The sequence below is a fragment of the Streptomyces sp. NPDC047049 genome (assembly GCF_040643995.1).
Lineage (GTDB): Bacteria > Actinomycetota > Actinomycetes > Streptomycetales > Streptomycetaceae > Streptomyces > Streptomyces mooreae.
The window spans coordinates 57,087-112,484 of record NZ_JBEYVM010000015.1 but is presented as its reverse complement, the minus strand read 5'-3'; the positions used below and the strand labels follow the sequence as shown (position 1 = coordinate 112,484).

The 55,398-nt window shown below is 71.5% G+C and carries 49 protein-coding genes and 1 tRNA gene (1 of these 50 cut by a window edge); 25 read left to right on the top strand and 25 right to left on the bottom strand.

Annotation, left to right across the window (positions count from 1 at the left end; all coding sequences use genetic code 11):
- The 3 genes from ABZ851_RS27330 to ABZ851_RS27320 all read right to left on the bottom strand — a co-directional run.
- On the bottom strand, positions 1-274 hold the 5' portion of the coding sequence (locus ABZ851_RS27330; RefSeq protein ID WP_361132660.1) for a peptidase inhibitor family I36 protein. Its footprint begins 269 nt before the window's first position; the window shows 274 of its 543 coding nt (coding positions 1-274); the start codon lies at positions 272-274; its stop codon lies beyond the left edge, outside the window.
- 232 nt (positions 275-506) lie between these two features.
- Positions 507-1,283 (bottom strand): hypothetical protein, encoded by a 777-nt coding sequence (locus ABZ851_RS27325; protein ID WP_361132657.1) that lies wholly within the window; start codon positions 1,281-1,283, stop codon positions 507-509.
- Between the two features lie 197 nt (positions 1,284-1,480).
- Positions 1,481-1,633: a hypothetical protein gene (locus ABZ851_RS27320; RefSeq protein WP_361132654.1), complete on the bottom strand. Its 153-nt coding sequence runs from the start codon at positions 1,631-1,633 to the stop codon at positions 1,481-1,483.
- A 360-nt stretch (positions 1,634-1,993) separates the two neighbouring features.
- On the opposite strand from ABZ851_RS27320, the gene ABZ851_RS27315 reads away from it, so the two are divergent.
- The 5 genes from ABZ851_RS27315 to ABZ851_RS27295 all read left to right on the top strand — a co-directional run bounded on the left by ABZ851_RS27315 (position 1,994) and on the right by ABZ851_RS27295 (position 8,720).
- A complete protein-coding gene (locus ABZ851_RS27315) occupies positions 1,994-2,980 on the top strand; it encodes a TIGR03619 family F420-dependent LLM class oxidoreductase (RefSeq protein ID WP_361132651.1) in 987 nt (328 codons plus the stop codon).
- 213 nt (positions 2,981-3,193) lie between these two features.
- Positions 3,194-3,979 carry a glucose 1-dehydrogenase gene (locus tag ABZ851_RS27310; protein WP_361132648.1) on the top strand — a complete coding sequence of 262 codons (786 nt, stop codon included), beginning with the start codon at positions 3,194-3,196 and terminating at the stop codon, positions 3,977-3,979.
- A gap of 119 nt (positions 3,980-4,098) precedes the next feature.
- A complete protein-coding gene (locus tag ABZ851_RS27305) occupies positions 4,099-5,223 on the top strand; it encodes an LLM class flavin-dependent oxidoreductase (protein ID WP_129295828.1) in 1,125 nt (374 codons plus the stop codon).
- A gap of 40 nt (positions 5,224-5,263) precedes the next feature.
- A complete protein-coding gene (locus tag ABZ851_RS27300; RefSeq protein WP_361132644.1) occupies positions 5,264-7,081 on the top strand; it encodes a D-aminoacylase in 1,818 nt (605 codons plus the stop codon).
- Positions 7,082-7,232: 151 nt separating this feature from the next.
- Positions 7,233-8,720: an aldehyde dehydrogenase family protein gene (locus ABZ851_RS27295; RefSeq protein WP_361132641.1), complete on the top strand. Its 1,488-nt coding sequence runs from the start codon at positions 7,233-7,235 to the stop codon at positions 8,718-8,720.
- Between the two features lie 230 nt (positions 8,721-8,950).
- Here the strand turns inward: ABZ851_RS27295 and ABZ851_RS27290 are convergent, their stop codons facing one another.
- On the bottom strand, positions 8,951-9,913 hold the full coding sequence (locus ABZ851_RS27290; RefSeq protein WP_361132638.1) for a zinc-binding dehydrogenase: 963 nt from the start codon (positions 9,911-9,913) through the stop codon (positions 8,951-8,953).
- A 94-nt stretch (positions 9,914-10,007) separates the two neighbouring features.
- A complete protein-coding gene (locus ABZ851_RS27285) occupies positions 10,008-11,573 on the bottom strand; it encodes a CehA/McbA family metallohydrolase (protein ID WP_361132635.1) in 1,566 nt (521 codons plus the stop codon).
- Positions 11,574-11,805: 232 nt separating this feature from the next.
- Here ABZ851_RS27285 and ABZ851_RS27280 point away from each other — a divergent pair, with 232 nt between their 5' ends.
- The 3 genes from ABZ851_RS27280 to ABZ851_RS27270 all read left to right on the top strand — a co-directional run bounded on the left by ABZ851_RS27280 (position 11,806) and on the right by ABZ851_RS27270 (position 16,033).
- Positions 11,806-12,630, top strand: coding sequence for a TIGR03619 family F420-dependent LLM class oxidoreductase (locus tag ABZ851_RS27280; RefSeq protein WP_361132632.1), 825 nt, complete (start codon positions 11,806-11,808; stop codon positions 12,628-12,630).
- A gap of 224 nt (positions 12,631-12,854) precedes the next feature.
- Complete coding sequence (locus tag ABZ851_RS27275; RefSeq protein WP_093638318.1) at positions 12,855-13,253, top strand: VOC family protein; 399 nt, start codon at positions 12,855-12,857, stop codon at positions 13,251-13,253.
- A gap of 131 nt (positions 13,254-13,384) precedes the next feature.
- Positions 13,385-16,033 (top strand): bifunctional FO biosynthesis protein CofGH, encoded by a 2,649-nt coding sequence (locus ABZ851_RS27270; protein WP_361132628.1) that lies wholly within the window; start codon positions 13,385-13,387, stop codon positions 16,031-16,033.
- A 183-nt stretch (positions 16,034-16,216) separates the two neighbouring features.
- Here the strand turns inward: ABZ851_RS27270 and ABZ851_RS27265 are convergent, their stop codons facing one another.
- Positions 16,217-16,471 carry a hypothetical protein gene (locus tag ABZ851_RS27265; RefSeq protein ID WP_336053519.1) on the bottom strand — a complete coding sequence of 85 codons (255 nt, stop codon included), beginning with the start codon at positions 16,469-16,471 and terminating at the stop codon, positions 16,217-16,219.
- A gap of 292 nt (positions 16,472-16,763) precedes the next feature.
- Between ABZ851_RS27265 and ABZ851_RS27260 the strand changes: the two genes are divergently transcribed.
- The gene (locus ABZ851_RS27260) at positions 16,764-17,885 is read left to right on the top strand and encodes an ADP-ribosylglycohydrolase family protein (protein ID WP_361132624.1); all 1,122 of its coding nucleotides are present in this window, start codon (positions 16,764-16,766) and stop codon (positions 17,883-17,885) included.
- Positions 17,886-18,033: 148 nt separating this feature from the next.
- Here ABZ851_RS27260 and ABZ851_RS27255 read toward each other — a convergent pair whose 3' ends face one another.
- Positions 18,034-18,819: an SDR family oxidoreductase gene (locus ABZ851_RS27255; protein WP_361132621.1), complete on the bottom strand. Its 786-nt coding sequence runs from the start codon at positions 18,817-18,819 to the stop codon at positions 18,034-18,036.
- Positions 18,820-18,905: 86 nt separating this feature from the next.
- Positions 18,906-20,135, bottom strand: coding sequence for a PLP-dependent aminotransferase family protein (locus ABZ851_RS27250; RefSeq protein ID WP_361132618.1), 1,230 nt, complete (start codon positions 20,133-20,135; stop codon positions 18,906-18,908).
- 245 nt (positions 20,136-20,380) lie between these two features.
- Between ABZ851_RS27250 and ABZ851_RS27245 the strand changes: the two genes are divergently transcribed.
- Positions 20,381-21,295 carry a hypothetical protein gene (locus ABZ851_RS27245; RefSeq protein WP_361132615.1) on the top strand — a complete coding sequence of 305 codons (915 nt, stop codon included), beginning with the start codon at positions 20,381-20,383 and terminating at the stop codon, positions 21,293-21,295.
- 177 nt (positions 21,296-21,472) lie between these two features.
- Here ABZ851_RS27245 and ABZ851_RS27240 read toward each other — a convergent pair whose 3' ends face one another.
- The 3 genes from ABZ851_RS27240 to ABZ851_RS27230 form a co-directional block, all read right to left on the bottom strand.
- Positions 21,473-21,682, bottom strand: coding sequence for a DUF397 domain-containing protein (locus tag ABZ851_RS27240; RefSeq protein ID WP_361132612.1), 210 nt, complete (start codon positions 21,680-21,682; stop codon positions 21,473-21,475).
- Between the two features lie 195 nt (positions 21,683-21,877).
- The gene (locus ABZ851_RS27235; protein WP_088798311.1) at positions 21,878-22,744 is read right to left on the bottom strand and encodes a helix-turn-helix transcriptional regulator; all 867 of its coding nucleotides are present in this window, start codon (positions 22,742-22,744) and stop codon (positions 21,878-21,880) included.
- A 318-nt stretch (positions 22,745-23,062) separates the two neighbouring features.
- Complete coding sequence (locus ABZ851_RS27230; RefSeq protein WP_336053510.1) at positions 23,063-23,824, bottom strand: GPP34 family phosphoprotein; 762 nt, start codon at positions 23,822-23,824, stop codon at positions 23,063-23,065.
- A 651-nt stretch (positions 23,825-24,475) separates the two neighbouring features.
- On the opposite strand from ABZ851_RS27230, the gene ABZ851_RS27225 reads away from it, so the two are divergent.
- Together ABZ851_RS27225 and ABZ851_RS27220 are read left to right on the top strand one after the other, a co-directional pair.
- Positions 24,476-27,178, top strand: coding sequence for a serine hydrolase (locus tag ABZ851_RS27225; RefSeq protein ID WP_361132608.1), 2,703 nt, complete (start codon positions 24,476-24,478; stop codon positions 27,176-27,178).
- Between the two features lie 337 nt (positions 27,179-27,515).
- A complete protein-coding gene (locus tag ABZ851_RS27220; protein ID WP_361132605.1) occupies positions 27,516-29,090 on the top strand; it encodes a glycosyltransferase family 39 protein in 1,575 nt (524 codons plus the stop codon).
- On the opposite strand, the gene ABZ851_RS27215 is transcribed toward ABZ851_RS27220, so the two are convergent.
- The 3 genes from ABZ851_RS27215 to ABZ851_RS27205 all read right to left on the bottom strand — a co-directional run bounded on the left by ABZ851_RS27215 (position 29,079) and on the right by ABZ851_RS27205 (position 31,229).
- Positions 29,079-29,936, bottom strand: a complete 858-nt coding sequence (locus ABZ851_RS27215) for an ATP-grasp domain-containing protein (RefSeq protein ID WP_361132602.1) — start codon at positions 29,934-29,936, stop codon at positions 29,079-29,081. The genes ABZ851_RS27220 and ABZ851_RS27215 overlap by 12 nt on opposite strands.
- Positions 29,933-30,322 carry an ADP-ribosylation/crystallin J1 gene (locus ABZ851_RS27210; RefSeq protein ID WP_361132599.1) on the bottom strand — a complete coding sequence of 130 codons (390 nt, stop codon included), beginning with the start codon at positions 30,320-30,322 and terminating at the stop codon, positions 29,933-29,935. The genes ABZ851_RS27215 and ABZ851_RS27210 overlap by 4 nt, the downstream gene beginning before the upstream one ends.
- 187 nt (positions 30,323-30,509) lie before the next feature.
- Positions 30,510-31,229, bottom strand: a complete 720-nt coding sequence (locus ABZ851_RS27205; RefSeq protein ID WP_361132596.1) for a helix-turn-helix domain-containing protein — start codon at positions 31,227-31,229, stop codon at positions 30,510-30,512.
- A 63-nt stretch (positions 31,230-31,292) separates the two neighbouring features.
- Between ABZ851_RS27205 and ABZ851_RS27200 the strand changes: the two genes are divergently transcribed.
- Positions 31,293-32,129, top strand: a complete 837-nt coding sequence (locus ABZ851_RS27200; RefSeq protein ID WP_361132593.1) for an isocitrate lyase/phosphoenolpyruvate mutase family protein — start codon at positions 31,293-31,295, stop codon at positions 32,127-32,129.
- A 23-nt stretch (positions 32,130-32,152) separates the two neighbouring features.
- Here ABZ851_RS27200 and ABZ851_RS27195 read toward each other — a convergent pair whose 3' ends face one another.
- Positions 32,153-32,440 carry a hypothetical protein gene (locus tag ABZ851_RS27195; protein ID WP_336052006.1) on the bottom strand — a complete coding sequence of 96 codons (288 nt, stop codon included), beginning with the start codon at positions 32,438-32,440 and terminating at the stop codon, positions 32,153-32,155.
- Positions 32,441-32,928: 488 nt separating this feature from the next.
- Between ABZ851_RS27195 and ABZ851_RS27190 the strand changes: the two genes are divergently transcribed.
- Both ABZ851_RS27190 and ABZ851_RS27185 read left to right on the top strand, forming a co-directional pair.
- Positions 32,929-33,636: a hypothetical protein gene (locus ABZ851_RS27190; protein WP_361132589.1), complete on the top strand. Its 708-nt coding sequence runs from the start codon at positions 32,929-32,931 to the stop codon at positions 33,634-33,636.
- A complete protein-coding gene (locus tag ABZ851_RS27185) occupies positions 33,633-34,904 on the top strand; it encodes an ATP-binding protein (protein WP_361132586.1) in 1,272 nt (423 codons plus the stop codon). The genes ABZ851_RS27190 and ABZ851_RS27185 overlap by 4 nt, the downstream gene beginning before the upstream one ends.
- Positions 34,905-35,175: 271 nt before the next feature.
- Here ABZ851_RS27185 and recQ read toward each other — a convergent pair whose 3' ends face one another.
- Entirely contained in the window at positions 35,176-37,281 is a 2,106-nt protein-coding gene (gene recQ, locus ABZ851_RS27180) for a DNA helicase RecQ (RefSeq protein WP_361132583.1), read from the bottom strand.
- Between the two features lie 215 nt (positions 37,282-37,496).
- Between recQ and ABZ851_RS27175 the strand changes: the two genes are divergently transcribed.
- Positions 37,497-39,596 (top strand): SpoIIE family protein phosphatase, encoded by a 2,100-nt coding sequence (locus ABZ851_RS27175; RefSeq protein WP_361132580.1) that lies wholly within the window; start codon positions 37,497-37,499, stop codon positions 39,594-39,596.
- A 102-nt stretch (positions 39,597-39,698) separates the two neighbouring features.
- Positions 39,699-40,463 (top strand): hypothetical protein, encoded by a 765-nt coding sequence (locus ABZ851_RS27170; RefSeq protein WP_361132577.1) that lies wholly within the window; start codon positions 39,699-39,701, stop codon positions 40,461-40,463.
- Between the two features lie 109 nt (positions 40,464-40,572).
- Here ABZ851_RS27170 and ABZ851_RS27165 read toward each other — a convergent pair whose 3' ends face one another.
- From ABZ851_RS27165 to ABZ851_RS27145, 5 genes are all read right to left on the bottom strand, one after another.
- Positions 40,573-41,538, bottom strand: coding sequence for an aldo/keto reductase (locus tag ABZ851_RS27165; RefSeq protein ID WP_361132574.1), 966 nt, complete (start codon positions 41,536-41,538; stop codon positions 40,573-40,575).
- A gap of 529 nt (positions 41,539-42,067) precedes the next feature.
- Positions 42,068-42,388, bottom strand: coding sequence for a GYD domain-containing protein (locus ABZ851_RS27160; protein ID WP_361132571.1), 321 nt, complete (start codon positions 42,386-42,388; stop codon positions 42,068-42,070).
- Positions 42,389-42,626: 238 nt separating this feature from the next.
- A tRNA-Arg gene (locus tag ABZ851_RS27155) sits at positions 42,627-42,699 on the bottom strand.
- Positions 42,700-42,892: 193 nt separating this feature from the next.
- Positions 42,893-43,231 carry a hypothetical protein gene (locus tag ABZ851_RS27150; RefSeq protein WP_361132568.1) on the bottom strand — a complete coding sequence of 113 codons (339 nt, stop codon included), beginning with the start codon at positions 43,229-43,231 and terminating at the stop codon, positions 42,893-42,895.
- Positions 43,228-43,392: a hypothetical protein gene (locus ABZ851_RS27145; RefSeq protein ID WP_030986377.1), complete on the bottom strand. Its 165-nt coding sequence runs from the start codon at positions 43,390-43,392 to the stop codon at positions 43,228-43,230. Before ABZ851_RS27145 ends, ABZ851_RS27150 begins: the two co-directional genes overlap by 4 nt.
- Positions 43,393-43,495: 103 nt before the next feature.
- On the opposite strand from ABZ851_RS27145, the gene ABZ851_RS27140 reads away from it, so the two are divergent.
- Entirely contained in the window at positions 43,496-44,140 is a 645-nt protein-coding gene (locus tag ABZ851_RS27140; RefSeq protein WP_361132564.1) for a TetR family transcriptional regulator, read from the top strand.
- A gap of 78 nt (positions 44,141-44,218) precedes the next feature.
- Here the strand turns inward: ABZ851_RS27140 and ABZ851_RS27135 are convergent, their stop codons facing one another.
- Positions 44,219-45,466: a M6 family metalloprotease domain-containing protein gene (locus ABZ851_RS27135; RefSeq protein WP_336052022.1), complete on the bottom strand. Its 1,248-nt coding sequence runs from the start codon at positions 45,464-45,466 to the stop codon at positions 44,219-44,221.
- A gap of 570 nt (positions 45,467-46,036) precedes the next feature.
- Here ABZ851_RS27135 and ABZ851_RS27130 point away from each other — a divergent pair.
- Positions 46,037-46,666, top strand: coding sequence for a TetR/AcrR family transcriptional regulator (locus ABZ851_RS27130; RefSeq protein WP_093493672.1), 630 nt, complete (start codon positions 46,037-46,039; stop codon positions 46,664-46,666).
- 196 nt (positions 46,667-46,862) lie between these two features.
- Positions 46,863-48,410 carry an MFS transporter gene (locus ABZ851_RS27125; protein WP_361132561.1) on the top strand — a complete coding sequence of 516 codons (1,548 nt, stop codon included), beginning with the start codon at positions 46,863-46,865 and terminating at the stop codon, positions 48,408-48,410.
- Positions 48,411-48,652: 242 nt separating this feature from the next.
- On the opposite strand, the gene ABZ851_RS27120 is transcribed toward ABZ851_RS27125, so the two are convergent.
- Entirely contained in the window at positions 48,653-49,150 is a 498-nt protein-coding gene (locus ABZ851_RS27120) for a MarR family transcriptional regulator (RefSeq protein WP_088798290.1), read from the bottom strand.
- A 179-nt stretch (positions 49,151-49,329) separates the two neighbouring features.
- Here ABZ851_RS27120 and ABZ851_RS27115 point away from each other — a divergent pair, with 179 nt between their 5' ends.
- Positions 49,330-50,097, top strand: coding sequence for a class III extradiol ring-cleavage dioxygenase (locus ABZ851_RS27115; RefSeq protein ID WP_361132557.1), 768 nt, complete (start codon positions 49,330-49,332; stop codon positions 50,095-50,097).
- Positions 50,098-50,373: 276 nt separating this feature from the next.
- Complete coding sequence (locus ABZ851_RS27110) at positions 50,374-50,664, top strand: hypothetical protein (protein WP_361132804.1); 291 nt, start codon at positions 50,374-50,376, stop codon at positions 50,662-50,664.
- Between the two features lie 109 nt (positions 50,665-50,773).
- On the opposite strand, the gene ABZ851_RS27105 is transcribed toward ABZ851_RS27110, so the two are convergent.
- Both ABZ851_RS27105 and ABZ851_RS27100 read right to left on the bottom strand, forming a co-directional pair.
- Positions 50,774-51,358, bottom strand: a complete 585-nt coding sequence (locus ABZ851_RS27105; RefSeq protein WP_361132554.1) for a hypothetical protein — start codon at positions 51,356-51,358, stop codon at positions 50,774-50,776.
- Positions 51,359-51,490: 132 nt separating this feature from the next.
- A complete protein-coding gene (locus ABZ851_RS27100) occupies positions 51,491-52,174 on the bottom strand; it encodes an N-acetyltransferase family protein (protein WP_361132551.1) in 684 nt (227 codons plus the stop codon).
- A gap of 223 nt (positions 52,175-52,397) precedes the next feature.
- Between ABZ851_RS27100 and ABZ851_RS27095 the strand changes: the two genes are divergently transcribed.
- From ABZ851_RS27095 to pfkB, 3 genes are all read left to right on the top strand, one after another.
- Positions 52,398-53,399 carry a sigma-70 family RNA polymerase sigma factor gene (locus ABZ851_RS27095; protein ID WP_336052029.1) on the top strand — a complete coding sequence of 334 codons (1,002 nt, stop codon included), beginning with the start codon at positions 52,398-52,400 and terminating at the stop codon, positions 53,397-53,399.
- A gap of 249 nt (positions 53,400-53,648) precedes the next feature.
- On the top strand, positions 53,649-54,431 hold the full coding sequence (locus tag ABZ851_RS27090; protein ID WP_361132801.1) for a DeoR/GlpR family DNA-binding transcription regulator: 783 nt from the start codon (positions 53,649-53,651) through the stop codon (positions 54,429-54,431).
- Entirely contained in the window at positions 54,428-55,375 is a 948-nt protein-coding gene (pfkB, locus tag ABZ851_RS27085; protein ID WP_361132546.1) for a 1-phosphofructokinase, read from the top strand. Before ABZ851_RS27090 ends, pfkB begins: the two co-directional genes overlap by 4 nt.
- Positions 55,376-55,398 lie beyond the last annotated feature (23 nt).

Sequence of the window (55,398 nt, the reverse complement as noted above, 5' to 3'; positions counted from 1 at the left end):
AGTTGTAGAAGAGGCAGAGGTGGTCGGCATAGCATGTGTCGCCGCCGGCGGCGCGCAACTTGCCCGGGGCGATGAGGGTCACACCGTTCTTGATCACGGTGTACGGGGCGGTCGTTCCGGTCTTCTCCGCCTGGGCGCTTTCCGGCCTGTCGGCCTTCGGCGTCATGCCGCTGTCGGCGGCGAGAACCTGTCCGGTCGAGCCGGCCAGCAGAAGGCCGGTCAGCAGGGCCCCCGTGGCGCCCCGGTGGTAGGTACGGGACTTGTCGTTCTTCATGGGCGGTTCTGGTCCCCCTGGTTCGGCGTCATCGGGGACTTCGGACGCGGCGCACCCTCGGTGTCGGGTACGCCGGCAGATGGAAGCCCCCGTGGTCGTATGACCGCTTCCTTGTGCAGCCTAGGGCACATCGATCGTTACGAACAAGTGTTCGGGCGGGAAGGGTGGGCCCGCTGCTGTGGACGTCAACTCTCCTCAGCAGGAGGCGATTTGGGCCGTGCGCGCCTTCGTGTCAGGGCGAGTCGGTACGACCGCTGTGGGTTCTCAGTACCTCGCGCGTGTTTGCCGTGTGAGTGCGGAACTGCTCGCGGATCTGTGCCCACTTCTGCCGGTCACCGGATATCGCCTTTTCCTGGTAACGCACTTCGAGCGCGTACCAGGTCTTGACGACTCCGGAGTCGTTCAGGCACTGCGCGTCGGCGACCGCCAGAGCGATTTCCTTGCTGCCGGGTGCGGGGCGAGGGCGGATATCGGGGCTGTTCAGGCTGTCCCCGGCGGAGAAGATGTCCGCGGGGAAGGAGTGACCCCGGGCTTTCATACACGCTGACCAGCGCTTTTCCGCCTGCCTCACCAAGGCGGCCTTCCTGGTCGTCTCCCAGGATTGCATCTCCATGGTGTTGGCGGCGGAGAGCGCGTGGGCGTAGGTCGCGGGGGTGACATCCGGACGCCCGTCGAGACGCCGGAGCGCTTCACTGGCGCAACCACCGTGCGGAATGGCCTTCCCTCGGTACGTCGCGACTGAGCCGGTGAGTACCCGTGTTTCTGCTTCGTTCGGCGGGTTCGAGTCGGGCGGCTGCTTGTCGCTGCCGGGCATCCAGTAGCCGTACCGCTGGGCCATGGCCACGTTGGGCTCGCCGTACCGCCGCTCCAACAGGGTCCTGGGGCCGGCGAAGGGCGTCTGTTCCTGGCTGTACGTCATCCCGAACCGCTTCAGGCACGCGCGGATGAGGACATCCCGGGCCTGGCCTTCCTCGTGGATCTGCCACGGCGAGGGCATGTAGTCCTCCACGGGCAGACGGCGGCCTCTGAGGGCAGGGGCGGGCGGTGGCGCCGAGGATGCCGCAGACCACTTGCCGCCGGCCGTGCTGCCGGCGCCCTCCGTGCTGCCGGAGGTCTCTGTGCTGTCGGAGCAGGCGGTCATCAGGGGGAGGCAGAACGTGAGGGCCGTGACGGCGAATCCGAGGCCGCGGCGCAGGGAAGGGCGAGTCACAGGCACCTTCCTGAGCCCGTCTTGCCGTGGATGTCGCCGGGAATGCTGACGGCGGCGAGGAGCTGCCCGGTCGAACCGGCCGGCGGAAGGCCGGTCAGCGGGGTCCCCGTGATGCCCCGGCGGTAGGTGCGGGGCTTGTGGTTCTTCATGGGCTGTTCCGGTCCCCCTGGTTCGGCGTCATCGGGGACTCCGAACGCGGCGCACCCCTGGTATCGGGTACGCCGACTGCTGGAAGCCCCCGTGGTCGTATGACCGCTTCCCCGGGAAGCCTAGGTACATTGATCGTTCCGCAACACCCATTTGGCGTCATTGCACGTCATCTGCGTCGCGGTGCGGTGGATGAACTGCGGCTCATGCGATCGCCGCAGCGAGGCAGCGGTTGAGCCTGGACGTCCGTGTTGTGCCGGGGCGCTGTAGCGGCGGGGTCACGCCGCTCTGCCCCTGCCCTTGTCTGATCCCGTCCCAGGCACGACGATGTCCCGCGCAAGCTACATGACGACCCGTCAGGTATGGCTGGAGGGCTTGTGGTGGACGGTGTGTGTGGTGGGGTGTGGCGGCCGGAGGCGGGGCGGCTGGTGTACGGCATGCAGTTGCCGGTGCAGTCGCAGAGCACTCTTTTCGCGGAGAGCTGGGAGGCCGCGGCGGGGCCGGCCGAGCTGGTCGCGATCGCGCGGGCCGCCGACCGGTACGGGTTCGCGTATGTCGCCTGCTGTGAGCACCTGGCGATCCCGCGGCGGCTGGCCGAGGCGATGAGCACCGTCTGGTACGACCCGGTCGCCACGCTCGCGCATCTGGCCGCCGTCACCGAGCGGGTGCGGCTGCTCAGTCATGTGGCGGTGGCCGGGCTGAAGCATCCGCTGGTCACGGCCAAGCAGTACGCGACGCTCGACCGGCTCTCCGGTGGGCGGCTGATTCTCGGGGTGGGGGCCGGGCACGTGGCGGAGGAGTTCGATGTGCTCGGAGTGGACTTCGAGCGGCGCGGTGCGGTGCTCGACGAGACGATGGACGCGCTGAAGGTGGCGCTGGGGCCGGAGGAGTTCCCCGAGTTTGCGGGGGAGCGGTTCGCGTTCGAGGGGCTGGGGCAGGCACCGCGGCCCGTGCAGACGCCCCGGCCGCCGCTGTGGGTGGGCGGATCGTCGCCCGCCGCCGTACGCCGGGCCGCGGTGCGCGGCGACGGCTGGTTGCCGCAAGGTGACCGGCGGGCCGAGCTGCCCGGGCAGATCGGGAAGCTGCGGAGGCTGCGGACGGCGGCGGGTGTCGATACGCCGGCCGTGATCGGCGCCATCGCCGAGCCGCTGTACGTCGGCGAGCCGGGGTGGGAGGTCGGCCGGCGGACCCTGTCCGGGGCGCCGGAGCGGATCGCACAGTCGCTGCGGGAGTACCGGGCGATGGGAGTGGATCAGATCCAGGTGCGGTTCCGCAGCCGGGGATGTGACGAACTGAGGGATCAGATGGCGGCGTTCGGGACGGATGTGGCGCCGTTGCTGAACGGCTGAATGGCTGACCGGCTGAATGGCTGACCGGCTGAACGTCAACCGTTCAGCAATGGTCGCTCGCCGCTCGCCGCTCAGCGTTCACCACTTACCCCTCACCACTCACCACTCACCGTTCACTACTCATTACCCACCACTCACCGCTGTCCGCTCACGGCCGACGGGCCGGAACCGGCGGCGGCGTACTCACCAGCTCACCAGCAGAGGAGTGCAGGCATGGGCAAGCTCGACGGGCGGGTTGTCATCGTGACGGGTGCGGCGCGCGGGCAGGGGGAGCAGGAGGCGCGGCTGTTCGCCGCGGAGGGCGCGAAGGTGGTGCTCGGGGATGTGCTCGACGCGCAGGGTAAGGCGCTCGCCGAGGAACTGGGGGAGGACCGGGCCCGTTTCGTCCACCTGGATGTGACGCAGGAGGCGGACTGGCAGGCCGCGGCGGTCGCCGCCAAGGAGGACTTCGGGAAGATCGACGGGCTGGTCAACAACGCGGGGATTCTTCGGTTCAACGAGCTGGTGTCGACGCCGCTGGAGGAGTTCCAGCAGGTGGTGCAGGTCAACCAGGTCGGCTGCTTTCTCGGGATCCGTACGGTGGCGCCCGAGATCGAGGCGGCGGGCGGCGGGACGATCGTCAATACGGCCTCGTACACGGCCCTGACGGGGATGGCCTTCGTCGGCGCGTATGCCGCCACCAAACATGCGGTCCTCGGGCTCACCCGGGTCGCCGCGGTGGAGCTGGCGGGCAGGAAGATCCGGGTCAATGCGGTGTGCCCGGGGGCCGTGGACACCCCGATGACCAACCCCGCGGCGCTGGATCCGGGCGCGGATCCGGCCGAGTCGAGGCGGGCCGTGGACGAGCTCTACCGGAAGCTGGTGCCGCTGGGCCGGATCGGCCGGCCGGAGGAGGTCGCCAAGCTGGCGCTCTTCCTGTCGTGCGAGGACTCGTCGTACATCACGGGGCAGCCGTTCGTCGTGGACGGGGGCTGGCTGGCGGGGGTCAGCCTCATCTGACTGGCCGTCAGGTGGTGGGGTGGCGGCTCTTGACGGCCTCCGTGCGCGGTGGAACAGTCGGCACATCTGATCTGACGGTACGTCAGAAACTGCGAATGGCTCAGGGACGGTGAACCTCCTTGGAATTCGGGCTCTTTGTACAGGGATACGTGGGCAAGCGGGCCGAGACCGACCCGCTCGCGGAGCACAAGGCGCTGATGGAGGAGACCGAGTACGTCATCCAGGCGGACAAGTCCGGCTTCAAGTACGCCTGGGCCTCCGAGCACCACTTCCTGGAGGAGTACTCGCACCTCTCCGCCAATGACGTCTTCCTCGGCTACCTGGCCCATGCGACCGAGCGGATCCATCTGGGGTCCGGGATCTTCAACCCCCTCGCCCAGGTCAACCACCCGGTGAAGGTCGCCGAGAAGGTCGCCATGCTCGACCACCTCAGCGAGGGCCGCTTCGAGTTCGGCAGCGGGCGGGGCGCCGGCAGCCACGAGATCCTGGGCTTCCTCCCGGGCATCACCGATATGAACCACACCAAGGAGATCTGGGAAGAGACCATCGCCGAGTTCCCGAAGATGTGGCTCCAGGAGGAGTACGCCGGGTTCCAGGGCAAACACTGGCAGCTGCCGCCGCGGAAGATCTTCCCCAAGCCGTACGGGGCCGCGCACCCGGCGATGTGGTACGCGGCGGGCTCCCCGTCCTCGTACGCCATGGCGGCGAAGAAGGGGCTGGGCGTCCTCGGCTTCAGCGTGCAGAAGGTCTCCGATATGGAGTGGGTGCTGGAGCAGTACAAGACCGCGATCCGGGAGGCCGAGCCGGTCGGCGGCTTCGTCAACGACAACGTGATGGTGACCTCGACCGCGATCTGTGCCGAGACGCACGACAAGGCGGTGGAGATCGCGGTGGGCGGAGGGCTCAACTACCTCCAGTCGCTGGTCTTCCGCTACCACGACACCTTCCCGCGGCCCGACGGCATCCCCGAGTGGCCCGAGCTGCTGCCCGACTACACCACGGAGGTCATCGAGCTGCTGATCGCCGAGGAGCTGATGATCTGCGGCGACCCGGACGAGGTGCTGGGGCAGTGCAAGCGCTGGGAGCAGGCCGGGGCCGACCAGCTGAGCTTCGGGCTGCCGATCGGGATCTCGTACGAGGACACGATGAACACCGTCAAGCTCATCGGCGAGCACGTGATCCCGAAGATCGACACGGATCCGGTGCACCGGACGACCCGGTTCCGTCAGGCCGCGGGCAGCTGAACCCGCGGAATTCCGCCCAGGGGAAGGGGACGCACCGCCCATGCTCGACCACCTGATCAAGGGCGCGACCGTTGTGGACGGCACGGGGACGCCCTCGTACACCGCCGATGTCGGCATCCGTGACGGCCGTATCGCCGTCATCACCCCGTCCGGGACGGGGGCCGGAAGCGGCTCCGGCACGGGCACGGGCACCCGGACGGGCAGCGGCTCCGGCGTGGGTACCGGCTCCGGCACCGCCACCGAGGAGGCGAGGACGAGCGAAGACGCGACCGGCCTCGTCCTCACCCCCGGCTTCGTCGATCCGCACACCCACTACGACGCGCAGCTGTTCTGGGACCCGTACGCCACCCCCTCGCTCAACCACGGGGTGACGACCGTGGCGGGCGGCAACTGCGGTTTCACCCTGGCGCCGCTGCACCCCGGGCGGCCCGACGACGCCGACTACACCCGCCGGATGATGTCCAAGGTCGAGGGCATGTCCCTGGTGGCGCTCGAAGAGGGCGCCCCCTGGACGTGGAGTTCGTTCGGCGACTACCTGGACGCGCTGGAGGGGCGGATCGCCGTCAACGCGGGCTTCATGGTGGGCCACTGCGCGCTGCGGCGGTACGTCATGGGCGCGGACGCCATCGGCGGCCGGCCAGGCCCCGGGCAGCTGGACGAGATGCTGGCGCTCTTCCACGAGGCGATGGAGGCCGGGGCCTGGGGCTTCTCCACCACGCAGTCCTCCACCCACTCCGACGGCGACGGACAGCCGGTCGCCTCCCGGCACGCCGCACCCGAGGAACTGCTCGCGCTCTCGCGGGCCGTCGCCGCGCACGAGGGCACCCAGATCGAGGCGATCGTGGCGGGGTGCCTCGACCAGTTCGGCGACGACGAGATCGAGCTGCTGGTCGCGATGAGCGCGGCGGCCGGACGGCCGCTGAACTGGAACGTGCTGACGATCGACGCGGCGGTGCCCGCACGGGTGCCGCGCCAGCTGCTCGCGAGCCAGCGGGCCCGGGAGGCCGGCGGCCGGATCGTGGCCCTGACGATGCCGATCCTCACCCCCATGAACATGTCCCTGGGCACCTTCTGCGCCCTGAACCTCATCCCCGGCTGGGGCGAGATCCTGGGCCTGCCCGTACCCGAACGCCTCGCCAAGCTCCGCGACCCCGGCGTCCGGGACGGGATGCTGCGGCGCGCGGAGAGCAAGGAGGCGGGCGTCTTCCGGCGGCTCACCGACTTCGGCCGGTATGTCATCGGTGACACCTACTCCCCGGAGAACGAGGGCCTGACCGGGCGCGTGGTGCGCGACATCGCGGCCGAACGCGGCCTGGAGCCCTTCGCCTGCATGGTCGAGATCTGCGCCAACGACCGCCTGCGGACGGTCCTGTGGCCGATGCCCACCGACAACGACCCGGCTTCCTGGGCGCTGCGCGCCGAGACCTGGCGGCACGAGGACGTGCTGCTGGGCGGTTCGGACGCGGGCGCCCACCTGGACCGGATGTGCGGTGCGCCGTACACGACGCGCTTCCTCGGCGACTGCCTGCGCGGCAGGAGACTGGTGGGCCTGGAGCAGGCGGTGAAGATGCTCACCGACGACCCCGCACAACTCTTCGGCCTGCGGGAACGCGGACGCATCGAGGAGGGCTGGCACGCCGACCTCGTGCTCTTCGACCCGGCACGGATCGACGCGGGCAAGGCCACGCTCGTCCACGACCTGCCCGGCGACAGCCCGCGGCTGGACTCCCGGGCGGTCGGCATCAACGCGGTGTGGGTCAACGGCGTCGAGACGATCCGCGACGACGTGGTGACCGGCGCGGTGCCGGGGACCGTACTGCGGTCGGGCCGGGACACGAGAACGGTGAGTACCACGTGACGGGGGTGGTGGGCCCGGCGCATGGGGTTGGTGTGCGTCATGTGACGGGGCCGGGTCCAGGTCAGGGGCGCGGTCGGCGCCAAGTGGCCGTGGCGGAAGGGCACAGAGGGGATCGAGGAGACAGAGGGGATATGGGCGCGGTGAGTGCCACATGACGGCCTCGGAACGGCTGTTCATCGGCGGTGAATGGGTCGAGCCCGACGGTGGTCACTACAAGGTGATCGATCCGGCGACGGAGGCGGTCGTCGGGCTCGCCCCCGAGGCGAGCCGGGCGCAGGTGCACCAGGCGGCGGCCGCGGCGCGCGAGGCCTTCGGGCCCTGGTCGCGCACTGCGCCGCGGGAGCGTGCCGCGCTCCTCGACCGGGCCGCCGAGGTCATGCAGCGCGACTTCGCGGCGCATGCCGAACTGGCGCAGGCGGAGAGCGGGGCCACGACCCGGACCGCGCGCGGGATGCAGGTCGCGGTGGGGGTGGCGCGCTTCCGACGCTATGCGAAGGGGGCGCTGGAGCCGGTCGAGCAGGGGCTGCCTCCGCAGATCAACGAGGCGGGGCAGGGGGGCATCTCCCCTGCCGCCAGGAGAGAGGGGCGAGGGGCCGTGCTGGGCGCTCTCGCCGTACGCCGGCCCGTCGGCGTCGTCACCTGCATCACCTCGTACAACAACCCGTGGGCGAACCCGGCGGGCAAGATCGCCCCGGCGCTGGCGATGGGCAACACCGTGGTCGTGAAGCCCGCCCCGCAGGACCCGCTGTCGGTGTACCGGATGGCGGCGGCGCTGGCGGAGGCGGGGGTGCCGCCGGGAGTGGTGAACGTGGTGAGCGGCGCTTGTGCGGAGGTGGGCGAGGCGGCCGTGGACTCGCCGGACGTGGACATGGTGAGCTTCACGGGCTCGACGGCGGTCGGGCAGCGCATCGCCGAGGTGTGCGGACGAGGGATGAAACGCCAGCTCATGGAGCTGGGCGGCAAGGGCGCCGCGGTGGTCTTCGACGACGCGGACCTGGACTCGGCGGTGGCCGGTATCGGCACCACCTACTCGTTCTACAGCGGACAGATCTGTACGGCGCCGACGCGGGTGATCGTGCAGCGAGGGGTGTACGAGGCGCTGGTCGAGCGGCTGACCCGCTACATCGGGCATCTCCGGGTCGGCGATCCCCGAGACCAGGGGACGGTGGTCGGGCCGGTGATCTCGGCCGCGCACCGTGACCGGGTCGAGTCGTATGTGGAGCTGGGCAGGAAGGAAGGCGCACGGGTCGTGGCGGGCGGCGCCCGGCCGTCCGCCCCGGACCGCGGTTTCTACGTCGCGCCGGCGCTGCTGACCGACTGCACCCCCGGCATGCGGGTCGTGCGGGAGGAGATCTTCGGCCCGGTCGTCGTGGTGCTGCCCTTCGACGAGGAGGACGAGGGGGTGGCCCTCGCCAACGACAGTGACTACGGGCTCATCGACTACGTGTGGTCCGGCGATACCGCCCGCGCCTTCCGGGTGGCCGGGCAGCTACGGGCGGGCGGGGTCGGCGTGAACACGGTCGGCCGCAACATGGAAGCGCCCTTCGGCGGCTTCAAGCGGAGCGGAGTCGGTCGGGACGTGGGCTCGTACGCGCTGCATGCGTACAGCGAGTGGCAGGCGATCGTCTGGGCGGGGTGAGGGCCGGGGGGAGAGTGGGGTGAGGGCGGGGGGAAGAAGTGGGTTGAGGGCCGGGGCTGTTGGCCCGCCTGATGGCACAGCCGCCCGGCGGCGTCAGGCCGTCGGCGGGTGGGAACCGGCCCGCCGCAGGTTCGGGCAGGCCAGACCGGGGCTGTCGCGGGCGTGGTGGGGTGCCGGTTCCATTCGGCGTCGGTGCACGGTGGCTGGAGGAGGGGACGGAGGGGCGGTTATCAAGGGTGGAGGACCAATTTGCCCTTGGTGCGGCGGCCGAGCAGATCTTCGTGCGCGTCGCGGGCGCGCGCGAGGTCGTACTCCGCGCCGACCAGCGGGCGCAAACGTCGTCGTGCGGTGAGGTCGAGCAGTTCCCCGAGTGCCGGGCCACCGAGGCCGTTTCGGGCGAGGAGCGGGATGAGCCAGAAGCCGGCGACGCCGATGTTCTCCACCGCGAGGCGGCTCGGTGCGATGGCCGAGGCTGCCTGTCGGGAGGAGGCACCGTAGGTGACCAGTCGGCCGAGGTGCCCGAGTGCGTCCAGTGCGGCGTCCAGGACCGGGCCGCCGATGGCGTCCAGGATGATGTCGACCGGGCGTCCCCGGTTGGCGTCGAGGACCCGTTCCTCGTAGCCGTCAGCGTCGCCGTCGATCGCCGCGTCCGCGCCGAGTTCGAGGGCAAAGGCACGCTTCTCCTCGGAGGACGCCGTGGCGATGACGCGTCCCGCCCCGAACTCCCGGGCCAGCTGGACGGCGAGACTGCCGGTCCCGCCCGCGGCGGCATGGACCACCACGCTCTCGCCGGGCCGCATGCGGGCGGCCGACCGCAGCACATGCCACGCCGTCAGCCCCTGTATGAGCAGGGCCAGGGCTTCGCCCGCGCTCACCCCCTCCGGTAAGGCGACGAGGTCGCGGTCGGGGACGACCGTCTTCGCCGCATAGCCGCCCTGCGGGACGTATCCGAGGACCCGCCGGCCGTCCGCGGTGCGGCCGACGACCTCCATGCCGGGGATGCGCGGCAGCGGTCCCGTCGGCGCGTTCGGGCCTTCGGTGTGCTCGCCCGCGATGTGCTTGATGTCGCCGAAGTTGACGCCCGCGGCCTCCACTTCGACCAGAGTCTCGCCCGGCTCCGCCACCGGGTCCGGCACCTCGGCCTCGGCCAGGACTTCCGGGTCTCCGAATCGCTCGAACTGCATGGCACGCATGGACGCCCCCTAAGGCTGGTCGAAAAAACCGTGACCGATCATGATTCCTCGTCCACGGCTGCGCATGTTTCCTTGCCGTATCAGCCCCGGTGGCTCAGCCCCTGTGGCTCAGCCCCGGCGGGCCCAGGAAGACCGGGTTGGTCATGGCCGCCATGGGCCCCGGCAGGCCCGCTGTCGTCGGCGGATGGCGGACTTCCGCGCGTATGTAGGCGGCGTGGTCGGGGGTGGTCTGCCAGCTGACGGTGCCGCTGCCCGAGGCGGGCAGGGGGGTGGAGTACAGCAGCCCCTGGTCGGTGAGGAAGGAGACCGTGCAGCCCGGGGCGCCGGAGACCTTCAGCTGAGCTGTGACCTTCGCCGTACGGGGGATGTCCAAGCGCTCGGCGATCCCGGCGTGTTCACCGCGCTCACCGGTGACGGCGAAGGCCAGATCGACCTTCGACGACTCGGCGATCCAGACCCGGCCCGCCCGGATGCCGTCCAGCAGCGCACGGCGCGAGAGATCGTCGGCGAGCACCACGGTCTGCGGCAGGCCCACCACATCCGGGTCGCGGTGGGCGTCGCTGTGGCCGACGGCAGGCAGCCAGTCCGCGCGGCCCCGGGTGTGTGCGACGAGGGTGTTGTCCCATTCGGCGAGGGTGATCTCGTCATCGGGGGTGTACGGGCCGTTCCAGACCTCCACCGCATCGGCTTCGTCCAGCCCGAACTTCCAGTGGCAGCCGATGCAGGTGGCGTGCGGATGCGCCGGGACGACCAGGCCGCCGGCCCGTCGGACGGCGCACGCGTACTTCCCGAAGGCGTTGTCGCGGGCCCGGTAGCGCCAGTCGATGAAGACCTCGGGGTCGGTGCCCATCGCGACCACGTGCCCATTGCGGGTGGTGACCTCCTCGCCGGTCAGGATCAGCAGGTCATCGCCCCACAGGCCGTCCCAGGAGCGGTGCGCGGAGGTGGTGTTGTGCTCGGAGGTGTTGATGAAGTCCAGCCCGGCGGCGCGGGCCAGCGCGGCGATCTCGGCGGGAGTGCGTTTGCCGTCGGAGTGCACGGAGTGCAGATGGCCGTCGCCGCGGTACCAGGCACGGCCCCGGCCCCGGGCACGTTCGGGCGGGTGGACGGGCGCCGGGGTGTGCCCCGCGGGTCCGTACCGCAAGGTGACCGTGACGTCGTAGGACAGCCCTTGCGGCGCGATCGTGTACGGCCCGAGGGCGATATGCCAGGTGCCTGCGTTGACGGGGCCCGGCAGATACCCGGGGGTGGCCTCGTCGGCGCGCAGGAAGAACTCCGTACGCGCCCCGCCCGACCAGCCGCGGAATCCGGCGCCCCCGAGGTCCGTGCCCCGCTCGTCGAAGATGCCGATGTCGCAGGCGTTGCCGGGGGTGCCCTCGGGGACGGCGGGCTTGTCGTAGCGGTAGGCAACGGCGATCTCCCGGACGCCGCGCGGCACCTCGACCGGCAGATACACGAAGTCCGGCGCGCCGGTGGGCAGATGGCCGGTCACCCGCCGGGTCTGCTCGCCCGGCCCGCCTCCGCGCTGCCCACCCTCAGGCTGCCCGCCTCCGGGCTGCCCGGCAGCGGGTGCGGCGTCGGCGAAGCTCACACGTCCGAGCGTAAGCGCGCCCGTCGCGCCCGCAACCGCCGAAAGCCTCAGAACGTCGCGTCGTTCCATCTCATCCCCCCGTCCATCTCCGCCTCCCCGTGCCGCCTCAGGCCCGTCTCCGGCGCCTGCCGTGCCCGTACGTTCCGCCCGCTGTCGTCTCGTTCCGCTGCGCGGCCGGTTCGTTGCACCGCGTGAAAACTGTTGTACGCGCGTGTGACGGTGAGCGAAAGGCCTGTGGATAACCGTCGGACGGTGAGGCACCATGCGGTCACTCACCCGCCTGACACGGAGGTGTTCCCGCATGCGGATCGCGACCACGATCTTCCTGACCGACGAGACGATCCGGCCGGACCGGCTGGGCCGCGAGCTGGAGCAGCGCGGTTTCGCCGGCCTCTATCTCCCCGAGCACACCCACATCCCCGCCAGCCGGGACACCCCCGCCCCGATGGGCGAGCCGCTGCCCCGCGAATACGGCCGCACCCTCGACCCGTTCATCGCGCTCGGCCAGGTCGCCGCGGTCACCGAACGGCTCGCCCTCGGCACCGGCATCACCCTCGTCGCCCAGCACGACCCGGTCGACCTCGCCAAGCAGATCGCGACCCTCGACTTCCTCTCCGGCGGCCGTTTCACCCTCGGCATCGGCTACGGCTGGAACGTCGAGGAGGCCGCCGACCACGGCGTCGAGTGGTCGACCCGGCGGGAGCTGACCCGCGACCGGGTCGCCTTGATGCGCGCCCTGTGGGCCGAGGAACCGACCGCGTACCAGGGCGCATTCGGGTCCGTACGCGCCTCCCTCGCCCACCCCAAGCCGCGGCACGGCGCACCGCGCACCCTCCTCGGCGGCGCGGCCGGCCCCAAGCTCTTCGGGCAGATCGCCGAGTACGCCGACGGGTGGCTGCCGATCGGCGGCCGCGGGCTGACGGAGACCGTTCCGGTGCTGCGGCAGGCATGGTCGGACGCCGGGCGTACGGGGGAGCCGGTGGTGGTGCCCTACGCGGTCCAGCCCTCGGCCGGGAAGCTGGCGCGCTTCCGCGAGCTGGGCGTGCAGGAGGTGGTGCTGCAGCTGCCGCCGGCCGGGGAGGCCGAGGTACTGCGGACACTGGACGACTTCGCGCAGTACCTGTGACGGGTGACGCAGGGGAGCGCTGCGTGCGGGACGGGTGACCTGTAAGGGGTGAGGGGGACGGGCCCTAGGACCAGCGGTGTACCGCTTCCTGCCCGTCCCGGTACCGGAGAACGATCCGCGGCGGCCTCCGCAGTCGTAGCGTCGAAGGTGAAGGGCCGCGGATCGCTGCGCGGACCGGCGGCCCGGGGAGAACGGTGAACGGCCAGAGAGATCAAGGAGATCCCATGCCTCGCCTCGACCACACCATCGTGCACAGCAAGGACCGTTTCGCCTCCGCCCGGTTCCTGGCCGGCCTGCTCGGCGCGCCCGAACCCAAGGCCTTCGGCCCCTTCGCGGCCCTCAAGCTCGACAACGGAGTGACCCTCGACTACGCCGAGCACGTCGCGGGCGGCGAGTTCGTCCCCACGCACTACGCGTTCCTGGTGTCCGAGGGCGAGTTCGACGCGATCTTCGACCGCATACAGGAGCGGGAGCTTTCCTACTGGGCCGACCCCATGCACACCAGGCCGCAGGAGATCAACACGCTGGACGGCGGCCGCGGTCTCTACCTCAACGACCCCGACGGCCACAACATGGAGTTCCTGACCCGGACGTACTCCGACGAGCTGCTGGCCAGTATGTAGGCGTGCCGGGAGCCGCCGCCGGGAAGTGCCCTGACGAGCCCGGACGGAACCCCGGCCGTAGTGATCAGTGGCACATCGGCCACCCGATCTCCGGCGGCGGCGCTGTCGGTGGACGCTCGTATCCTCGGAGGATGACTTCCAGCGTGCAGGGACCTGACCAGGCAGCGGACCAAGGGACCGACCACGAAAGGGCCTCCGGGCCCGCCGCCCAGGGACGGCCGACGGCCAACGCGATGCGCCGTGCCCTCAAGCGGGCCCGCGACGGTGTGGCGCTGGACGCCGGCGAGGCCGCGGTGCTGCTGCAGGCGCGCGGCGCGGACCTCACGGACCTGTGCGCCTCCGCGGCCCGGGTGCGGGATGCCGGTCTGGACGCCGCGGGGCGCCCCGGAGTCATCACGTACTCCCGCGGGGTCTTCATCCCCCTGACGCGGCTGTGCCGGGACAAGTGCCACTACTGCACCTTCGTCACCGTCCCCGGCAAGCTGCGCCGCGACGGCCACGGGATGTTCATGTCGCCCGACGAGGTGCTGGACATCGCCCGCCGCGGTGCCGAACTGGGCTGCAAGGAAGCCCTCTTCACCCTGGGGGACAAGCCGGAGGACCGCTGGCCCGAGGCCCGCGAGTGGCTGGAGGCGCACGGCTACGACGACACGCTCTCGTACGTCCGCGCCATGGCGATCCGCGTCCTGGAGGAGACCGGTCTGCTGCCGCACCTCAACCCCGGGGTGCTGTCCTGGACGGACTTCCAGCGGCTCAAGCCCGTCGCGCCCTCCCTGGGGATGATGCTGGAGACGACCGCCGAGCGGCTGTGGAGCGAGCCCGGCGGTCCCCACTACGGATCGCCAGACAAGGACCCCGCCGTCCGGCTGCGTGTCCTGGAGGACGCCGGACGCTCCAACGTCCCCTTCACCACCGGGCTGCTCATCGGCATCGGCGAGACGTACGAGGAGCGCGCCGAGTCCCTGTTCGCGCTGCGCCGTATTCAGCGCGCGTACCACGGCATCCAAGAGCTGATCATGCAGAACTTCCGCGCCAAGCCGGACACGGCGATGCGCGGCATGCCGGACGCCGAGCTGGAGGAGCTGGCCGCGACCATCGCGGTGGCCCGGCACATCATGGGCCCCTCGACGCGCATCCAGGCGCCGCCCAACCTCGTCGACGGCGAGTACGCGCTGCTCATCGACGCCGGGATCGATGACTGGGGCGGCGTCTCCCCGCTGACCCTCGACCATGTGAACCCCGAGCGCCCCTGGCCCCAGATCGACGAGCTGACCGAGCGCTGTGCCGCCGCCGGTTTCGAGCTGCGGGAACGGCTGCCCATCTACCCGGAGTTCCTGCAGCGCGGTGAGCCCTGGCTCGACCCCCGCCTGCTGCCCCATGTACGGGCGCTCGCCGACCCGGAGACGGGCCTGGCCGTGGAGGACGCCCCCGTGGTGGGCCGCCCCTGGCAGGAGCCCGACGAGGGCTTCACGATGACCTCCTCGGGCCGTACGGACCTGCACCACACCATCGACACCGAAGGCCGTACCGCCGACCGCCGCGACGACTTCGACGAGGTCTACGGCGACTGGGAGGCACTGCGGGAGGCCGCCGCCCCCGGGATGGCACCCGAGCGCATCGAAGCCGACGTACGGCAGGCCCTGTCGCAGGCCGCCGACGACCCCACCAAGCTCACCGACGCCCAGGCGCTGGCGCTGCTGCACGCCGACGGGCCCGCCCTGGACGCCCTCTGCACCCTCGCCGACCAGCTACGGCGCGACACCGTGGGCGACGACGTCACCTACATCGTCACCAGGAACATCAACTTCACCAACGTCTGTTACACCGGCTGCCGCTTCTGCGCGTTCGCCCAGCGCCGCACCGACGCCGACGCCTACACCCTCTCCCTCTCCCAGGTCGCCGACCGCGCCCAACAGGCGTGGGACGTGGGAGCGGTGGAGGTGTGCATGCAGGGCGGCATCCACCCCGACCTGCCCGGCACGGCGTACTTCGACATCGCGCGCGCCGTGAAGGAACGCGTCCCCGGTATGCATGTGCACGCCTTCTCGCCCATGGAGGTCGTCAACGGCGCGACGCGTACGGGCCTGTCCATCCGTGAATGGCTCAGCGAGGCCAAGGCCGCGGGGCTGGACAGCATCCCCGGCACCGCGGCCGAGATCCTGGACGACGAGGTCCGCTGGATCCTCACCAAGGGCAAGCTGCCCACCGCCACCTGGGTCGAGGTCATCAAGACCGCCCATGAGCTGGGCATCGGCTCGTCCTCGACGATGATGTACGGCCATGTCGACCAGCCGCGCCACTGGCTGGGCCATCTGCGCCTGCTGGCACGGATCCAGCAGGAGACGGGGGGCTTCACGGAGTTCGTCACCCTCCCGTTCATCCACACCAACGCCCCCGTCTACCTCGCCGGCATCGCCCGCCCCGGCCCCACCACGCGCGACAACCGCGCGGTGACCGCGATGGCCCGGGTGCTGCTGCACCCCCACATCACCAACATCCAGACCAGCTGGGTCAAGCTCGGGACGGAAGGGGCCGCCGAAATGCTCCGCTCCGGAGCCAACGACCTCGGCGGCACGCTGATGGAGGAGACCATCTCCCGGATGGCGGGCTCGAGTTACGGCTCCTACCGCTCCATCCAGGACCTCATCGCCATCGCCGACCTGGCCGGCCGCCCGGCCCGCCCCCGCACCACGACGTACGCCCCGGTCACCGAAGAACGCCGGGCCGCCGCCCTCGCTTCGGACGGCCATCTCCCGGAGCTGCTGCCGCTGGCCGACTGAGACGGGCGGCCGCGGCAGATCCGGCGGAACGGGTAGCCGGGGCACTCCCGGCGGAACGGGCGGCCGGGCGATCCGCCGGCACGGGCTGCCGGGGCGATCCGCCGGGACACAGGCGGCCCCGGCCGCACGGCGGTGGTCCCAGCCCGGTCGTCGGCCGGCTGGTCGGCCGCCCGACCTGGGCCTTCACTCGCCCTCGTACTCGGCCTCGTGCTGCAGGATGCACTGCTGCCACTGCGACAGCGCCTCCTCGCGGTCGCCTCCACTGTCCTGGGCGGCGGCGATCAGCGCGTCGGCGGCCATGGCGGCGAGCCGTACCGCGATATGGCAGACGTCGCTCTGGGGGAGCGGCCGGAGGAGTTCCACCGCGCCGTCGCTGTCCCCGGAGAGCGCGGAGGCGACAACGGCCATGGTGGTGCGATCCCACTCGTACTCGGACATGGGGAGAGCATGCCCAGCGCGCGCCCCCGCCATCATCGAACGCTTTCTTCAGCCCGGTCGGCGGATCGGGCGGCCCGCCGGGAAGCGGGTGCGCCCGTCCGCAGGGGAACGTTTTCAGCCACAGTCGATTCGGTCGAGCTCGTGCGCATAGGGGCTGTACCGGCCAAAAGCCGCCTTATGAGTGACTGGCCGCAATACACACCTGGCCGGAAACTGATCAATCCTGGTCGATTACAGTGCTGCGCCAGGGGCCCGGAAGGCCCCGGGACGCACTCGGTATCGGGAGGGCGCAGTGAGCGCAACAGGAGGCGGCGGCGCCATCTGGGGCCGCGCGGAACAGCAGGACTTCCGTAGCCGGGTACGCGGCTGTCTGCTCGGCGGCGCCATCGGCGATGCGCTCGGTGCCGGTATCGAATTCGACTCGCTCGACGCGATCCGCACGGCACACGGCCAGGAGGGCGTGGCCGATTTCGTACCCGCCTTCGGGCGGCGCGGTGCGGTCACCGACGACACCCAGATGACCCTGTTCACCGTGGACGGCCTGATCCGGGCCCAGGTGCGCCGCGACACCGGCGCCTGGCATCCGCCCACCGACGTCCACCGCGCCTATCTGCGCTGGGCCGCGACCCAGCGCGACTGGGGCCCGGACGAGCGCAGGGAGGACGACGGCTGGCTCGCCCGCGAGGAGTGGCTGTACTCCCGCCGGGCGCCCGGCCGCGCCTGCCTGAGCGGCCTCGGCGACGAGGTCATGGGCACCCTCGAAGTCCCCAAGAACCCGGACTCGAAGGGCTGCGGCGCGGTGATGCGCTCCGCGCCGTTCGGGCTGCTGGTCGGCTGGGAACCGCAGCTGGTCTTCCAGCTCGCCGCCGAGTGCGGGGCGCAGACGCACGGCCACCCCACCGGCTATCTGGCGGCCGGCGCCTTCGCGGTCATCAGCCACTCGCTGGCCCGCGGCGAGGACCTTGACAGTGCCGTGCAGAAGTCGCTGGCACACCTGGCCACCCGTCCGGGCCACGAGGAGACCACCGACGCCCTCAAGCGCGCGCTCGGCGCCGTCCGGCAGGGCATGCCGACACCCGCCCGGGTGGAGTCGCTGGGGCAGGGGTGGACGGCCGAGGAGGCGCTGGCGATCGGCGTGTACTGCGCACTGGTCGCCGAGGACGTCCGGCACGGCCTGCTGCTCGCCGTCAACCACAGCGGGGACAGCGATTCCACCGGCGCCATCTGCGGCAACCTGCTGGGGACCCTGCACGGCGAGACGGCGCTGCCGCCGGTGTGGCTGGTCGAGCTGGAGGGCCGGGAGACGATCCTGCAGCTGGCCGACGACTTCTCGATGGAGATGACGCAGGGGCCCGCGCTGCACGGCCCGGCCGGCTCGTCGCCGGGGTGGCTCGCCCGGTACCCGCGGGCCTGACCGGCCGTACGGAGACGGCCCGGCCGGGGCGCCGGGCAACGGACGCCGCCGCCCGGTGAGGCGTCCCATGGAGGGGCGGTCCGCAGCGAGGCCGCCCACAGCGGGGCAGCCCACAGGGGTGCGGCAGCGCCGGGGCCCGGGGCGCCCGCTACCGCATCAGCTCCCCCGCGTTGACCAGCAGCGACTGGCCGGTGATGGCACGCGCCCGGTCGGAGGCCAGGAAGACCGCGCACTCGGCCACGTCCGCATCCGTCGCCAGCTCGGGCAGCGCCATCCGCTCCGTCAGCCGGCCCAGCACCTCCGCTTCCGGAACGCCTTCGCTCTGGGCCTGGAACGTGACGTACGCCTCCACCGGCGGGCCCCACATCCACCCGGGCTGCACGGTGTTGACGCGTATCCGGTCCGGTCCCAGCTCGCGCGCGAGCGAGTACATCGCCGAGACCAGCCCGCCCTTGGACGCCGCATACGCCGCCTGCTGCACCTGCGAGGGGGCGGCCACCGACGACTGGGTGCCAATGATCACCACCGAGCCGCCGCCGCGCGCCACCAGGGACGGCAGACAGGCCCGGGTCATCCGCAGCGTGCCGAAGAGATTGACGTCCACGACGCCGCGCCAGGAGTCGAAGTCGGCGTCCCGCAGGCCTCCGAAGAGCGAGTCCAGCGCCGCGACATGGACCACCGCGTCGATCCCGCCGAACCGCTCCACGGCCAGCGCGGCCAGCGCCTCGCACTGCGCCTCGTCGCCGATGTCGGTCACCCGCCACGCCGTCCGTCCGCCCGAAGGGTCGATCTGCGCCGCCGACCTGGCGAGGTTCGCCTCCGTACGGGCGCCCAGCACCACCGAGGCGCCGTCCCGCACGCAGGCCGCCGCCACCTGATGGCCGAGCCCGGCCCCCACGCCCGAGACGATGACGGTCTTGCTCCGCAACAGCATGCGTGCCTCCCGGCCGGGCCTTCGACGCGCTCCTGATGGTGCGTCAGGTTAGGCCCGGGGGCCGGGGAAAGCCAGAGCTGCCGCCGTCAGTGCCGCCCGTCCCGGCCCGCCCCCTCCAGGGCCTTCCGCAGCCGCTCCAGCCCCTCGCGGATCTCCTCCGGGGAGTGCGTCACGAACGACAGGCGGACCGCGGTCGCATCCGGCGGCCCCGCGAAGAACGGCGCACCGGGAACATAGGCGACGTCATGCCGCACCACCCAGGGCAGCAGCGCCGTCGCGTCGTACCCCTCGGGCAGGGTCACCCACACGAACATGCCGCCGGCCGGCCGGTTCCACCGCGAACCCCCGGGCAGCGCCGTGGACAGCCCGTCGACCAGGGCATCCCGCCGTGCCCGGTAGGCGTCGCGCACCCGCCGCAGATGGGCGTCGAGGTCGGCGACCGCCAGATACCGGGCCGCGGCGGCCTGGTCGACCGTCGAAGTGTGCAGATCGGCGGCCTGCTTGGCGATGACACAGGCCCGCCGCAAGGCGGCCGGCGCCCGCACCGTCCCCAGCCGCAGACCGGGCGCCATCACCTTCGAGAACGAGCCCAGCAGCGCCGTACGGTCCTCGGCACCGGGGAACGAGGCGACCCACGGCACCGGCTCGCCCTCGAACCGCAGCTCGCCGTACGGGTCGTCCTCGGCGATCCACAGCCCGCGCCGGGCGGCGACCTCGGCGACCGCGGCCCGGCGCTCGGCGGACAGGGTGCGGCCGGTGGGGTTCTGGAACGCCGGCACGAGGTAGAGCAGCTTGGGCCGCTCGCGCGCGGTGATCTCGTCCAGCGCGGCCGGGTCGATCCCCTCGTCGTCGGTCGGCACCGGCACCACCCGGGCGCCCGCGAAGGAGAAGGTCTGCAGCGCCGCGAGGTAGCAGGGGTCCTCGACCAGCACCACATCGCCCGGCTCCAGCAGGGTCGTGGCCAGCAGCGTCAGACCCTGCTGCGAGCCGGTGGTCACCAGCAGGTCGTCGGCGTCGGTGGGCAGTCCGCGTGCGGTCGTACGCGCCGCGACGGCCGCACGCAGTTCCGGATCGCCCTCACTGGTGGAGTACTGCAGGGCGCGCATGGGCTCCTCGGCCAGTACGTGCCGGAAGGCCGCCGCTATGCCCGCCGCGTCGAACAGCTCGGGCGCGGGCAGCCCGCCGGCGAACGAGATGACCTCGGGCCGGGCGGTGAGCGCCAGGATCTCGCGTACGGGCGAACTGCCGGTCCGCGCCGCACGTGCGGCGAGTCCCGGGACGGCAGTGGCCGCGGAGGCAGGGATCGAGTCCGACATGACGGCTCCCATCGCTCGTGTCTGCGATTAACCGGCGTTAGCTGCAGATGGCAGGCAGCCTAAGGGGGGCGGGGAGCGGTGTGCAGGGCGGACCGCATGGTGGGCGGGCGGAGGTGGCGGAGGGGTGCGCGCCCGCGTGACGGCGCGTGACGGCCGGAGCTCGTGGCCCGGTGCCCGGCGGCTTCGGGGCCGCGAATGCGCCGACCCCTCCCCATATGACGCATCGTCAGCTACACCTGTCTGCCATGACCGCAGACAGCAAAGGAACGCCGGCCGAGGCGGCCGCCGCCGACACCGGGATCACCCCCGGCACCGGGATCGCTGCCCACGGCAACGGGGCCGCCGCCTACGCCGAGCTGGCCGCCGTCGGCCCCTACGGGGTGCGCCCCGGACATGCCCTGATCACCATGGTCGAACCGCATCCGGGACACGAATTCGCCTACAACCGCTGGTACGAGGACGACCACTACATCGCGGGCGCGATGGCGATGCCGTGGATATTCGCCGGCCGCCGCTGGGTGGCCACCCGTGACCTGCAACTGCTGCGCCGTCCGGAGGATTCCGCCGTCGCCCAGCCGGTCACGACCGGCTGCTACCTCTCCACCTACTGGCTCACCGAGGGCCGTTACGACGAGCACATGAAGTGGACCGTCGGCATCAATCAGCGCCTCAACCGGGACGGCCGGGTCTACCAGGACCGTACGCACGTCTTCACGGCCTTCCAGGACCATGTGGCAACGGTCTACCGGGACGGCGCCGCCGGCCCCCGTGACTTCCACGCCCTGGACCACCCCTACGCCGGGCTGGTGCTGGAGGTGATCGACGCGGAGGGGCCGGAGCAGCGGGCCGAGCTCGTGGAGTGGCTGTGCGCCCGCCACCTCCCCCGGCGGCTGGCGGGTTCACCGGCGGCGATGGTGACGGTCTTCCGGCCGACACCGCTGCCGGGGGACCGGATGTCCTACGTGAAGCAGGTCGTGGGGGTGGATACCCGGCTGACCCTCCTGTGGTTCCTCCAGCTGGACCCGCGCGACGGCTGGACGGCGCACTTCGCCGGTCTGGAGGAGGAGGTCGCGGATTCGGCACGGGGGCGGGTGGAGCTGGTGGCGCCGTTCATCCCGACCGTGCCCGGGACGGACCGGTACGTATCCGAGCTGCGCTGAGCGACGGCGGTCCGGCGGCCTCCGCGGCCGCCGGAGGCCCGCCGGGCAAGAGGCGTGGGTACGTACGTGAGTTGGCCATGGGCCCGGACGTGGCCGAGCCCCCTCGGCCGGGACGGCGATCCAGTCGAGAGGGCTCGTATCTGCGGACTGCGGACCCGCGGACGGTGACAGCTCAGGTCACGCCCGGTCGAACGCGCCACCGGCGATGTCCGACACGAAGCGGGCCCAGGAGGAGTTGTCGAACGTGAGGCGCGGACCGTCGGGGTCCTTGGAGTCCCGTACGGCAATAGCGGTGACGGCGGGCACGGCGATTTCCACGCAGGCGCCGTTGCCACCGGAGTACGAGGACTTGGTCCAGGAGAATGCGGAATTGGGCTGCACGGCCATGTTCACTCCAGCTCACTCTGAGTTACCGCGGATTCGGTAGTGATGACGCTACGCGCCAACATCACGAGCCGCAGAGGCCGTTCACCCGTCCGAATGGCATATTTCTTGATCCCTATTCACGGAGGCGGGTGCAGGTGTACCGTGCCAACCTCTCCGCTGGAATGCCGGTTCCGTACTATTTCTCCCCGGCGGTCCTCACCCCGCGGCATCCGCATGGGATTTCGCCGCGGCAGCGATGAACTCCCGGCTCTGCTCGGCGCTCAATGCCTGTGCGCGCAAATGCTCGTACATGATCGTGTACTTGTGCACATCATTGGTCTTCTCCAGATAGAGGTCGCTGGTGACGCCCTCGATGTAGACCACGCTGGAATCGGCGGCATCGTCGAATTCGAGGATGGAGAACGTTCCCGACATGCCGGCGTGCGCACCGGTGTCGTACGGCAGAATCTGGACCGTCACATGCGGCAATTGGCTCATCTCGACAAGATGGTCCAGTTGCTCGCGCATGATCAGGTGGCTGCCGACCACCCTGCGCAGCGCGCTCTCGTCCAGCACCGCCCACAGCCGCAACGGGTGCTCGGAATCATTGATCCGGTCCTGGCGCCGCATCCGCACCTGAATGCGCTTCTCCAAATGGTCGGGCGCCAGCTCGGGGACCGTGCCGGGAATGACCGCCTGGGCATAGTCGGTCGTCTGGAGCAGACCGGGCACCAGCAGGGATTCGTACACCCGCAGCGAGGCGGCCTCGGTCTCCAGGCCGATGTAGACGCTGTACGGGATGTCGCCGAAGGCGTGCCACCACCCCTGCTGGCGTGAATCCTTGGCCATCTGCATCAGCGAATCCACGATGCGGTGGTCTTCGACCTCGTAGACCCCGCACAGATCGCGGACATCGCGCTGGCTGATGCTGCGACGCCCGTTCTCCAATCTGCTGATCTTCGACTGCGAGACGAGCAGCCGGTCCGCCACCTCTTCTGCCGTCATGCCTTTGGCCTCTCGAAGCCTGCGCAGCTCCTGGCCCAATCGGCGTCGCCTGACGGTGGGGTTGACGTTGGACGCCACGCTAAGTGCACCTCCGGCTCCGTACTGCTGTTTTCTGGTCAGCAGACTGCCACCAACGGTCCACGTCGCGCTGGCAAATGGCTGGACAAGGTGGTCACGGTGGAAATTTGGGGCCGGAATCGGGAAAATGCGCCCGCGCAGGTGCGCGGGGTGGCGGGCCTGCCGTCGTCCTGAACGGCCGGCCCGCCACCCCGCGCTTCTTGCTGCGGCTCCCGAACGGGATCGTGGGGACGGTGGTGCGTGGTCCGGTGTGCGGTGGTGCCCTGGTGCGGTGGGTGTAGCGGTGACGCATGAGGCGCCGCCGGGTGTCTTACGGCGTCAGCGGGCGCCCACCCGGGCCATCCGGCCGTGGCCGTGCCGCGACTGGCCCGGCGCACCGGCCGGTTCCGCCGAGGCCCGGGCCGCCGGTTGCCGTACGGGTCCCGTGGCGGCGGCCTGCGGCCGTCGTGGCTGTGCCGCGACGCCGTTCTGCACATCCATGACGGCGTGTGCGACCAGTCCGCCCATCGGGTCGTGCCGGATCAGATCCCGGAGACGGGAGCGCGATGACCGCCCTTCGTTCCCTGGATAGAGATGCTTGCCGAGACCGACCGCATGGGCCAGCGCGGCGAGCGCCGCGGTCCGCGGGTCCGGGGGTACGCCGGTGCGGATCGCGTTGTCCAGCCGGGCCCTGATTTCCCGGCTGATGGCCGTCTCCGTCGCCTGGTAGCGCGTCGTCGGCAGCACCCCGCACATCTGTCCCGCCACGGCATGCACCATGCCGCACCGTTCCAGGTGCGTGAGGTAGGTCTGGCGCAGCCCCAGCCGGGGCCCGCCGATCCAGTGGACCGCGCGCACCGGACTGCCGCGTCGGCGCAGCAGTTCGAGCGCGGAGTCCAGAGTTGGATCTCCTGTCGGCCGTGCCATCACCACGGCGATACGATCCCCGTCTGGGGCTATCCGTCCTGCCAGAGCCAGCTCTACTAGCTGGGCCCCGGCCAGGCCGAGGTCGAGCGACTGCGGCTGCGCTGTGGTACCCGTCGTCGGGTCCAAAGCGAGCAGCAGAAGCTCCTCCGGAATTGTTCTGCGGCTCCTGCCCATCCATGCCTCCCCGCGTGGATGAATGACAGGGTGACCCCTCTCACATTCATCTGTCGAGGGTGCGTGGGGGGTTCGGTAGGGAACCGGTAGGTATGTCGTTCTCGTCTTGCACGTAGGCGACATCTTTCTGTGGGGTGCGGCGCCTACCGGTACGCGTGGCGGCGAGATGGTGCCATGCGGACACAGGACACTTGGGAACACAGGGCCAAGGCAGCGTGGCGACGTATGAAGGAGACATCGGTGGCGGGCGAGTCCCCCGGTAAGTCGGACAAGAAGCAGGCGTCGGGGGAGACGGCGCGGAGCAAACGTGATCCGCGCCTGTCCGCCTTCCGCGGGGAGCCGGCCGAGCCGGCGAAGGAACCGGGGGCCGGAACGGACTCGAAGCCTGAGAAGGAGCCGGAGGCTGCGGCGGCGCCGAAGTCTGCGGCGAAGTCGGAATCTGGGGAATCTGGGGCGAAGTCGGGGTCTGGTGTGAAGTCGGAGTCTGCGGCCGGGGCCAAGGCCGCGGCCGGGGCCGAAGCGTCTGAGGGCGGCGAGGCGCCTGAGGGGGCTGGAGCGTCTGAGGCGTCGGAGGCGCCTCAGGAGGCCGCTGAGGCCGCCGAGAGTGCCGATGGCGGTGGCGGGGGTGGCGATGAGCGCCTTCGGGACGCTGTGGCCGCCTGGGTCGCCGGGAAGGGCGATGAGGACGCGGAGGACGCCGAGGGCGGTACCGAGGCCGGTGCTGAGGGCGCTGAGGTCGGCATCGAGGGCGCCGAGGACGGCGATGGCGGTGACGGCGGCGCTGAGGCCGGCGATGGCGCTGACGGTGATGCTGAGGGTGCCGCCGCAAAGCCGGAAGTGAAGCAGGGGGCGGAGCCGGAAGCGGAGCCCGGGAAGTCCGCGTCAGGCAAGGCTGAGGCCGAGGCGGAGGGTAAGTCGTCGTCCCAGGCCGAGTCGTCGTCCAAGGCTGAGCCGTCGTCCAAGGCCGAGCCCGCGGACGAGGCTGAGTCCGCGGATGAGGTTGTCGATCAGCCGACCGCCGTCTTCAAGACCGTCGGGCCGCAGAAGGGCAAGCCTGACGAGAAGGCCGGCGGGAAGGCCGGCGCTGTGTCTGCGGGCAAGGGCAACGGCAAGGGCAAGGTCGACCGCAAGGGCAGCGGCGAGGATGCCGATGCCGATGCCGATGCCGATGCCGATGCCGACGGGACGGCGGTGGATGAAGCCACCCGGGTGTTTGCTGTCGCGAAGCTGAAGGGGAAGGGTGCGGCGGCCGGTGCCGTCGACCAGGCGACCACGGCGTTCAAGATCACCCCGCCCGCCAGGGGCGAGGACGCGGCCAAGGTCACGCCCCCGGCCAAGGACAAGAACGTCGCCAAGGCCACGGACGCCGCCAAGGACAAGGACGTCGCCAAGGCCACGGACGCCGCCAAGGACAAGGCCCAGAGCAACGGCGCCGCGGAGGGCAAGTCCGAGAGCAAGGGCAAGCCCGGCGCCAAGGGCGAAGCTGCTGCCGAGGGCAAGACCAAGGACACGGCGGAGGGCGAGGCCAAGACCGGCGCCAAGGCCGACGCCAAGGGCGCGACCAAGCCCGGTGCCAAGGCCGACGCCAAGGCCGACGCCAAGGCCGATGCCAAGGGGGCGCGCGGTCCCGAGCGGGACTCCGAGCGGACCAGTCAGTTCGTGGCGCTGAAGTCGACGGACGACGGTACCGCCGGTAAGTCGCTGGGCAAGACGGCGCCCAGGACGCCCGCCCGTACGTCCGACAAGGCCGTGGAGCAGCCCTCGGGCAAGGCGGCGGGCAAGACGTCCGACCAGCCCGCCGACCAGCCCGCCGGTAAGGCTGCGGATAAGGCCGCGGACAAGACGGAGGCGAAGCCGGAGGGCAAGGCCGCCGGCGCGCTTCCCGCCGCCAAGCCCGCCAAGCCCGCCGACAAGGCTGCCGAGACGACGTCGCCGGCCAAGCCCGCCGGCCGGCCGGGCGCCATGCCGTCCGCCGCCACGGGAGCCACGGCCGCCGCCGCTCCCGCCGCGCTGCCCGAGTCGGAGCGGACCAAGCAGGAACCCCTGCCGCCGCTCGATCTCCTGGCGCAGCTCACCAACACCCCGCCGCCGCCCGAGACCCCGCTGCGCACGGTCGTCCGCCGGTTCAAGATCTGGACCCCGCTGGCGGTGCTGCTGGTGATCATCTTCGTGGTCGCCCAGGCGGTGCGCCCGCTGCCCGACCCGACGCTCACCGTCGGCGACGCCGCGTCCTCCTACACCTTCGAGGGCAGCAAGCTCGCGATCCCGTGGCCCTCGCAGGGGCAGGCGGCGGTCAAGGTGGTGGGCTCCGGGGACCTGGGGACGTTCGGCAAGGAGAAGCCGGTGCCCACCGCGAGCGTGGCCAAGATCATGACGGCCTATGTCGTCCTCCGGGACCACCCGCTCAAGAAGGACGAGAAGGGCCCGCAGATCGAGGTCGACGCCAAGGCGGTGACCGAGGGCGGCTCCCGGCACGAGTCCCGGATCGAGGGGCTCAAGGCGGGGCAGAAGTTCAGCCAGCAGGACATGATCAAGATGCTGATGATCCCGTCCGGCAACAACATCGCCCGGCTGCTGGCCCGTTGGGACACCAAGTCCGACAACGAGGCAGCGTTCGTCAAGAAGATGAACGCCGCCGCCAAGGACCTGGGCATGAAGAACACCACCTACACCGACCCCAGCGGCCTGGACCCCAAGACCGTCAGCACCGCGGTCGACCAGCTCAAGCTGGCCGAGGCCGTCATGAAGTTCGACGCCTTCCGGCCGATCGTCGCCACGCCCAACACCGCCATCCCGGGCCTGTCGAAGCGGATCAACAGCAACATCGACAACCTGCTGCTGGCCGGGCTGAGCATCAAGGGCATCAAGACCGGCTCCAGCACGGCGGCCGGTGGCACGCTGTCCTGGGCGGCCTACAAGACCGTCGACGGCAAGGACCGGCTGATACTGGGCACGATGATGGACCAGCACTTCAAGGGCCTGGACCCCGACGGCGCCAACAGCCTCACGATGGTCAAGGAGAACAGCCAGAAGGTCATCGAGGCCGTACGCAACGCGCTGACCTCGGCCACGGCGGTGAAGAAGGGTCAGGTCGTCGGCTATGTCGACGACGGCCTGAACGGACGCACGCCGGTCGTCGCCACCAAGGACCTCAAGGCGGTCGGTGTCCCGGGCCAGAAGCTGAAGTTGAGCGTCGGTGACGGGGGCAAGACCGTCCCGCACACCGCGAAGGCCGGTACCGAGGTCGGTGTGCTGACCGTCGGCAACGGCGAGAGCATGCAGAAGGTGCCGGTCGCCCTGCAGAAGGACCTCGTCGAGCCGTCCTTCGGAGCGAAGCTGGTCCGCATCACCTGAGCGGGCCGGGGGCCGCGGGCGTCCGGCCCGCGGCCCCCGGATCACCGCCCACGGCCCCCGGATCACCGGCCCCGCCCGGTTCCGGGGGCCTGATCCACTCCTGCCCCGCGGCCACCGGGTGCGTTTCTTTTCGATTGCCGCGCATGGCTGCTGCCGCGCATGGCTGCTGCCGCGCATGGCCGCCGCCCGTGGTCGCCGTCCCGCTCGCCCGTCTGGTCGTCCACCCGGTGGCCCGCCTATCGTGAGCCTGCCCTTCTGACTGTCTGTCCGTCCGTCCCGCGCGTGACCGGAGTCCGTCATCGACGTAGCGCAAGCGCAGAAGACGTACCCGTCCGCCGTGGCCGCCCGCGGTGTCCGGGCGGCGCGGAGCGCGGTGGTGCTGTTGCCCTCCGGGCTGATGTTGCTTCTGGGGGCGTGGGGGATCCGCCGGCAGGACGCCATATGGCGGGACGAGGCGGTCACTTACGACATGGCGCACCGCAGCCTGGCCGACCTGTGGCCCACGCTGCAGCACGTCGATGTCGTCCACGGCCTCTATTACGCGCTGATGCACCTCTGGTTCCGCGTCTACGACGTCTCCCTCGGCGGCGCCCTCGGCGAGGCCGTCGGCCTGCGGCTGCCGTCCGTGGCCGCGATGACCGCCGCCGCTGCGGGGGTCGCCCTGCTGGGGGAGCGCCTGGTCGGGCGGCGGACGGGGCTGCTGGCGGGCTGCACCTTCGCGCTGATCCCGGTCGTGCAGCAGTACGCGCAGGAGGGCCGCTCGTATGCGACGGTCTGTGCGCTGGTGGTCTGGGCGAGCTATCTGCTGGTGGCGGCCGCGGCCCGCCCGCGCCGCACGCTGTGGCTCGGCTATGCGGCGCTGATGCTGGTCGCCTGCCTGCTGCACGAGTTCGCCTCGCTGGCACTGCCCGCACACGGCGCCGCGGTGATCCTCGCGCAGCTGCCCCGCCGGACCCGGCGCGCCTGGCTGCTCTCCTCGGTCACCGTCCTCGCCGGTCTGGCCCCGCTCGCGGTCTTCAGCACCCGGCAGTCCGCGCAGATCAGCTGGCTCATGTGGCCGGACCCCGTCCAACTGCTGACCTTCGCCGTGCTCGCGGTCCTCGGTCTCGCCTGCGCCCGCGTCCGGATCCGCTCCCGCGGCCCGATCGGGCTGCGCGCCCTGGGCATTCCCCTGCTGCTCCTGCCCACCCTCCTCCTGCTGCTCCTCTCCCATGTCGAACCCGCCTATGTGGACCGCTATGTCCTCTACTACGTCGTCGGGTTCGCGCTGCTCGCGGGCGCCGCGCTGGCGCGGCTGCTGCGGCCGGCCGGTGAGCTGGGCCAGACCCGTGGCCGGCGGCTGCGGCGGATGGCGGCGGTGGCCGTGGTGCCGGCCGCGCTGCTGCCCGTCAACGTCCATCTGCGCAGCCCGGACAGCCGGGTCGACGATGTCACCGCGATCGCGCACGCCGTGCACGAGGTGGCCGAGCCGGGCGACGGCCTGCTGTTCATGCCGTCCCGCAGGCGGATCTGGCGCGCGACCCTGCCGGACGACTTCCGTGGCCTGCGCGATCTCGCCCAGGCCGAGAGCCCGTTGGCCTCCCACACCCTCTACGGCACCGAGCGGCCCGGCGAGGCGGTCCACGACCGGATGCTGGCCGTCCGCCGGATCGTCGTCGCCGGCGACCCCGACGGGCAGCCGGCCGACGACAACGACCAGGAGATCGCCAAACGGTCCACGCTGCACACCGCGTTCAAGGCCTGCCGCACACTGCAGGTCAGGGGCGCCAGGATCACGGTGTATGGGCGGGCGGGGGCTTGTGAGGGGCCCGGGCCGGGGCCGGGAGCCGGAGCGGGACCGGGTGCCGAAGCGGGATCGGGGGCGGGGGTGGCGGAGGCCGGCCGTCAGGTCGTGAGGCCGTCAAGGCCGTAGAGGGGCCCTGGGGTCCTTGGGCTCCTGGGTCCTCGTGGCCGCCGAGTTCCTCCGGGCCCCTTGCGCGCGCAGGAAACGACGATCGCCCTCCTGGACACGCGCATACGGACCTGCCGCCCGCAGTACCACGTCCAGCACGGCCGCGGGATCCGCGGCGTAACAGTGCGCGAAGTACGGCATATTGGCCTCCACCACGGCCCAGCCGCCCCCGTCCAGCCGCCCCGCATCGACCGCCGCCGCACTCGGCAGCGGGGCGAGTGCCGGCAGCCGGGCGGCGAAGGCGCGGACGTCCGGGGCGTACGGATCGTCGTCGAGCGGTGCGGGGTCCAGGCGGCCGTGGACGGCGTAGCGGGTGGCCGTGACCAGGGCGCCGTCCAGGAGGAACAGCCGGTACTCGGCGACGAAGGAGACGACCTCCGAGACGAGCACCGGAGTCTGCGGGGCGGCCGGCGGCAACTGCGTCCCGCAGGCCACCACGCCCGGTGGGAAGGACTTGTCGCTCGGCGGTTTGGCGAAGAACGGCCCGGTACGCCGTGACGCTTCCGCGTGTGTCGTCAACTCGACCTGGCGAAGGGTGAGTTGCCGTGGAAGGCGGGTCAGCCAGTCGTCCGGAGGGTCCAGCAGTCCCAGCCGCAGTGGTCCGGCGACGCGGTCGGCGGTGCGCGGTCCGCCGTACCAGTGGACCGCCCGTCCGGCCAGCTCGCGCAGGGTGTCCGGCCCGGTCAAGGTCACCGTTTCGAGGCCGCGGCGGGCGGCCGCCCCGTTCAGCAGGGCGGCGGTGCTGGTGCGTGGTGCCGAGGTCAGCAGAACGGGAGCGGCGGGGTCGCGGCGCCGCGACGCCGTCATGATCCTTGCGGTGGGTGGAAGCTGCGGACGAGCTCGATGCGCCCGACGATGTGCCGGTTGAACTCCGCCAGCTCCTCCGCGGGGACCCACAGTTCGAGGATCGTCTCGCCGCCCGCCTGCCGCACCGGATAGCGCTCGGCGAAGTCCGCCTCGATCTCGAAGCGGGTGACATGGCCGACGCCGGAGGCCGGCACATTCCAGTCGCGGGCGATCCGTATCGCGTAGTCCTCGTTGAGTACGGGGTAGAAGATCGGCTGGTCGGGCAGGCGGGGCGGCCAGGCGCGCCAGCCGGAGGCCTCGACCAGGGCCAGCTCCTCGGGGCCGGTGGGGCGCCAGAGGGTACGGGTGGCGGGCGCGGTCCCGTCCGGGCGCGGTGTCGCGATCATGCTCGTACGGTACGGGGGAGGGGAGGGCGGAGCATCGGGATTTCGGGGCCGGGGGCGCGGGGCCGGGGATTTCGGGGCTGGGGGCGCGGGGCCGGGGTCCGGGGCTTCGGGGCTCGGTACTCGGGCGGGTGCGGCTCGGATACCGGCAGCTGGGTGTAGGGAGCCGCAGGGTCGGGCGGACCGCCCCTCACATCAGATCGGCCGCCGCCCCGTCGATCCCCAGCAGGTCCCGCAGCGCCGTCGCCCCGTCCGGGGTGAGGCGCACGGCCCGGCCGCTGCCGATCCGGCGGACCCAGTGCCGGTCCAGCAGCCGGTCGCAGAGCCGGGCACCGGCCGTGCCCGCGAGGTGGGCCCGGCGCTCGGTCCAGTCCAGGCAGCCGCGGGCCTGGGGCCGCCGCCCCGTGCGCAGCGCGGCCGGCTCGATCCCCAGGCCGTCGGTGAGCCACCGCCGCCCGGCGTCGGTGAGCGCGAACCCGCCGTCCTGGTCGAGCAGCCCCCGCCCGGTCATGGCGTCGGTGATCGTCACGCCGAGCCGGCCCGCCAGGTGGTCGTAACAGGTGCGGCCCCGGGCGAGCGCGGCGGAAGCGCTCACGGCACGCAGCCCGCGGGGTCGCTCGGCCGGCAGGTCGAGCTGTGCGATCAGGGATTCCAGCAGCTCGGCGACGCGCGGACCGGCGAGCTGGACGTAACGGTGGCGGCCCTGGTGGCGCTCCACCAGCAGCCCGCCGTCGGTGAGCCGGGTCAGATGCTCGCTCGCCGTCGAGGGCGCGACCTGCGCATACGCGGCCAGCTCACCGGCCGTCCAGGCCCGGCCGTCGAGCAGGGCCAGGCAGAAGGACGCCCGGGTGCGGTCCGCGAGCAGCGCGGCCAGCCGTGCGAGCTCGGAGCTGTACGCCGGAGTGGTCATGACTCCATTGTCCGCCGCGAGTCTTCGGCGCCTACCGAAGGGACTCCGGCCTACGGTGCCCGTATGAGCACCTCCCCGGAGTACGCCACCTTCCACTTCCATGCGCTGCACCATGCCGACCAGCCGCTGCTGCTGCCCAACGCCTGGGATGTCATCTCGGCCGTCGCGCTCGCCGGGGCCGGATACGCGGCGGTCGGCACCACGAGCCTGGGCGTCGCCGCGGCCCACGGCTATCCGGACGGGCGCGGGCTCGCCGAGACCCGGGACGCGACGCTGGCCCTGGCGCTGCGGCTCAATGGCCGGCTGTCCTGCCCGTACACGGTCGACGTGGAGGGCGGATTCGGCGGCGACGCCGGCCAAGTGGGAGACTTGGCCGCCGAGTTGGCGGAGGCAGGGGCGGCCGGGCTGAACCTGGAGGACGGGCTGCCCGGCGGCGGAGGGCTGCAGGACCCGGTACGCCAGGCCGAATTGCTCAGCGCGGTGAAGGAGCGGGCGCCGGGCCTGTTCCTCAATGCCCGGATCGACACCCACTGGCTGACGGACAGCCCGCCGCCGCTGTCGGCGACGCTCGCGCGCGCCGAGTGCTATCTGGAGGCGGGCGCGGACGGCATCTTCGTACCGGGCGTCATCGCCGACGAGGAGGTGTCGGCTCTGGTCGCCGGGATCCCCGCGCCGCTGAACATCCTCTTCGCCCCCGGACGGCACACCGTCAGCCGTCTGGCGGACCTCGGCGTACGCCGCATCAGCACCGGTTCGCTGCTGTTCCGTACGGCGCTGCAGGCCACCCTCACGGCGGCGGACGCGATCCGTACGGGCCAACGGCCCACAGATGCGGCCGGGGCGGGCGGCGAGGCGCTGGGCTACGAGGAGGTGCAGCGGCTGGTGGGGGAGGAGGAGTAGCCGGAGGGGGGCTTGGGGCGGCCCTAGGCCTCCTGGCGTCCCCGGCTGCCGTGGCGCCGACGGTGCACGGCGAGGACCGCGCCGGCCACGCCCAGCGCACCCGCACCGCCTATCACCCCGGCCTTGGGAAGATGACCGGCCTTCTCGGCCAGACCGGCCAGCCCGTTGTCGGGCAGCATGATCGATGTCCGGCTCTCCGTGGGCGCGGTGGAGTCGGCGGCGAAGGCGGCGCCCGCAGGAAGCAGCAGGACGGCCAGCGCACCGGTCGCGACGGTGGCGGTACGGATCATGGAGCGGTGCTGGGCCCGCATGGGTACTCCTCGTCGTGGGCGGCTGGTGCCGCCGTAGGGGCGTGGTGACTAAGGAGCACGCTACGGAGCGTCCTTAACGGTAATCCGTACGTTGTGTAACAGTCGCTGTGATCTCTGGGAGCGGTCGTGTGAAGGAACGCCCGCCCGATGGGGCAAAGGCTCCCACAAGCCGCCGGAATGGCCGATCCAAAGATTCCGTTCGCCGTCGTCTTGGATAGCTTTGTGTCAGGTTACGTCCTTTTATGTGGCGCTTTTTTGTGTGAGGGGTCACGTCGGTGAGCACGTCGAGTGATCGGCTCCACGGGGCGTATCGCGCGGCGGGCCGGTCGGCATGCGGGTTGGCTATCTGCCGGGCAGGCATGCGGGCGGGAAGGCAGCAGGCTGCGCAGCGGCAAGGCGCGGAGGCGCAGGGCGTGAAGGTGTGGAGGCGTGGGGGCGCGGAGGCGCAGGGCGTGAAGGTGTGGAGGCGTGAAGGTGGTGGCGAGGATATGCGACGGCTGCGACCCGGTACGGCGCGCGCCCACCGTTTTGCCCGCTCCCCTCTCCTCGCCCTCTCCGGCCGCTCACCCCGCTCACCCTGCTCCGTCCTCGCAGTCCTCGCCTCACTCGCCTCGCTCGCCCTCCTCGCGACGGGATGCGCGGGCGTGGAGGGGCTGCAGAGCGAGGGGCGGGCCCGGGACGTGGATGCGCCGCTGGTGCTGTGGCCGGACTATTCGCCCGCCCCGCCCGGCCGCGACGAGAATCCGGCGGCCCTGGTACCCGTACCGCACGTCCCGCGGATCCCCGGCGGCAGCATGGCGGACGCGAACCCGCTCGCCGTCCTCAACGCGGACATCGCCGCGCAGGGCGGAAAGCCGCCCGCCCCGAAGTCGGTACGCCGCCCCGAGCTGCACGACCTCACCGGCGACGGCAAGCCGGACCTGCTCATGGCCGTCAACCTCACGCCCCGCAACAGTGAGCTGCGGGTGTACAGCGTCCGGGGCGCGGTGGTGACGCGGGTGCTCGTGCTGCGTGGGGTGCTGGCCGGTGTCGAGCTGGCGGCCGGGCACCTCGCCATCCGCGAGCCCACCAAGGATCCCCGGTACGTCAGCGTCACCGACTATCTCTGGGACGGCGATTCGATGAGTCTGTGGAACCTCACCCTCGATGACGCCCGCACCTCCCAGACCCCACGGGCCGGCGGCGGCAGCCCGTGAAACGCCCGGCGGTCTCCCTCCGCTGGAAGATCGCGCTGACCGTGATGGCGGTGAGCTGCGCGGTCGCCGCCGTCCTCGGGGCCCTCGTCCACAACGCGGTGGCCCGTCAGACCGTCGGCCAGGTCCGCAAGGAGACCAGCGCCAACCTCGGCACCGCCCTGGACCTCTTCGAGTACGGCACTTCACGCGAAGGTCTCAACTCCCTCCTCGACCCGCCCCAGCTTCCCGCCGAATTGCGCCGGTTGGCACGCTCCGGCGAGCACGGCACGATGGTGGGCACGTATCGGGGCCGCCTCGTCATGTGGGCGGCGGCGCCGGCCGACAGACACGTCATGGCCGTCTGGTCGCCCTACGGCAACACGCACCGCTCCCTCGACAAGCTCGACACCGCCATCCTCGGCTCTGCCGTGCTCGCCGCCGCGGCCGTCGCCCTCGCCGGGCTGTTCCTGGCCCAGCGCATCAGCCGGCGGCTGGCCACCACTGCGGCGGTCGCGCGCCGTATCACCGCCGGCGACCTGGACGCCCGGGTCGGCAACGGCGCGGATGCGGCGGGCGGCGGGTCCGCCGGGCAGGACGAGGTGGCGGCGGTGGCCGCGGCGCTGGACTCGGTGGCGGGCTCCCTGCAGAGGCGGCTCCAGGCGGAACAGCGCTTCACCGCCGATGTCGCCCATGAGCTCAGGACGCCGCTCACCGGCATCCTGGCCTCGGCCGAGCTGCTGCCGGAGGGGCGGCCCAAGGAGATGATCAACGACCGGCTGCGGGCGCTGCACCGCCTCACCGAGGACCTGCTGGAGATCTCCCGGCTGGACTCCGGCACCGAGCGCGCCGACCTCGACGCCTATGACCTCGGGACGCTGGTCGAAGGCTCCGTACTCGCCACCGGCCTCGACACCGCTGTGCGGATCGCCGCCGACCGGGTGATCGAGACCGACCGCCGCCGGCTCGACCGCATCCTCGCCAACCTCGTCATCAACGCACACCGGCACGGCCGGCCCCCGGTCGTCGTCACCGTCGACGCCCCGCCCGGCGGCCCGGCGCTCATCGAGGTACGTGACCACGGCCCGGGTTACTCCGCCGACCTGCTGGAACACGGTCCGCAGCGCTTCCGCACCGACGCCCCGGGCCGTGGCAAGGGCCACGGCCTGGGCCTGACCATCGCCGTCGGCCAGTCCGCCGTCCTGGGCATCGACCTCCGCTTCACCAACGCGTCCGACGGTGGCGCCCGCACGATCCTCCGACTGCCTGATGCCGCCCCCCGAGCTCCTTGACCCGCTGCCGACCTCTTGCCTGCCCCACTACTGAAGCTGCTCCCCGTGCTCCGCCGGCACGGCCCCCGCACGGGGGGCGGCGGGGCGGCCGCCCAGCCACCTGGCCGCCCGGCCATCCGGCCATCCGGCCATCCGGCCGCCCGGCCATCCGGCCGCCCGGCCATCCGGCCGCCCGGCCATCCGGCCGCCCGGCCATCCGGCCGCCCGGCCATCCGGCCATCCGGCCGCCCGGCCACCTGGCCGCCCAGCGGTAGCGGCCACTGCCATCCGGCTACCAGTCGATGTCATCCGGCGGCTCCGGAAACGCCTCCTCGTCGTCAGGCTCCGGCCCCAGGGGAGCTTCCCCCGGCGCCCTGCCCGGCCGGGCCGCCCCGGCAGCCCCGGCCGTCGTTGCTGGCTTGGCCCCCGCCCTGGGCCCGGCCGCCGTTGCCCCGGCCGCCACCGTCCCCCCGCCCGCCGCTGACGCGCCGGCTCCCTCTCCGCCGCCGCTCTCTCCCTCGGGGCTCTCCCGCCCCGCCAGCACATCCAAGATCTGCGATCCGTACTTCGCGAGCTTGTTCTCGCCGACGCCGCTGACCGCGCCGAGCTCGGCCGTGGTCGCCGGCCGGACCGTGGCGATCTCCCGCAGCGTCGCATCGTGGAAGATCACATACGCGGGCACGCCCTGCTCCTTGGCCGTCCGCCCCCGCCAGCCGCGCAGTGCCTCGAAGACCGGCAGGGCCTCTTCCGGCAGGTCCACCGGAGCCGCACGCTTGCTCTTCGTCTTCGCCTTGGCCGCCCGCGCCGCCTTCTCCGGCTCCCGCCGCATCGGCACCTCGCGCCGGCCGCCCAGCACCTCGCCGCTCGCCTCCGTGAGCACCAGCGTGCCGTAATCACCTTCGACGGCGAGCAGCCCCTGAGCCAGCAACTGCCGTACGACACCACGCCATTCGGCGTCCCGGAGGTCGTCCCCCACTCCGAAGACGCTCAGCCCGTCGTGATCGAACTGAATGACCTTGGCGGTCTTCTTCCCCGTCAGGATGTCGATGATCTGGCCCGCGCCGAACTTCTGCCCGCGCTCTCGCTTCAGCCGGACGACCGTGGACAGGAGCTTCTGCGCGGCCACCGTGCCGTCCCAGGTCTCCGGCGGGGCCAGGCACGTATCGCAGTTGCCGCATGCGCTGCTCTCCTGCCCGAAGTAGGCCAGCAGCCGGACCCGGCGGCACTGCACCGTCTCGCACAGCGCCAGCATCGCGTCGAGGTGGGCCGACAGCCGCCGCCGGTGCGCCTCGTCCCCCTCCGACCCGTCGATCATCTTCCGCTGCTGCACCACATCCTGCAGCCCATAGGCCAGCCAGGCCGTCGACGGCTGCCCGTCACGCCCGGCGCGCCCCGTCTCCTGGTAGTAGCCCTCCACCGACTTCGGCAGATCCAGATGCGCCACGAACCGCACATCCGGCTTGTCGATGCCCATCCCGAACGCGATCGTGGCGACCACGGTCAGCCCGTCCTCACGCAGGAAGCGGGCCTGGTGCTCGGCACGCGTCCGCGGGTCGAGCCCCGCGTGGTACGGCACCGCCGCGATGCCGTTCTCCACCAGGAACTGTGCGGTCTTCTCGACCGAGGCCCGCGACAGGCAGTAGACGATTCCCGCGTCCCCCGCATGCTCGTTCCGCAGCAGGTCCAGCAGCTGCTTCTTCGGCTCGCTCTTCGCCGCGATCCGGTACTGGATGTTCGGCCGGTCGAAGCTCGCGACGAAGTGCCGGGCGTCGGCCATCCGCAGCCGGGAGGTGATCTCGGTATGGGTCGCCTCGGTCGCGGTGGCGGTCAGCGCGATCCGCGGCACCTCGGGCCAGCGCTCGTGCAGCATCGACAGCGCCAGGTAATCCGGCCGGAAGTCATGGCCCCACTGCGCGACACAGTGCGCCTCGTCGATCGCGAAGAGCGAGACCTTCCCGCGGTCCAGCAGGCTCAGCGTCTGTTCGACCCGCAGCCGCTCGGGGGCCAGATACAGCAGATCCAGCTCCCCGGCCAGGAACTCGGCCTCGACGAGCCGCCGCTCCTCCAGATCCTGCGTCGAATTGAGGAACCCGGCCCGCACCCCGAGCGCCCGCAGGGCATCGACCTGGTCCTGCATCAACGCGATCAGGGGCGAGATGACCACCCCCACACCGCCTCTGACCAGCGAGGGAATCTGATAGCAGAGCGACTTGCCGCCACCGGTCGGCATCAGGACGACCGCGTCCCCGCCCCCTATGACGTGCTCGATGATCTCCTGCTGACTGCCGCGGAACGACTCGTACCCGAACACCCGGCGCAGTACCTGCACCGCCTCGCTTGCGTCCGAGGCGCCTGCCACATCCATGTCCACGACCATTTCCACGTCCGCCAGAGCCATTCCAGAAGCCTACGAGTTCCGCGGGGGTCGCCGTCGACCCTGTGGATAACTCCCCTCGCTCCGGACGCCCGGTCCGTGGCCGCGTGCCGTGCCGGCCCGCCCGCACGCCCTGCGGGGTCGCCCTGGTCCGGGGCACCATGGAGGCACTGCGAGGTGCGGGGACAGAGGCCACAGCCTGGCGCAGGCCGCGCTCACGGGCGGAGGGAGTGCCTGGGATGAGGACAGCCGGCCCCTTCGGACCCGTGGGCGATCAGCCCGACGCCGGACCGCCGCAGCGCAGTGGGCTGCTGGACCTGCTCGGCGTCGCCGCGGTGGTGCTGGACTCCGACGGGCACATCGTGCTGTGGAGCCCGCAGGCCGAGGAGCTGTTCGGCTACACCGCGAAGGAGGCCCTGGGCCAGTACGCGGGCCGGCTGCTGGTCCACGAACAGCACCTGGACCTGGTGATCAGACTCTTCGCCGAGGTCATGGGCACGGGCAGCAGCTGGGCCGGTGCCTTCCCCATCCGGCACAAGGACGGCAGCACCCGGCTCGTGGAGTTCCGCAACATGCGGCTGCTGGACGTCCGGGGCGACCTCTATGCGCTGGGGATCGCCACCGACGAGGCGGTCCTGCGGCAGGTGGAACGGGATGTGGCCCTCTCCACGCGGCTGGTCTCGCAGTCCCCGATCGGCGTGGCCGTCTTCGACACCGACCTGCGCTACCTGGCCGTCAACCCGGCGCTGGAGCGGATGAACGGTGTTCCCGCCGGGGACCATTTCGGCCGGTCGGTCCGCGAGGTGCTGCCCTTGATGGACCTCGACGCGCTCGAGACGGCGCTGCGGCAGGTCCTGGCGACCGGCAGCCCCCTGGTCGACGCGTACACCTTGGGGCGCACCCCCGCCGATCCCGACAACGAGCACGCCTGGTCCGTCTCCTGCTACCGCCTCGAGGATCCCGGCGGGCGGATCCTCGGGGTGGCCGGCCTGGTCGTGGATGTCACCGACCGGCACCGTGCGGCCACCGAGACGGCCCGCGCCCGCCGGCATCTGGCCATCATCGCCGACGGCACCGCCCGTATCGGCACCACGCTGGAGGTGGAACGGACCGCCCGCGAACTGGCCGACGTCACGGTGCCCGAGCTCGCCGACGTGGCGGCGGTCGACGTCCTGGACTCCGTCCTGGACGACCGCCGACCCACCACACCCGGGGACCACCATGCGCTGTTCCGCGCCCTCGCGGTGCGCGCCGCCCACCCGACCGAGGCGGTCCGCGCCGCCGATCCTCCCGGCCGGCTCGCCAGCTACGGGCCCGACCGGCTGGTCACCCAATGCGTGCGCACCGGCCGCCCCATCCTGGTTTCCCACGTCGGCGAGCGGGACCTGACGCGTATCGCTCGGGGCCCCGAGGCCGCCGCCCTGCTGGCCCGTGCGGGCATCCACAGCTACCTCACCACGCCGCTGATCGCCCGCGGTGAGGTGCTCGGCGCGCTGTGTCTCACCCGCGCCCGCAACCCGCTGCCCTTCGACGAGGACGACCTGGCCCTCGCCGCCGAACTGGCCGACCGCGCCGCGGTGTGCATCGACAACGCCCGCCTGTACCAGAGCCTGCGCAATACGGCGGTGACCCTCCAGCGCAGCCTGCTCCCGGACCGTCCGCCGCACCGGACGGGACTGGAGATCGCCACCCGCTACCAGCCCGCCGGCACCACCAGCGAAGTCGGCGGCGACTGGTTCGACGTCATCCCCCTGGCCGCGGACAAGACCGCCCTCGTCGTGGGCGATGTGATGGGCAGCGGCATCAACGCCGCCACCACCATGGGGCGCCTGCGCACCGCCACCTCCACCCTGGCCGACCTCGATATCCCGCCGAGCGACGTACTGCGGCACATCGACAAGATCACCGTCGGGCTGGAGTACTACGGCACCTGCGCCTACGCCGTGTACGACCCGCACCGCGCGAGCTGCGACATCGCCATCGCCGGCCATCTTCCCCCGGTACTGATCCGCACCGGCGAGCCCCCTGAACTCCTCGACCTGCCCACCGGCGTACCCCTCGGCGTCGGCGGTGTCCCCTTCGAGGCCACCACCGTCCCCCTGCACCCCGGCGACCGGCTGGTCCTCTACACCGACGGTCTGGTCGAGACCCGCCACCAGCCCATCGACGCGCGCCTGGACCTCCTCCTCCGCCTCCTCGGTAACCCCGACCGCTCCTTGGAGGACACCTGCGACCGCCTCCTCGACGCCCTCCGCGACCCGGACGACCACGACGACGTCGCCGTCCTCATCGCCCGTCCCCTACGGCTCGAAGGGCCGGTTCCCCCCACCCCGGCATGAGCGGCGTCACGGCAGGGTCACGCCCGTTCAACACCGGAGCCATGGTCGGCCTTCCACGCTGAAGGAGATACCCACGTAGGCCGTCCGCCCAAAGGAGGCATCATGGTGAAGCGGATCCGGAAACACCTGCCCAGCGTGATCGGCGCGTCCGTCCTGACGGTGGCGCTCGTCGGCACGGGTGGCGTGATGAGCGTTCAGGCGGCACCGCAGACAGCGAAGACCGCCTCGACATCGTCGAGTGCGGCGCCCAGCCTGCTCTGCAAGTTCCTCAGAGACCCCAATACCGGCAAGCTCATCGTGGTGAACGTTCGGAACGGCAGGGTCGTCCAGAACCCGAGGCTCTGCGTCTTCGTCGGCGGTGGCGGCACAGGAGGCACAGGAGGCGTCACCACGGGTGCCACCACCACGGGTGCCACCACCACGACGACCGGCGCCAGCGTGACGACCGGCGCCACCACTACGGGTGCCACCACCACGACGACCGGCGCCAGCACGACGACGACGGTTGCCGCGCAGACGACTCAGGGTCAGACGACTCCGGGCCAGACCACGCCGGGTCAGACGACTCCGGGCCAGACGACTCCGGGCGGTCAGACGACTCCGGGCCAGACGACTCCGGGCGGTCAGACCACGCCGGGCCAGACGACTCCGGGCGGTCAGACCACGCCGGGGACTGCCCAGGGCGCCCAGACCACCCAGGGCGGTCAGACCACCCCGGGCGGTGCCACGGTGCCCGGTAACCCCACGGTCGGCGGCGTCACGATCGGCGCCACGGTTGCCGGTGCCACGGTCGGCGGTACCACTACGACGCCCCCCACCACGGCGGCTCCCACTACGGCAGCTCCCACCACCGGCGCCATGCCGTAGGGCATGCAAGCAGTAGGGCGGCGGCGAACACCACCGTCATACGGGGGCCGTGCGCAGCGGGGAAGCCTCGGTACGAGCGCGCACGGCCCCTGGTGGCGGTCGTCGGAGATCAGGCGTAGAAGTTGCGCTGCCACCGGTGCTTGGCCAGAACGGCCAGTTGCTCACCGGTGAGCGGCCGGCCATCGCTCACCGCCGTGTTGCGCTCGACGTTGCGTACGCTGCGCATTCCGGGGATGACCGTGGAAACCGCCGTCGAACTCAGCACGAACCGCAACGCGGTCTCAGCGATCTCATCGGGGGCGATACCGAGGTCGGCGACGATGGCGGCCACTCGCTGTCCGACCTGTGCCGGGCGGTCGTCGCGGAAGTAGCGGTTGCGCCAGTCGCCTTCCGGGAACACCGTGTCGGCCGTGATCCGGCCGGTGAGGCCGCCCTCGTCCAGCGCCACCCGGACGATGACGCCGACGCCGTGCTCCGCACAGGCCGGCAGCAGGGAGTCGGCCGGCGCCTGGTCGAAGATGTTGTAGATGACCTGCACACTGTCCACGGCACCGCTGCGCACGAGCGCGAGCGCACTGTCGGGCTGATGGTCGTTGACGGAGACGCCGAACAGGCGGATCTTTCCCTCCCGCTTCAGCTCGCTGATCGTCTCCAGCCAGTCGCCGCGGCCGACCCAGTCATCGCTCCAGATGTGGAACTGCAGCAGGTCGAAGTGGTCCAGGCCGCTGGTGCGCAGACTGGTCTCCAGGCTCTCGCGGATGTGCCCGCCCGGGAACGCCTCGGCCGGGTCCGTGCCGCCGGGCGGCTGCCAGACCCGGTTCTTGGGCGGCACTTTGGTCGCCACGCGTACGTCCTCGCCGACCCGCTCACGGACGACGCGGCCGACTATGCGCTCGCTCTCGCCGTAGCCGCGAGCGGTGTCGATGAAGTTCACGCCGAGGTCGATGGCACGGTGCAGAGCGCGCACGGATTCGTCCTCCGTGGCACCCACCCAGCTGGACTCACCGATACCCCACGCCCCGTAACCGATTTCCGACACGGACAATCCACTGCGTCCCAGCTGGCGGTAGCGCACCGTCGTCACCCTCCCCGTCCGGCCCGTGCCCCGGCCTCCCGGCCGGGCCGAGCCGCGTCTCCGGCCCCGATTCCCTGTGAGGATAGGCGACTTGGGTGGTGCGGTCAGGTGGATTCCAGGTGCCCTCGGCCAAGCCGGAGACGAGCGTCGCCACGGTCCCGATGTCGCACCCCGGAGCAGGCAGGGCGAGATCACCTTCGGCTCGCTCGCGGTCACCGTCCTCAACACCGTCGTGCGACCCCTCCTGACCCGCTGGTACCCCGCCCTCGCCGAGCACGAAGCGGCGAGGCCGTCCGGCGTCGCCCGTCAGCAGCACGAACAGTCGTGGGAGCGCGAAGCCGAGCTACGACAACAACTGCGCCTGGCCCGGAAGACCTTGACGAACCTGGCCCGCGTCCTCGCAGAAGTAGCGGGAGCCCCCGGCCTCTTGGCCCCCACACCACCCCGCATCCCGAATCAGGCCGGGGGGCTTGGCAAACGGAGGTGCCGGCTCACTTCCCCGGCCCGGCGGACGACCCCTGCCCTCGCCTTACGCGCTGGGGGCGCGGAAGGGGACTCGCCGACGGGTGGCCTCGTCGATCTCCTCGACGGTGAGAAGGGGAGTGGCCCGGGTCCGCAGGGCCCCGCTGGCCTTGACGGTGAGGCTGATGGCGGCCATGGACACCGGGTCGGGGAGGTCGATGATGAGCACGATGTCGTCCTCTCCGAAGGCGAAGTACACGGCCTCGACCGTCCCGCCGAGGGCCGTGACGACCTGATCGACGGCAGCGCGGCGCCCACTCGCACCTTCCTTGAGCAGCCCCTTGGTGCCCTCGGACGTATAGGTGGCCTGGATCAGAAACTTCGGCATCGGGACGCTCCCTGCCCATCGCATGTCCGGTGTGCAGAGGGCCTTCCCGCTGCCACACCGACCGCCACGCACCGAATGACCTGATTCACCCGATAGGCGCCAATGCGGTGGGGGGCCTTCCGGCGGCAGCCGACTCCACGTCGACAGGGCGGACGCAGCGGCACGCGCAGGCGCAGAACCCTGAAACGACCAAGGGCCGGCCCGGGAGGAAATCCTCCTGGACCGGCCCCTTCTTCGGTGCCCCCGGCAGGATTCGAACCTGCGACACCCGCTTTAGGAGAGCGGTGCTCTATCCCCTGAGCTACGGAGGCAAGGCCTGAGCCCCTGACAGGGTAGCTGATGCGTTCGCTGTGGTTCGCTTCTGTTGGGGATGAGGGGTGGGCGTGGCCTGGGGGTGGGGTGGAAGGGGCGGGATGTGCCGATGGCGGTGGTCTGGGTGACCACCGCCATCGTGGGGGTGCTGGTGTCGGGCCGGTTGGTGCAGTGGTGGCCCGGGGTGGGGTGTTAGCCGCCGATGTGCCAGCTGAGGGTGCCGTCCGCGGTGGTGAGGAGGGCCAGGAGGAGCAGGTCGGCGGCGCCGAGGGTGATGCCCAGGAGGGCGCGGCCGCGGCGGGTGGTGCCGCGGGCCAGGGACAGGCCGCCGAGGACCAGGGCGCAGGGGCCGAGAAGGATGTTCAGGACCAGGGTGCCGAGCAGGCCGAGGATGAAAGAGGCCACGGCCATGCCGTCCGCTTGGGGGCGGGGACGGGTGGTCGGCCGGTGCGGGTCCTTGGCTTCCGTGGCCGTCGCGGGCGCGGTCGTCGTCGGCGAGGTCGTGCGGGTGGCTTCGCTGAGCGTGGTCATCGGGAGGTCACCTCGGCGTGGTGGCGGCGTTCGCGGAGGAAGAAGACGAGCAGCCAGCCGGCGATGACGGCGGCCGCGACGAGGGTGACGGGGACGGGGAGGTGTGCCGCGGTACCCAGCATGATCCCCATCAGGAGAAGGGCTGCGACGAGGAAGAGCATGACCTTCCTTTCCGGTTCCAGAGGACAGTTGTTCACTCAGTTTCTTCAGTCTACGACTGCCCACGGGTGGAGTAGTTCGGAGAACGGTTGTTTACTGGATGACATGAGTCACAGTCTTGGAGTCCGGCAGGCCCAGAAACAGAAGACCCGTCAGGCGTTGCTCGATGCGGCGCTCGGCCTGCTGGAGGAGCAGAGTCTGAGCAGCCTGGGGCTGCGCGAGGTGACGCGGGTGGTCGGGATCGCCCCCACCGCGTTCTACCGGCACTTCCGGGACATGGGTGAGCTGGGCGTCGCCCTGGTCGAGGAGGCGTTGGGGAGCCTGCATGCGATGGTGCGGGCGATCCTGGCCGAGCAGGACGGGGCCGAGGAGCGGATCGACCGTACGGTCGCGGTCGTGGAGCAGCATGTGCGCCGCTATCCGCTGCACATCAGGTTTGTGGCGCGCGAGCGGCACGGGGGCGTACGGGCCGTGCGGCAGGCCATCGCGGACGAGATGGACCGGTTCGCGGAGGAGGTCGCGGCGGCGCTCAAGTCCCAGCCGGTGTCGGAAGGGTGGCGTGATGACGATGTGCGGATGCTGGCGGAGCTGTACGTGGACCGGCTGGTGACGACGGCCGCGGCGTTGCTCGACGCGGACGCGGACGGCGCCGAGGGGGCGGCCGAGCAGGTGGTCCAGGTGGCGCGCAGGCAGTTGCGGCTGATCAGTATCGGGCGGCGGCACTGGCGGGAGGAGGGGCGGGGAGAGTAGCAGGGGGAGGGGGAGCGGGGCGGGGGCTGCTTGTGCGGTCGCTTGACTTCGGTGGGCGGGTGGGGGTGTGCGTCTTCGTCAGGCGCGTGCCGGGGTCACTCGTACGCGATAGGTGCCGTCCGGGTTCTCCGTCAGGACGGTGACGGCTGCGCCGCTGTGACGGTCCGTATAGGTGTCACCGGGGAGGAAGGTGGCGTCGGTCAGTTCCGGGTCGACGTATTTGCTGTCCTGGTAGCAGCCGTCGCTGTGCGGGGTGGCGTCCACGATGCGCATCGGGCCGCGGCCGGAGGGGACGTCGGTGGCGACGCGGTAGAGGAGGACCCCGGGCCGGCAGACCGTGGGGTCGAGCGGGCCACGGGTGCGGGCCTCGGCGACCAGGGCGGTGTGGGACGAGGTCGGGATGACGATGATCTTGGTGCCGCCGGGGGTGGAGACCGGGGTGAGGGTGTGTTCGCCGGGCGTCCCGCGGCGTGGGGCGCAGTGCACCTGATCGGCGGACAGCCAGCCGAGCTTCCACTTGTGCCAGCCGACGAAGTCGTTGCTCGGCCCCCAGTCCTCGTCCATCGGGTCCCAGTGCCCCACCGGGGGCGGAGCGTCGCGGTCGTCGGTGAAGTAGAGGTCGGGCAGCCCGAAGCTGTGGGCGTTCTCGTGGTTGAGGACGCGGAAGGCGCTCACCCCGGATTGCCGGCTCCAGATGAAGGACGCGTTCCGGAAAGGCACCCCGTCGGCGGTTTTCAGGCCCATGTCGCCGCCGCTGAAGGTGACCGACAGGACCGTACGGGTCGCGGGCGGGCCCGCGTTGGGGGTGGCGATGACGTTGATGACGTCGTAGTCACGGAAGTCGACGAGCGGGTCGACGTTGCGGACGATCTCCCGGGAGAGGGCGTGATAGCCGTCGTCCGAGGCCGGGTCGAAGCTGGCGCCCCGTCCGATGTCGTACGCCGCGAGCGGGCGGGACATGCGGATCCACCGGAACAGCGGCATGGGGCGGTAGGTCAGCCTGCCGTAGGAGCTGGTGCGGAAGTAGTCCGTCGCGGCCGGGAAGAATTCGGCGAAGCGGGCGCGGGGGGACAGCGTGGCGGGGGCGTCCGGGAAGTCGATGAAGAGGGTGAGCGCCCTGACGACGCCGGACGAGCGGGCGTAGCCGGCGGGGGTGTCCGCGGATTCGGCGACGTCGTCGGTGATGCCGCGCAGGGCGCACGGGCCGCTCGGCGAGGCGCCGGGCGCGGTAGGTATGGCGACGGCGCTGGGCGGTGAGCCCAGGGCTATGGCCGCGGCCGCCGTGGCGGCGCCGGCGGCCAGGACCGCGGATACCTTGTGCTTCATATCGATCACCTTGTGCGGACGGGTGATCGCTCGCGCGCGGGGTTACGTCAACTGGAGTCATGGCGGGGCCGGATGGGTCGGGGCCGGGCCGGCGCACGGCCGGTCGGGGCTGAGGCCTGGGCGGGGCCGGACTGCGCTGGGCCGGCCGGGGCTGAGGCCTGGGCGGGGCCGGGGTGCGATGGGCTGGTCAGGGCCGCGCTGGGTGGGGCTGGTCGGGCCTGGCTTCTGCCGGTCCGGGCATGTCGGGGGCGGGTGGGGTGTGTGTGCTTCAGGTCACACGGGGTCGCGAAATATCCGGGGAGGGCGTCCCCGTTTAAACAGACGTCCGGAGGAACCGGGGAGCGTTTCCCCGGTTGGCTTCGATCTTGGCCGTTCCCGGTCGGTTGCCCGGCCAGGCTGCGGTGATACGCCGATCTGCTTCGTCGCCCGACCGGGCGGCCTCGTCGGCCGCCGGTCACCCGACCGGGCGGGCCGGCGGTGTACGTCCAGGAGTCCGGGCGTTCCGGAAGTACCGAGAGTGGAGGGGAGTGAGCTGCCGTGACTGCCGTCGCCGCAGGTGCGAAGGCCGGGATGGAGGGGCAGCAGCCCCGTCTGCGGGCCGATGCGCTGCGCAACCGGGAGCGGATCGTTGCGGCCGCCCGCGAGACGATGGTCGAGTTCGGGCCCGAGGTCCCGCTCGATGAAATCGCTCGACGCGCGGGGGTCGGCAATGCGACGCTCTATCGTCACTTCGCGGATCGCCTGGAGTTGATCCACCACGTCACGCTTGCCGTCATGTCCCGTACCGCGGACCGCGCGGAGAGCGCCCTCGCCGAGGAGTCCGATGCTTTCCAAGCGCTGAGGCGCTTCGTCCACGCTGCGGTGGAGGAGCGGATCGGGGCCTTGTGCCCGCTGCTCTCCGACGGCGTCGACCGAGACCACCCCGATCTGCTCGCGGCGCGCGAGCGCCTGGAAGCGGCCGTCGAGGCCGTCATGGGTGCCGCGCGCGACAGCGGCCAGTTGCGTACCGACCTCGCCGTCGGTGATCTGATGGTCGCGATCACCCAGCTCACCCGGCCACTGCCGGGCAGCAACTGTGCGAACTTCGACCAGTTCGTACACCGTCATCTGCAGCTGTTCCTGGACGGTCTGCAGGCGCCCGCCCGTTCCGAACTTCCCGGCTCTGCTGCCACGTTGGACGACCTGAGGCGCCGCTCGTAGAGAACCGGCCGCGCGCCGTAGCGGCCTGACGCGTCCCGCACACCCCGTATCTCCCGCACGTCCCGTACTCCACTCCGGCCCGCACGTCCCGTACTTCGTCCCGCACGTTCCGCACGTCCCACGCATCCCGTACTCCGTCCCGCACGTCCCGTTCTTCGCTCCTGTTCGCTCACCGCACCACTAGGTGGATCCCGCCATGCCTGAAACCGCCCCGTACGTCGATCCCCGGCGCTGGAAAGCGCTGATATTCATCGCCCTCGCCCAGTTGATGGTCGTTCTCGACGCGACCATCGTGAACATCGCGCTGCCCTCCGCGCAGCAGGATCTCGGGATCACCGACGCCAACCGGCAGTGGGTGATCACCGCCTACGCGCTGGCCTTCGGCGGGCTGCTGCTCTTCGGCGGGCGCGTCGCCGACCTGTGGGGCCGGAAGCGGACGTTCATCATCGGGCTGGTCGGGTTCGCGGTGGCCTCCGCGCTCGGCGGGGCCGCGGCGGACCAGGGGATGCTGCTGGGCGCGCGTGCGCTGCAGGGTGTCTTCGGCGCGCTGCTGGCACCGGCCGCGCTGTCGCTGCTGGCCGTGACCTTCACCGAGGCCAAGGAGCGCGCCAAGGCGTTCGGCATCTTCGGCGCGATCGCCGGTGGTGGCGGCGCCGTGGGGCTGATCCTCGGCGGGGTGCTGACCGAGTACATGAACTGGCGCTGGACCTTCTTCGTCAACATCCCGTTCGCCGTGGTCGCCGCGACCGGCGCCTTCCTGGTCATCCGTGAGCCCGCGGGGAGCCGCAACCCCTCCCGGCTGGACGTCCCCGGTGTCATCCTGGCCACGCTCGGCCTGGTCTCGCTGGTCTACGGGTTCACCCGGGCCGAGTCCGACGGCTGGCTGGCCGGCTGGACCCTCGGCCTGTTCGCCGCGGCCGTCGTGCTGCTGCTGGCGTTCGTGCTGGTCGAGTCCAAGGTGAAGGCCCCGCTGCTGCCGCTGCGGGTGGTCGCGGAGCGGAACCGCGCCGGCATCTACGCGTCGCTGGGCCTGGCCGTGATCGGCATGTTCGGTCTCTTCCTCTTCCTGACCTACTACCTGCAGATCGTGAAGGGCTACACGCCGGTCACGACCGGCCTGGCCTTCCTGCCGATGATCGTCGGCATGATCACCGGCTCGACGCAGATCGGTGCCCGGCTGATGACCCGGGTCCGCCCGCGGCTGCTGATGGCGCCGGGCTTCACGGTCGCCGCGCTCGGCATGCTGGTGCTCACCCAGATCGACCTGGACACCTCCTACCCGGCGCTGATCCTGCCCGGCTTTCTGCTGATGGGGCTCGGCATGGGTACGGCGTTCATGCCGGCCATGTCACTGGCCACGCACGGGGTCCAGCCGCGGGACGCCGGTGTCGCCTCCGCGATGGTCAACACCTCGCAGCAGGTGGGCGGCGCGATCGGTACGGCCCTGCTGAACACCATCGCGGCCAGCGCCACCACCGCGTACGCCACCTCGCACGCGGCCGGTGCCCGCTCGCTCGATCTGCTCAAGCTCCAGGCGATGGTGCACGGCTACACCGCCGCCATCTGGTGGGCGGTCGGCATCCTGGCCCTGGCGGGCGTGATCGCCTTCACCTTCATCAACACCGGGCGGCCGGGAGGCAGCAGGCCGGTGGCCTCCTCGGCGGACGGCGAGGGCGCTGACGCGGATGCGGGCGCGGGTGCGGGGCATGAGGACGAGGTGCCCCTCCCGGTGATGGCGCACTGATCCCGGGGCGGCGGGGCGGCCGCGCGGCTCGCGGGCCGGTGGGCTCGCGGACCGGGCGGCTCGCGTACCGGTCGGCTCGTGTGCCGGCGGGGCCGACGTCACCCACCGCCGCCTCCGCCGCGCGTTCTTACCGCATTCCTACCTGACTCACAGGTGCGCCGGGCCGCAATGGCCCGGCGCATTCGTGCGCAGCCCCTCTCGCCCCACGGCTGCCGGCCTTCTCCGGCTCCGTCGGCCGCCGGTCAGCGGAGCCAGGGGAGGTCGGCGCCCTTCGGCTGCAGCCCTTCGGTCATGACCTGGCAGATCTCGGCGAGTTGGCCTATCTGCTCCGGGGAGAGCCGGTCGAAGATCGCGGCGCGTACGGCGGCGACATGACCGGGGGCGGCCTTCTCCAGGACCCGCATGCCCTCGTCCGTGAGGTGGGCGTTCTGGCCCCGCTTGTCGGACGGGCAGTCCTCGCGCCGTACCCAGCCGTTCCGCTCCAGCCGTGCGATCGCATGCGAGAGCCGGGAACGGGTGATCTTGGCGTTCTGGGCCAGCTCGGTCATCCGCATCCGGCGCCGCGGCGCACGGGAGAGCTGGACGAGGAGGCCGTAGTAGACGTGCGGCATCCCGGCGTCCCGCTGCAGCTGGCGGTCGAGGTGGTCCTCCAGGAGCGTGGTGGCGTGGAGGTAGCACTGCCAGGCGAATTGCTCCTCATCGCTGAGCCATCGCGGCTCAGTTGCGGGTTCGATGCTCATACCATCCACTCTCTCACCACTCGGAGAGTTATTTAAGATTTAACAATGCCGGGTTGCCATGCCGGGTTACCCTGAAAGTCGACGCTTGAAGGTTCAAGCATCGTCGGGGGTGTGGTGGCCGAAGCGTCACGCGCACCGACTACTGACCAGTGTGACGCTGTGGGGTTGCGATGTCCGTAATGCCGGCTCTTTATCTCAGTCATGGTGCGCCGCCGCTCGCCGACGACCCGTGGTGGCCGGGCCAGCTCGCTGCCTGGTCCGCGCAGCTGCCACGTCCCCGGGCCGTGCTGATCGTCTCCGCGCACTGGGAGGAGGCGCCGCTCGCGCTCGGTGCCACCACGACCGTGCCGCTGGTCTACGACTTCTGGGGCTTCCCCGAGCACTACTACCAGGTGCGCTACCCGGCCCCCGGGGCACCGCAGTTGGCCGAGCGCATACGCAAGACGCTGCGGACGGCGGGCATGCCCGTGGTGGACGTCCCCGACCGGGGGCTCGACCACGGCGCGTACGTGCCGCTCGTGGAGATGTTCCCGGACGCCGACGTCCCCGTACTCCAGATCTCCCTGCCCTCCCTCGACCCGCGCCGGCTCCATGCGATCGGGCGCAAGCTCGCACCGCTGCGCGAGGAGGGCGTGCTGATCATCGGCAGCGGTTTCTTCACGCACAATCTGGCTGCGCTGCGGCACGACGGCGGCGGTCCGCCGGCGTGGTCGGCGGAGTTCGACGACTGGGGGCGCCGGGCCCTGGAAGCCCAGGACCTCGACGCGCTCTTCGACTTCGCGCACAAGGCGCCGGCCGGGCGGCTGGCCCATCCCCGCACCGAGCACTTCGCCCCGTTGTTCGTGACCCTGGGCGCCGCGGAGGCCCATGCCCAACTGGACCGTGGACGCAGTGTCATCGACGGGTTCTGGATGGGGCTGGCGAAGCGGTCGGTGCAGTTCGGCTGAGGGGCGGGGCGGGCCGGGGGCGTCGGGGCCGGGGCGGCCGGCAACGTACCGGGCAGAGTCGCGACGTCATACCGGACAGAGGGTGTCGGGTATTGGGGGGAGGCTGCTGCCATGACGACGGAGAGCGCGTGGGCCGGGGGTTTTGAAGGCGGCGGAAACGCCGGGGGCGGCGGAAGCGCCGGAGGTGGTGAGCACTTCGGCAGCGGCGAGAAGGCCGGCGACGGCAAGAGCGTCGACGGGTGCGGGGGAGCCGGTGGCGGGGCGGCCGGCTGGTCGGTGGTCGAGGCGGCGGTGCCGGAGTTCGCCCGGCGGGTGCGGGAGCGCTTCGGGGCGTACCGGCACCACGTTCTGGCGACCCTCCGCAAGGACGGCGGGCCGCGGCTCACCGGCCGCTATGCGGCGGTGGCGAAGCCGCCGGAGCCGTTTCATCTCTTCCGGGCGGAGCTGACGGAGGTGCTGCACACGTCCACCGAGGATCCGTATGTGGTGCTGGAGAGCTGGGCACCGGGACGGCCGCTGCGCACCATCCGGCGGACGTCCGACGACGCGACGCTACGGGTGGGGTGACGGGCGGGGAGACGGGCGGCGTGATGAGTGGCCTGGCGAGTGGCGTGACCTGCGGCGCAGGCGTCACCGGCAGGCCGCGCCGCCGGCGGCCGCCCGTCAGTAGGCCGCCTCAGTGCGTGGCCACGGGGAAGCCGCGCTCCCTGTCGCCCCGGTGGGGCTGGTGGGCCTCGTGGGGCCGGTGTCTCCCGTGCGGCTCGCGGACGCGGTGGGTGCGGAAGACGTAGAGGGCGGCGACGAACATCACGGCGCCCAGGGTGAGGCCGAAGGCGGACGACTTGAGGACCGATTCCCCGCCGAGGCTGTAGACCCAGCCCATCGAGCAGCCGAAGAGCGCGCCGTACGCGAGGGCCCGGGTCTCGGTGATCATTGACGACTGGAAGTGGGCCACCACCAGCCCGAGCGCCCCGGAGACCACGAACGCGGCGAGCCCGTACAGCATGGCCGGGCCGCCCTTGGTGCCGTCGGTGTGGGTGCGGAAGACGGTGAAGAGGCCGAAGGCGAGGGCCGTGACGATCGGCAGCGAGACGGTCGCCGGGATGTGCCTGGCCCGCTCCGCCATGCCTGCCCTGCCGGCCGGTCGCGGCGCCCGTTGCGGGGCGCGGGACCGGGTGTCCGCCGTCGCGCCGTGTTCCACGTCGACGGTGCCGTGTGAGCGGGCGGCCCTTGCGCCGTGCCGGTGAGCGTGCTGGTCCATGACAGGCTCCTCTCGCTGCGTCCCGCTGCCTCGCTGTCCCGCTGACCCTCCTCACCAGGCGACACCCGGGGGCGGTCCGCGTCAACCGGAACGCCGGGTCGCGGAGCCGGGACGAGGCAGGCTCGGACCCGGCTAGGTCCGCGCTCGGCCCAGGTCTTTCTGGTACCAGGCCACGTCCCAGTAGCGGCCGAATTTGCGGCCCACCTCCGTATACGTGCCGATGTGCCGGAAGCCGAAACGGGCGTGGAGGCGCGTGGACGCCTCGTTCGGCTGGGTGATCCCGGCGTAGGCGCGGTGGACGTCCTCGTCGGCCAGCGCCTCGAACAGGGAGGTGTAGAGCAGCGTGCCGATGCCGCGGCCGGCGGCGTGCGGGGCGCAGTAGACGGTGACCTCGACGGAGGGGGCGTAGGCCGCCTTCGGGCGGAAGGCGCTGCTGGTCGCATAGCCGAGCAGCGCGCCTCCGGGGCCTCCGGGGCCTTCGAGGCCTTCGGGGCCTTCGAGGCCTTCGGGGCGGCCGGTGAGAGGGGCCGCGGACCCGGCCCGCGCCACGGGTGCCGCAGACCCGGCCCGTGCCTCGCCCACCGGCCCGTTATGCGGGTTTTTCGTGTGATCTATCGCCTCCTGGGCAACCAGAAGGCGATGGGGGCCGTCTTGGGGGTGGGAGAGCAGCCACGGGCGGCGCTGGTCGGGGGTGAACGGCTCCAGGTCAAAGGTGATGCACGTCTCACGGATGTAGTGGTTGTAAAGATCCGTAAGGGCCGGAAGGTCGGCTTCCGCGCCCGCCCTGACCTGCACTTCTCCCTGCTCACGCCGCATGTGACCTCCGTAGTTGGGCGCGCAGGGTACTGCATGATCAGAAAAATAGCGGGGCGGCGTGGGAATTCTGTCCGGATTCCAGCCGTTGTTTCCTTCGGACGGGTCGCTACGTGAGCATCGGTTTCGATGCCCCTTCCGGCCCGCCCACCGTCCCGCGACCTTCCCCGAGCTCTCGGCTTCGCTCGAGCAGGGGAGACCCCGACATCGCAAAGGGAGCACACGCATGGCAACCCGTGCCGTCGCCCGTCGTCAGGAAAGCAGCAGCGCTTCTGACGGGGCCCACAGCGTTCGCGCCGTAGGCGGGGAGATCGCCGACCGCGACCTGGTCGGCATGTACCTCGACGAGATAGCGCGTACGCCACTGCTCGACGCCGCCAAGGAGGTGGAGCTGTCCCAGACCATCGAGGCGGGCGTTTACGCCCAGCAGATCCTGGACGGCGAGGTCACCGACGGCAATGCCGCAGCCGCCAGCCGCGAGGAGCTCGAGGCGCTGGTGGAGGAGAGCGCGAAGGCCAAGGACATCTTCATCCGGTCCAACCTCCGCCTGGTGGTCGCGGTCGCCCGTCGCTACCCCCGTGCCGGGCTGCCCCTGCTGGACCTGATCCAGGAGGGCAACGCCGGTCTGGTGCGTGCCGTGGAGAAGTTCGACTACGCCAAGGGCTTCAAGTTCTCGACGTATGCGACGTGGTGGATCCGCCAGGCCATCACCCGCTCCATCGCCGACCAGTCGCGCACGATCCGGCTGCCCGTACACCTCGTCGAGGAGCTGGGCCGGATCCGCCGGGTGCAGCGCGAGTTCAACCGCGAGAACGGCCGTGATCCGGAGCCGGCGGAGGTCGCCGGTGAGCTGGGCTCCACGCCCGCCCGCGTCACCGACGTACTCGACTGGGCGCGCGATCCGGTCAGCCTCAACATGTCGGTGGACGACGACGGCGACACCCAGTTCGGCGACCTGCTGGAGGACACCTCCGCGGCCTCACCCGAGCAGTCCGTGCTCACGCTGCTGCGCAGCGAGGAGCTGGAGGACCTGATCGACCGCCTTGACCACCGCACCGCCTCGATCATCAAGGCGCGCTACGGCATAGAGGACGGCCGTGAGCGCACGCTGACCGAGGTCGGCAAGCAGCACGGCCTGACCCGTGAGCGGATCCGGCAGATCGAGAAGCATGCCCTGCTGGAGCTGAAGCGGATGGCGCGTGACACGGGATTCGACGCCGCCGCATGACGGGTGCGCGCCCTCGCGCGTACCGACATCCCTGATGAGGCCTGTGCCTGTGGAGGACGAGCCCCGGTGCCCTTCGTGGCGTCGGGGCTCCGTTGTGTCCGGGGGTCGTAGGGGCCGCGGGGAGGTGGCTCGGCCACTCTGATGTCTGTTTGAGTCTGCGCGAAGTCTATTTGTGTTTACTTCGCGGATTCATCGCCGTACCATCGCGTCGAAACCACAGGTTCGGGCATGGGACGGACGGATGCGCTGATGTATGCACCGGAGCGCCAGCAGGAGATTCTGCGGCTCGCCCGTGAGAGCGGCCGGGTCGATGTGCTCTCCCTCGCGGAGGAGTTCCAGGTCACCGCCGAGACCGTGCGGCGTGATCTGAAGGCCCTGGACCGGGCAGGTCTGGTGCGCCGGGTGCACGGCGGGGCCATCCCGGCCGGCCGGCTGGATTTCGAGCCCGACCTCGCCGAGCGGGACGCCGTCGCCGCCGACGAGAAGCAGCGCATCGCGCGGGCCGCGCTCGCCGAGCTCCCCGGTGGCGACGGCGGCCCGGGCGGCTCCGGGAGCGTCATTCTGGACGCCGGGACGACCGCCGCCCGGCTCGCCGCGGAAATCCCGCTGGAGGCCGAGCTGACCGTCGTCACCCACGGCCTGCCGGTCGCCGCGCGGCTGGCCGACCACCCCGGGCTCACCCTCCACCTCGTGGGCGGCCGGATCCGGCACCGTACGCGGGCCGCGGTCGACGACTGGGCGCTGCGCGCCTACCGCGAGATCAACGCCGATGTGCTGTTCCTCGCGACCAACGGCTTCTCGCTCGACGGCGGCCTGACCACCCCCGACCTCGCGGAGGCCGCCGTCAAGCGCGCACTGATCGCCGCCGCCCGCCGCGTCGTCCTCCTCGCCGACTCCGCCAAGTTCGGGCAGCAGCACTTCGCCCGCTTCGGTGAACTGTCGGACGTGGACCTGCTCATCACCGACACCGGCCTGAGCCCCGACGACGCCCTCGCCATCGAACGCGCGGGCACGGAAGTAGTACGCGCATGATCCTCACCGTCACCCCCAACCCCAGCCTGGACCGTACGTACGAGATCCCGGCGCTGGACCGCGGGGCCGTGCTCCGGGCCACCGCCGACCGGATCGACCCCGGCGGCAAGGGCGTCAATGTCTCGCGGGCGGTCGCCGCCGCCGGGCACCGCACCCTGGCCGTACTGCCCCTGGGCGGCCCGGCCGGGGCGGCGCTGGCCGCTCTGCTGGGCACCGAGGGCATCGAGGTGGCGGGGGTGGAGGTGGCCGGCCAGACCCGCTCCAACATCTCGGTCGCCGAACCCGACGGCACCCTGACGAAGATCAACGCGACCGGGCCCGAGCTGACAGCGGACGAGTCGGAGGCCCTGCTCGGCGCGGTCGGCGAGCGTTCGGCGGGAGCCGACTGGATCGCCTGCTGCGGCAGCCTGCCGCGCGGTCTGGCACCCGAGTGGTACGCGGAGCTGGTGGCCCGCGCCCACCGCGCGGGCGCCCGGATCGCCCTGGACACCTCGGGCCCGTCGCTGACCGCGGCGCTGCGCGAACGGCCGGACATCATCAAGCCGAACGCCGAGGAGCTGTCGCAGGCCGTCGGCCGGCCGCTGGCGACCCTCGGCGATGCGGTCAAGGCCGCGGAGGAGCTGCGCGCAGGGGGAGCCCGCGCCGTACTGGCCTCCCTGGGGGCGGACGGCCAGCTCCTGATCGACGACGAGGGCGCCTACTTCGGCAGCGCCCCGGTCGTCACCGTCCGCAGCAATGTCGGCGCGGGCGACGCCGCACTGGCGGGTTTCCTCACCGCGGGCGGTACGGGACCGATGGCGCTGGCCGCCGCACTGGCCCATGGCGCGGCCGCCGTCCAGCTGCCCGGCAGCCTGATGCCGACGCCGGCCGATCTGGAGACCTCGGCGGTCACGACCACCGATGCGGTGCCGCTCCACCGGGTGCTGACGGAGCCGGTGCCATGACGCGCGTCTGCTGTCGCCGTGTC

What these genes read in the sequence shown, in the direction of transcription:
- ABZ851_RS27320 (WP_361132654.1), bottom strand. Translation starts at nt 1,633, where the DNA reads ATGAAGAACCACAAGCCCCGCACCTACCGCCGGGGCATCACGGGGACC.
- ABZ851_RS27315 (WP_361132651.1), top strand. Translation starts at nt 1,994, where the DNA reads ATGGCTGGAGGGCTTGTGGTGGACGGTGTGTGTGGTGGGGTGTGGCGG.
- ABZ851_RS27310 (WP_361132648.1), top strand. Translation starts at nt 3,194, where the DNA reads ATGGGCAAGCTCGACGGGCGGGTTGTCATCGTGACGGGTGCGGCGCGC.
- ABZ851_RS27300 (WP_361132644.1), top strand. Translation starts at nt 5,264, where the DNA reads ATGCTCGACCACCTGATCAAGGGCGCGACCGTTGTGGACGGCACGGGG.
- ABZ851_RS27295 (WP_361132641.1), top strand. Translation starts at nt 7,233, where the DNA reads ATGACGGCCTCGGAACGGCTGTTCATCGGCGGTGAATGGGTCGAGCCC.
- ABZ851_RS27290 (WP_361132638.1), bottom strand. Translation starts at nt 9,913, where the DNA reads ATGCGTGCCATGCAGTTCGAGCGATTCGGAGACCCGGAAGTCCTGGCC.
- ABZ851_RS27285 (WP_361132635.1), bottom strand. Translation starts at nt 11,573, where the DNA reads ATGGAACGACGCGACGTTCTGAGGCTTTCGGCGGTTGCGGGCGCGACG.
- ABZ851_RS27280 (WP_361132632.1), top strand. Translation starts at nt 11,806, where the DNA reads ATGCGGATCGCGACCACGATCTTCCTGACCGACGAGACGATCCGGCCG.
- ABZ851_RS27275 (WP_093638318.1), top strand. Translation starts at nt 12,855, where the DNA reads ATGCCTCGCCTCGACCACACCATCGTGCACAGCAAGGACCGTTTCGCC.
- ABZ851_RS27270 (WP_361132628.1), top strand. Translation starts at nt 13,385, where the DNA reads ATGACTTCCAGCGTGCAGGGACCTGACCAGGCAGCGGACCAAGGGACC.
- ABZ851_RS27265 (WP_336053519.1), bottom strand. Translation starts at nt 16,471, where the DNA reads ATGTCCGAGTACGAGTGGGATCGCACCACCATGGCCGTTGTCGCCTCC.
- ABZ851_RS27255 (WP_361132621.1), bottom strand. Translation starts at nt 18,819, where the DNA reads ATGCTGTTGCGGAGCAAGACCGTCATCGTCTCGGGCGTGGGGGCCGGG.
- ABZ851_RS27250 (WP_361132618.1), bottom strand. Translation starts at nt 20,135, where the DNA reads ATGTCGGACTCGATCCCTGCCTCCGCGGCCACTGCCGTCCCGGGACTC.
- ABZ851_RS27245 (WP_361132615.1), top strand. Translation starts at nt 20,381, where the DNA reads ATGACCGCAGACAGCAAAGGAACGCCGGCCGAGGCGGCCGCCGCCGAC.
- ABZ851_RS27240 (WP_361132612.1), bottom strand. Translation starts at nt 21,682, where the DNA reads ATGGCCGTGCAGCCCAATTCCGCATTCTCCTGGACCAAGTCCTCGTAC.
- ABZ851_RS27230 (WP_336053510.1), bottom strand. Translation starts at nt 23,824, where the DNA reads ATGGGCAGGAGCCGCAGAACAATTCCGGAGGAGCTTCTGCTGCTCGCT.
- ABZ851_RS27215 (WP_361132602.1), bottom strand. Translation starts at nt 29,936, where the DNA reads ATGACGGCGTCGCGGCGCCGCGACCCCGCCGCTCCCGTTCTGCTGACC.
- ABZ851_RS27210 (WP_361132599.1), bottom strand. Translation starts at nt 30,322, where the DNA reads ATGATCGCGACACCGCGCCCGGACGGGACCGCGCCCGCCACCCGTACC.
- ABZ851_RS27205 (WP_361132596.1), bottom strand. Translation starts at nt 31,229, where the DNA reads ATGACCACTCCGGCGTACAGCTCCGAGCTCGCACGGCTGGCCGCGCTG.
- ABZ851_RS27200 (WP_361132593.1), top strand. Translation starts at nt 31,293, where the DNA reads ATGAGCACCTCCCCGGAGTACGCCACCTTCCACTTCCATGCGCTGCAC.
- ABZ851_RS27195 (WP_336052006.1), bottom strand. Translation starts at nt 32,440, where the DNA reads ATGCGGGCCCAGCACCGCTCCATGATCCGTACCGCCACCGTCGCGACC.
- ABZ851_RS27190 (WP_361132589.1), top strand. Translation starts at nt 32,929, where the DNA reads ATGCGACGGCTGCGACCCGGTACGGCGCGCGCCCACCGTTTTGCCCGC.
- recQ (WP_361132583.1), bottom strand. Translation starts at nt 37,281, where the DNA reads ATGGCTCTGGCGGACGTGGAAATGGTCGTGGACATGGATGTGGCAGGC.
- ABZ851_RS27175 (WP_361132580.1), top strand. Translation starts at nt 37,497, where the DNA reads ATGAGGACAGCCGGCCCCTTCGGACCCGTGGGCGATCAGCCCGACGCC.
- ABZ851_RS27170 (WP_361132577.1), top strand. Translation starts at nt 39,699, where the DNA reads ATGGTGAAGCGGATCCGGAAACACCTGCCCAGCGTGATCGGCGCGTCC.
- ABZ851_RS27160 (WP_361132571.1), bottom strand. Translation starts at nt 42,388, where the DNA reads ATGCCGAAGTTTCTGATCCAGGCCACCTATACGTCCGAGGGCACCAAG.
- ABZ851_RS27150 (WP_361132568.1), bottom strand. Translation starts at nt 43,231, where the DNA reads ATGACCACGCTCAGCGAAGCCACCCGCACGACCTCGCCGACGACGACC.
- ABZ851_RS27145 (WP_030986377.1), bottom strand. Translation starts at nt 43,392, where the DNA reads ATGCTCTTCCTCGTCGCAGCCCTTCTCCTGATGGGGATCATGCTGGGT.
- ABZ851_RS27140 (WP_361132564.1), top strand. Translation starts at nt 43,496, where the DNA reads ATGAGTCACAGTCTTGGAGTCCGGCAGGCCCAGAAACAGAAGACCCGT.
- ABZ851_RS27135 (WP_336052022.1), bottom strand. Translation starts at nt 45,466, where the DNA reads ATGAAGCACAAGGTATCCGCGGTCCTGGCCGCCGGCGCCGCCACGGCG.
- ABZ851_RS27130 (WP_093493672.1), top strand. Translation starts at nt 46,037, where the DNA reads ATGGAGGGGCAGCAGCCCCGTCTGCGGGCCGATGCGCTGCGCAACCGG.
- ABZ851_RS27125 (WP_361132561.1), top strand. Translation starts at nt 46,863, where the DNA reads ATGCCTGAAACCGCCCCGTACGTCGATCCCCGGCGCTGGAAAGCGCTG.
- ABZ851_RS27120 (WP_088798290.1), bottom strand. Translation starts at nt 49,150, where the DNA reads ATGAGCATCGAACCCGCAACTGAGCCGCGATGGCTCAGCGATGAGGAG.
- ABZ851_RS27115 (WP_361132557.1), top strand. Translation starts at nt 49,330, where the DNA reads ATGCCGGCTCTTTATCTCAGTCATGGTGCGCCGCCGCTCGCCGACGAC.
- ABZ851_RS27105 (WP_361132554.1), bottom strand. Translation starts at nt 51,358, where the DNA reads ATGGACCAGCACGCTCACCGGCACGGCGCAAGGGCCGCCCGCTCACAC.
- ABZ851_RS27100 (WP_361132551.1), bottom strand. Translation starts at nt 52,174, where the DNA reads ATGCGGCGTGAGCAGGGAGAAGTGCAGGTCAGGGCGGGCGCGGAAGCC.
- ABZ851_RS27095 (WP_336052029.1), top strand. Translation starts at nt 52,398, where the DNA reads ATGGCAACCCGTGCCGTCGCCCGTCGTCAGGAAAGCAGCAGCGCTTCT.
- ABZ851_RS27090 (WP_361132801.1), top strand. Translation starts at nt 53,649, where the DNA reads ATGTATGCACCGGAGCGCCAGCAGGAGATTCTGCGGCTCGCCCGTGAG.
- pfkB (WP_361132546.1), top strand. Translation starts at nt 54,428, where the DNA reads ATGATCCTCACCGTCACCCCCAACCCCAGCCTGGACCGTACGTACGAG.